Source organism: Streptomyces sp. HB132, assembly GCF_016909575.1.
Taxonomy (GTDB): domain Bacteria; phylum Actinomycetota; class Actinomycetes; order Streptomycetales; family Streptomycetaceae; genus Streptomyces.
In genome coordinates this window covers 457981-514289 of sequence record NZ_JAFBGA010000003.1, presented here as the reverse complement: position 1 = coordinate 514289, position 56309 = coordinate 457981, and the positions used below count along the sequence as shown (strand labels likewise).

General features: G+C 70.9%; 51 protein-coding genes and 1 pseudogene (2 of these 52 only partly in view). 26 read left to right on the top strand and 26 right to left on the bottom strand.

Going from position 1 to position 56309, the window contains the following annotated elements; genetic code table 11:
* Together JOC24_RS10005 and map are read right to left on the bottom strand one after the other, a co-directional pair.
* Window positions 1-648: the 5' portion of a biliverdin-producing heme oxygenase gene (locus JOC24_RS10005; RefSeq protein ID WP_205019790.1), read on the bottom strand. It extends 15 nt beyond the left edge of the window; 648 of the gene's 663 nt are visible here — the first part of the coding sequence; it begins with the start codon at window positions 646-648; its stop codon lies off the left edge, out of view.
* Window positions 649-817: 169 nt separating this feature from the next.
* Window positions 818-1675, bottom strand: coding sequence for a type I methionyl aminopeptidase (gene map / locus JOC24_RS10000; RefSeq protein WP_205019788.1), 858 nt, complete (start codon window positions 1673-1675; stop codon window positions 818-820).
* A 58-nt stretch (window positions 1676-1733) separates the two neighbouring features.
* On the opposite strand from map, the gene JOC24_RS09995 reads away from it, so the two are divergent.
* Entirely contained in the window at window positions 1734-1970 is a 237-nt protein-coding gene (locus JOC24_RS09995) for a hypothetical protein (RefSeq protein ID WP_205019786.1), read from the top strand.
* Window positions 1971-2053: 83 nt separating this feature from the next.
* On the opposite strand, the gene JOC24_RS09990 is transcribed toward JOC24_RS09995, so the two are convergent.
* Entirely contained in the window at window positions 2054-2656 is a 603-nt protein-coding gene (locus tag JOC24_RS09990) for a hypothetical protein (RefSeq protein ID WP_205019784.1), read from the bottom strand.
* Window positions 2657-2776: 120 nt separating this feature from the next.
* On the opposite strand from JOC24_RS09990, the gene JOC24_RS09985 reads away from it, so the two are divergent.
* The 3 genes from JOC24_RS09985 (at window position 2777) to JOC24_RS09975 (ending at window position 4102) form a co-directional block, all read left to right on the top strand.
* The gene (locus tag JOC24_RS09985) at window positions 2777-3115 is read left to right on the top strand and encodes a hypothetical protein (protein WP_205019783.1); all 339 of its coding nucleotides are present in this window, start codon (window positions 2777-2779) and stop codon (window positions 3113-3115) included.
* A 10-nt stretch (window positions 3116-3125) separates the two neighbouring features.
* Window positions 3126-3836: an NADPH-dependent F420 reductase gene (gene npdG, locus JOC24_RS09980; RefSeq protein ID WP_205019782.1), complete on the top strand. Its 711-nt coding sequence runs from the start codon at window positions 3126-3128 to the stop codon at window positions 3834-3836.
* Window positions 3837-3916: 80 nt separating this feature from the next.
* Window positions 3917-4102, top strand: coding sequence for a hypothetical protein (locus JOC24_RS09975; RefSeq protein ID WP_205019781.1), 186 nt, complete (start codon window positions 3917-3919; stop codon window positions 4100-4102).
* A gap of 4 nt (window positions 4103-4106) precedes the next feature.
* On the opposite strand, the gene JOC24_RS09970 is transcribed toward JOC24_RS09975, so the two are convergent.
* A complete protein-coding gene (locus JOC24_RS09970; RefSeq protein ID WP_205019780.1) occupies window positions 4107-4925 on the bottom strand; it encodes a site-2 protease family protein in 819 nt (272 codons plus the stop codon).
* Between the two features lie 124 nt (window positions 4926-5049).
* Between JOC24_RS09970 and JOC24_RS09965 the strand changes: the two genes are divergently transcribed.
* Window positions 5050-8373 (top strand): BTAD domain-containing putative transcriptional regulator, encoded by a 3324-nt coding sequence (locus JOC24_RS09965; RefSeq protein WP_205019779.1) that lies wholly within the window; start codon window positions 5050-5052, stop codon window positions 8371-8373.
* 7 nt (window positions 8374-8380) lie between these two features.
* On the opposite strand, the gene JOC24_RS09960 is transcribed toward JOC24_RS09965, so the two are convergent.
* From JOC24_RS09960 to panB, 3 genes are all read right to left on the bottom strand, one after another.
* Entirely contained in the window at window positions 8381-9238 is an 858-nt protein-coding gene (locus tag JOC24_RS09960) for an ABC transporter permease (protein WP_205019778.1), read from the bottom strand.
* Entirely contained in the window at window positions 9235-10251 is a 1017-nt protein-coding gene (locus JOC24_RS09955; RefSeq protein WP_205019777.1) for an ATP-binding cassette domain-containing protein, read from the bottom strand. Before JOC24_RS09955 ends, JOC24_RS09960 begins: the two co-directional genes overlap by 4 nt.
* A 121-nt stretch (window positions 10252-10372) precedes the next feature.
* The gene (panB, locus tag JOC24_RS09950; protein WP_205019773.1) at window positions 10373-11260 is read right to left on the bottom strand and encodes a 3-methyl-2-oxobutanoate hydroxymethyltransferase; all 888 of its coding nucleotides are present in this window, start codon (window positions 11258-11260) and stop codon (window positions 10373-10375) included.
* Window positions 11261-11444: 184 nt separating this feature from the next.
* On the opposite strand from panB, the gene JOC24_RS09945 reads away from it, so the two are divergent.
* The 5 genes from JOC24_RS09945 to JOC24_RS09925 all read left to right on the top strand — a co-directional run bounded on the left by JOC24_RS09945 (window position 11445) and on the right by JOC24_RS09925 (window position 17962).
* Window positions 11445-13052: an MFS transporter gene (locus JOC24_RS09945; RefSeq protein WP_205019769.1), complete on the top strand. Its 1608-nt coding sequence runs from the start codon at window positions 11445-11447 to the stop codon at window positions 13050-13052.
* A gap of 105 nt (window positions 13053-13157) precedes the next feature.
* Window positions 13158-13856, top strand: coding sequence for a TetR/AcrR family transcriptional regulator (locus JOC24_RS09940; RefSeq protein WP_205019768.1), 699 nt, complete (start codon window positions 13158-13160; stop codon window positions 13854-13856).
* Window positions 13857-14086: 230 nt separating this feature from the next.
* On the top strand, window positions 14087-15046 hold the full coding sequence (locus JOC24_RS09935; RefSeq protein WP_374104490.1) for an endonuclease/exonuclease/phosphatase family protein: 960 nt from the start codon (window positions 14087-14089) through the stop codon (window positions 15044-15046).
* Between the two features lie 321 nt (window positions 15047-15367).
* Window positions 15368-16558 (top strand): Cmx/CmrA family chloramphenicol efflux MFS transporter, encoded by a 1191-nt coding sequence (locus JOC24_RS09930; RefSeq protein WP_205019765.1) that lies wholly within the window; start codon window positions 15368-15370, stop codon window positions 16556-16558.
* Between the two features lie 180 nt (window positions 16559-16738).
* A complete protein-coding gene (locus JOC24_RS09925) occupies window positions 16739-17962 on the top strand; it encodes an MFS transporter (RefSeq protein ID WP_205019764.1) in 1224 nt (407 codons plus the stop codon).
* Between the two features lie 80 nt (window positions 17963-18042).
* On the opposite strand, the gene JOC24_RS09920 is transcribed toward JOC24_RS09925, so the two are convergent.
* The 7 genes from JOC24_RS09920 to JOC24_RS09890 all read right to left on the bottom strand — a co-directional run bounded on the left by JOC24_RS09920 (window position 18043) and on the right by JOC24_RS09890 (window position 25634).
* Window positions 18043-19113 (bottom strand): CU044_5270 family protein, encoded by a 1071-nt coding sequence (locus JOC24_RS09920; RefSeq protein ID WP_205019763.1) that lies wholly within the window; start codon window positions 19111-19113, stop codon window positions 18043-18045.
* On the bottom strand, window positions 19110-19778 hold the full coding sequence (locus JOC24_RS09915) for an RNA polymerase sigma factor (RefSeq protein WP_205020021.1): 669 nt from the start codon (window positions 19776-19778) through the stop codon (window positions 19110-19112). The genes JOC24_RS09920 and JOC24_RS09915 overlap by 4 nt, the downstream gene beginning before the upstream one ends.
* Window positions 19779-20142: 364 nt before the next feature.
* Window positions 20143-21897 carry an NAD+ synthase gene (locus tag JOC24_RS09910; RefSeq protein ID WP_205019762.1) on the bottom strand — a complete coding sequence of 585 codons (1755 nt, stop codon included), beginning with the start codon at window positions 21895-21897 and terminating at the stop codon, window positions 20143-20145.
* A gap of 91 nt (window positions 21898-21988) precedes the next feature.
* Window positions 21989-23575, bottom strand: coding sequence for a multicopper oxidase family protein (locus JOC24_RS09905; RefSeq protein ID WP_205019761.1), 1587 nt, complete (start codon window positions 23573-23575; stop codon window positions 21989-21991).
* Window positions 23576-23717: 142 nt separating this feature from the next.
* Window positions 23718-24143, bottom strand: a complete 426-nt coding sequence (locus tag JOC24_RS09900) for a CBS domain-containing protein (protein ID WP_205019760.1) — start codon at window positions 24141-24143, stop codon at window positions 23718-23720.
* A gap of 124 nt (window positions 24144-24267) precedes the next feature.
* Window positions 24268-24954 (bottom strand): DUF305 domain-containing protein, encoded by a 687-nt coding sequence (locus tag JOC24_RS09895; RefSeq protein ID WP_205019759.1) that lies wholly within the window; start codon window positions 24952-24954, stop codon window positions 24268-24270.
* Entirely contained in the window at window positions 24951-25634 is a 684-nt protein-coding gene (locus tag JOC24_RS09890) for a DUF3105 domain-containing protein (protein WP_205019758.1), read from the bottom strand. Before JOC24_RS09890 ends, JOC24_RS09895 begins: the two co-directional genes overlap by 4 nt.
* Window positions 25635-25878: 244 nt before the next feature.
* Between JOC24_RS09890 and glnA the strand changes: the two genes are divergently transcribed.
* A complete protein-coding gene (glnA, locus tag JOC24_RS09885) occupies window positions 25879-27240 on the top strand; it encodes a type I glutamate--ammonia ligase (protein WP_205019757.1) in 1362 nt (453 codons plus the stop codon).
* A gap of 204 nt (window positions 27241-27444) precedes the next feature.
* On the opposite strand, the gene JOC24_RS09880 is transcribed toward glnA, so the two are convergent.
* The 3 genes from JOC24_RS09880 to JOC24_RS09870 all read right to left on the bottom strand — a co-directional run bounded on the left by JOC24_RS09880 (window position 27445) and on the right by JOC24_RS09870 (window position 32257).
* A complete protein-coding gene (locus tag JOC24_RS09880; protein ID WP_205019756.1) occupies window positions 27445-30543 on the bottom strand; it encodes a trypsin-like peptidase domain-containing protein in 3099 nt (1032 codons plus the stop codon).
* 7 nt (window positions 30544-30550) lie between these two features.
* Window positions 30551-30856 carry a trypco2 family protein gene (locus tag JOC24_RS09875; RefSeq protein ID WP_205019755.1) on the bottom strand — a complete coding sequence of 102 codons (306 nt, stop codon included), beginning with the start codon at window positions 30854-30856 and terminating at the stop codon, window positions 30551-30553.
* A 147-nt stretch (window positions 30857-31003) separates the two neighbouring features.
* Window positions 31004-32257 carry an MFS transporter gene (locus tag JOC24_RS09870; RefSeq protein WP_205019754.1) on the bottom strand — a complete coding sequence of 418 codons (1254 nt, stop codon included), beginning with the start codon at window positions 32255-32257 and terminating at the stop codon, window positions 31004-31006.
* 300 nt (window positions 32258-32557) lie between these two features.
* On the opposite strand from JOC24_RS09870, the pseudogene JOC24_RS09865 reads away from it, so the two are divergent.
* Window positions 32558-32908: pseudogene (locus JOC24_RS09865) on the top strand (phosphodiesterase); the annotation flags it as partial.
* A gap of 227 nt (window positions 32909-33135) precedes the next feature.
* Window positions 33136-33924, top strand: coding sequence for a putative protein N(5)-glutamine methyltransferase (locus JOC24_RS09860; RefSeq protein WP_205019753.1), 789 nt, complete (start codon window positions 33136-33138; stop codon window positions 33922-33924).
* Window positions 33925-33943: 19 nt separating this feature from the next.
* Here the strand turns inward: JOC24_RS09860 and JOC24_RS09855 are convergent, their stop codons facing one another.
* On the bottom strand, window positions 33944-34477 hold the full coding sequence (locus JOC24_RS09855) for a pyridoxamine 5'-phosphate oxidase family protein (RefSeq protein ID WP_205019752.1): 534 nt from the start codon (window positions 34475-34477) through the stop codon (window positions 33944-33946).
* A 144-nt stretch (window positions 34478-34621) separates the two neighbouring features.
* Here JOC24_RS09855 and JOC24_RS09850 point away from each other — a divergent pair, with 144 nt between their 5' ends.
* On the top strand, window positions 34622-37618 hold the full coding sequence (locus JOC24_RS09850; protein ID WP_205019751.1) for a bifunctional [glutamine synthetase] adenylyltransferase/[glutamine synthetase]-adenylyl-L-tyrosine phosphorylase: 2997 nt from the start codon (window positions 34622-34624) through the stop codon (window positions 37616-37618).
* 24 nt (window positions 37619-37642) lie between these two features.
* On the opposite strand, the gene JOC24_RS09845 is transcribed toward JOC24_RS09850, so the two are convergent.
* A complete protein-coding gene (locus JOC24_RS09845; protein WP_239580094.1) occupies window positions 37643-38638 on the bottom strand; it encodes a phosphatase PAP2 family protein in 996 nt (331 codons plus the stop codon).
* A 76-nt stretch (window positions 38639-38714) separates the two neighbouring features.
* Window positions 38715-39752 (bottom strand): LacI family DNA-binding transcriptional regulator, encoded by a 1038-nt coding sequence (locus tag JOC24_RS09840; RefSeq protein WP_205019749.1) that lies wholly within the window; start codon window positions 39750-39752, stop codon window positions 38715-38717.
* A gap of 360 nt (window positions 39753-40112) precedes the next feature.
* Here JOC24_RS09840 and JOC24_RS09835 point away from each other — a divergent pair, with 360 nt between their 5' ends.
* The 6 genes from JOC24_RS09835 to JOC24_RS09810 all read left to right on the top strand — a co-directional run bounded on the left by JOC24_RS09835 (window position 40113) and on the right by JOC24_RS09810 (window position 46977).
* On the top strand, window positions 40113-41384 hold the full coding sequence (locus JOC24_RS09835; protein ID WP_205019748.1) for an extracellular solute-binding protein: 1272 nt from the start codon (window positions 40113-40115) through the stop codon (window positions 41382-41384).
* A gap of 21 nt (window positions 41385-41405) precedes the next feature.
* Window positions 41406-42422: a carbohydrate ABC transporter permease gene (locus JOC24_RS09830; RefSeq protein WP_205019747.1), complete on the top strand. Its 1017-nt coding sequence runs from the start codon at window positions 41406-41408 to the stop codon at window positions 42420-42422.
* A complete protein-coding gene (locus JOC24_RS09825; RefSeq protein ID WP_205019746.1) occupies window positions 42419-43309 on the top strand; it encodes a sugar ABC transporter permease in 891 nt (296 codons plus the stop codon). The genes JOC24_RS09830 and JOC24_RS09825 overlap by 4 nt, the downstream gene beginning before the upstream one ends.
* A 101-nt stretch (window positions 43310-43410) precedes the next feature.
* A complete protein-coding gene (locus JOC24_RS09820) occupies window positions 43411-45087 on the top strand; it encodes a glycoside hydrolase family 13 protein (RefSeq protein WP_205019745.1) in 1677 nt (558 codons plus the stop codon).
* Window positions 45072-46130: a LacI family DNA-binding transcriptional regulator gene (locus JOC24_RS09815; RefSeq protein ID WP_205019744.1), complete on the top strand. Its 1059-nt coding sequence runs from the start codon at window positions 45072-45074 to the stop codon at window positions 46128-46130. The genes JOC24_RS09820 and JOC24_RS09815 overlap by 16 nt, the downstream gene beginning before the upstream one ends.
* Before the next feature lie 448 nt (window positions 46131-46578).
* Window positions 46579-46977, top strand: a complete 399-nt coding sequence (locus tag JOC24_RS09810; RefSeq protein WP_205019743.1) for a hypothetical protein — start codon at window positions 46579-46581, stop codon at window positions 46975-46977.
* A gap of 124 nt (window positions 46978-47101) precedes the next feature.
* Here the strand turns inward: JOC24_RS09810 and JOC24_RS09805 are convergent, their stop codons facing one another.
* The 4 genes from JOC24_RS09805 to JOC24_RS09790 form a co-directional block, all read right to left on the bottom strand.
* A complete protein-coding gene (locus JOC24_RS09805; protein ID WP_205019742.1) occupies window positions 47102-48049 on the bottom strand; it encodes a MerR family transcriptional regulator in 948 nt (315 codons plus the stop codon).
* Window positions 48050-48174: 125 nt separating this feature from the next.
* A complete protein-coding gene (locus JOC24_RS09800; protein WP_205019741.1) occupies window positions 48175-49452 on the bottom strand; it encodes an MFS transporter in 1278 nt (425 codons plus the stop codon).
* Window positions 49453-49752: 300 nt separating this feature from the next.
* Window positions 49753-49926: a DUF397 domain-containing protein gene (locus tag JOC24_RS09795; RefSeq protein WP_374104488.1), complete on the bottom strand. Its 174-nt coding sequence runs from the start codon at window positions 49924-49926 to the stop codon at window positions 49753-49755.
* Window positions 49927-49958: 32 nt separating this feature from the next.
* Window positions 49959-50837 carry a helix-turn-helix domain-containing protein gene (locus JOC24_RS09790; protein ID WP_205019739.1) on the bottom strand — a complete coding sequence of 293 codons (879 nt, stop codon included), beginning with the start codon at window positions 50835-50837 and terminating at the stop codon, window positions 49959-49961.
* Window positions 50838-51001: 164 nt separating this feature from the next.
* Here JOC24_RS09790 and JOC24_RS09785 point away from each other — a divergent pair, with 164 nt between their 5' ends.
* The 4 genes from JOC24_RS09785 to JOC24_RS09770 all read left to right on the top strand — a co-directional run bounded on the left by JOC24_RS09785 (window position 51002) and on the right by JOC24_RS09770 (window position 53876).
* Window positions 51002-51439, top strand: coding sequence for an ATP-binding protein (locus JOC24_RS09785; RefSeq protein WP_205019738.1), 438 nt, complete (start codon window positions 51002-51004; stop codon window positions 51437-51439).
* Between the two features lie 280 nt (window positions 51440-51719).
* Window positions 51720-52640, top strand: a complete 921-nt coding sequence (locus JOC24_RS09780; protein ID WP_205019737.1) for a helix-turn-helix domain-containing protein — start codon at window positions 51720-51722, stop codon at window positions 52638-52640.
* Window positions 52641-52656: 16 nt separating this feature from the next.
* Window positions 52657-53544, top strand: a complete 888-nt coding sequence (locus JOC24_RS09775; protein WP_205019736.1) for a hypothetical protein — start codon at window positions 52657-52659, stop codon at window positions 53542-53544.
* A 71-nt stretch (window positions 53545-53615) separates the two neighbouring features.
* Window positions 53616-53876, top strand: a complete 261-nt coding sequence (locus JOC24_RS09770) for a hypothetical protein (RefSeq protein WP_239580092.1) — start codon at window positions 53616-53618, stop codon at window positions 53874-53876.
* A gap of 3 nt (window positions 53877-53879) precedes the next feature.
* Here JOC24_RS09770 and JOC24_RS09765 read toward each other — a convergent pair whose 3' ends face one another.
* Together JOC24_RS09765 and JOC24_RS09760 are read right to left on the bottom strand one after the other, a co-directional pair.
* The gene (locus JOC24_RS09765; protein ID WP_205019735.1) at window positions 53880-54653 is read right to left on the bottom strand and encodes an alpha/beta fold hydrolase; all 774 of its coding nucleotides are present in this window, start codon (window positions 54651-54653) and stop codon (window positions 53880-53882) included.
* A 158-nt stretch (window positions 54654-54811) separates the two neighbouring features.
* Window positions 54812-55285, bottom strand: a complete 474-nt coding sequence (locus JOC24_RS09760) for an ArsI/CadI family heavy metal resistance metalloenzyme (protein WP_205019734.1) — start codon at window positions 55283-55285, stop codon at window positions 54812-54814.
* Window positions 55286-55365: 80 nt separating this feature from the next.
* On the opposite strand from JOC24_RS09760, the gene JOC24_RS09755 reads away from it, so the two are divergent.
* Complete coding sequence (locus tag JOC24_RS09755; protein ID WP_205019733.1) at window positions 55366-55767, top strand: ArsR/SmtB family transcription factor; 402 nt, start codon at window positions 55366-55368, stop codon at window positions 55765-55767.
* Window positions 55764-56309, top strand: partial view of an ACR3 family arsenite efflux transporter gene (gene arsB / locus JOC24_RS09750; RefSeq protein WP_205019732.1) — the beginning only. The gene runs 579 nt beyond the window's last position; the window shows 546 of its 1125 coding nt (coding positions 1-546); its start codon is at window positions 55764-55766; the stop codon falls past the right edge of the window. The genes JOC24_RS09755 and arsB overlap by 4 nt, the downstream gene beginning before the upstream one ends.

The window sequence follows — 56309 nt, the reverse complement described above, 5'->3', positions numbered from 1 at the left end:
GAAGACCTCGCCCAGCTCGCGGAAGACCGCGGTGTTGAGTGCGAAGGCGCGCTTGCACTCGTCCATGACGCGCTGCTTCTCCAGGTCGTCGGCGTTCACCGCGTCCAGCAGCTCGCGGTAGTCCCGCTTGAAGGCGGCGGGGTTGGGGATCTGCTCGAAGACGTAGAACCGCACCCCGTCGCCCTTGCGGTCGAAGCCCCAGGTCTTCTCCGCGGTGCCGCGGATGATCTGGCCGCCCGAGAGGTCCCCGAGGTAGCGGGTGTAGTGGTGCGCTATGTACCCGGCGGGCCACTCCCGCGCGCACTCGGCGACCCGTGCGGCGTACGCGGCCGTGGCGGGCAGCGGCTCCAGACCCTCACGCCATCCCTCGCCGCGCAGGTGCGTGAGGTCCCGCTCCAGCTCGCCCGCGCGCATCAGCTCCGGCTGGATGAAGGGCCCGGCGACCGGGTCCTCGCGCAGGGACTGCGCACCGTCCTCCAGCGCCCGGTAGACGAACCACAGCTGCTCGGTGTAGCGCGTGTACGCCTCGACGCCGAGCCGTCCGCCGAGCATGTCGCCCATGAAGGTCGAGGACTCCGCCTCCGTGTGCTGCTCGTGCGAGGCGGTGCGGATGAGCGTCGAGAAGGGCGTGGTGGCGGTCGAGTCCAAGGCGGGCCTCCGGGGGCCGGGGGGACGGGAAGTCCGGACAGGAGCGTACGTACCGGAGGCGTCGAACGCGCCGACGTGCGCCGGTGTCCCGATCTTCCTGCTTAGGCTTGCCTAAGTCAACAGGTTCCCGACCGGCTGTCGGTAAAAGACGCGGGTGCGCGCCGTCCGCCTACGGGAGGGTCAGGATGTCCGCCCCGGTCTCGGTCACCACCAGGGTGTGCTCGAACTGCGCGGTCCGCTTCCGGTCCTTCGTCACCACGGTCCACCCGTCGTCCCACGTGTCGTAGTCGTGGGTCCCGAGCGTCAGCATCGGCTCGATGGTGAACGTCATCCCGGGCTGCATCACGGTCGTCGCGTGCGGGCTGTCGTAGTGCGGGATGATCAGGCCGGAGTGGAACGAGGAGTTGATCCCGTGCCCGGTGAAGTCCCGCACCACCCCGTATCCGAACCGCTTCGCGTACGACTCGATGACGCGCCCGATCACGTTGATCTGGCGTCCGGGCCGCACCGCCTTGATGGCTCGGTTCAGCGACTCCCGGGTGCGCTCCACGAGGAGCCGCGACTCCTCGTCCACGTCGCCGCAGAGGTAGGTGGCGTTGTTGTCCCCGTGCACGCCGTCGATGTACGCGGTGACATCGAGGTTCACGATGTCGCCGTCCCGGAGCACGGTGGAGTCCGGGATGCCGTGGCAGATGACCTCGTTGAGCGAGGTGCAGAGCGATTTGGGGAAGCCCCGGTAACCCAGGGTCGACGGATAGGCCCCGTGGTCCACCATGAACTCATGGGCCACCCGGTCCAGTTCGTCGGTGGTGACCCCCGGCGCGATGTGCTTGGCGGCCTCCTCCATCGCCTGCGCCGCGATGCGGCCGGCGATCCGCATGCGCTCCACGGTGTCGGGGTCCTGGACCTCCGGCCCGGTGTACGGGGTGGGGGCGGGCTTCCCCACGTACTCGGGACGCCGGATCCTTCCGGGAACGGAACGGACGGGAGTGATCTCCCCTGGTGCGAGAAGTGACTGGCCAGACATGTCAGCGAGTCTAACCAGCGTGCTCGGGGCACCATGGCAACGAGGAAAGGATTCCGCAATGGCCCTGTTCAAGAAGCGCACGGTGGGCAAACCGGGCGAATGGTACTACTGCCTGGAGCACAAGAAGGTCGAGGAGGGCCCCGACTGCCCGGGGAAGGACCGATTCGGCCCGTACGCCACCCAGGGGGAGGCGCAGCGCGCGATGGACACGGCGCGTGAGCGCAACCTGGAGTGGGAGAACGACCCGAAGTGGCACGACCGCTCGGACGGGCCGACGGACGAGACCCCGGACTAGGCCCTCTCGTTTGGATCAGGCCGGATCAGGGAGCGGGTCTGATCCAAACGAAACACCCTGGGCCCGAGGCCGGGGCGGAGGTGTCACCAGCGCTCCGGGGGAGGCGCCGTCAGCTGGTCGGCCAGCCGGGAGAGCCGGTCGCGGAACGTGCGGCGGCCCCGGGGCGCCGGGGCGCCGTTCTCCCCCGCGGCGGCGCTGACCAGGTGCTGGACCGTGTCCAGGTCGACCTCGTCGGCGGCGGCCACCGTCAGAGCCTCGTGGGCGAGCCCCCGCACCTCCGCGTCACCGCCGTCCAGTGTGAGCACCGTCGCCCCCGCGCGCCGCGCGTCGTGCACACGTTCCAGCAGGCCGCCGCCCGGCCGCTCGGGCGCCACCACCAGCAGCGTCTGGCCGCGTCCGGCCGTCTCGATCCGGCCCAGACCCGCGGCCAGGTGCACCGGGTCGTCCGGCTCCACCCGGTGGCGTACGAGCGTGGGGCGCAGCTGCGGCAGACCCGACCAGGTGGACTCGTCGACCAGATGGGCCGCCATGTGCCACGGCTCGTACACCTCGGTCCCCACCAGCAGCAGCCCGCCGTCCTGCGGGACGACCGACGACCGCAGGGTCCGGGCGAACCGCCGGGCCGCGGCGGGCCACTCGGTACCGGCGAGCACCTCACGCAGCAACGCGACACGCACAGCATCCATGAACCGGCATCATGCCCCCGACCACCGCCCCGTGACCGCCCGAACCCGGCAACCCACCCGTACGGGTACTGCCGGAACCCGGAACCGCCCGCCCCTCGCCGCGGCTGTCACAATCACGCCATGACCGCTGCGGACACCTTCGACCGGGCCTGGATACTCGGCTGGACACTGCTGGTCCTTCCGCTGTCCTGCGCCCTCCTGCGCGGCTGGGCACCGGCATGGCTCCGCCGGTGTGCCACGCCGCGCATGCTGCGGGCCCGTGGCATCGGAGGCCTGATCCTCTGGGCGAGCGCCGTGGCGTCGGTCGTGACGCGGTGGGTGGGACTCCCCACCGGTGACCGGTACCCGCTCACCCTGCTGGCCGGACCGGTGGCGGTGCTCGCCGCGGTCCTCCTCGTCGGCGTGACGGATGTCGCGGAGCGGCGACGGCGGAGGAAAGCCTTCCCTACCTCGCAGTAGGGTCGGCGCCATGACTACGAATGACAGTGGCAGCGCCCCCAAGCCCCCTGCCAAGGACCCCTGGGACCTCCCCGACGTGTCGGGCCTGACCGTGGGCGTGCTCGGCGGAACCGGCCCCCAGGGCCGCGGCCTCGCCTACCGCTTCGCCCGCGCCGGGCAGAAGGTCGTCATCGGCTCGCGCGCCGCCGACCGGGCCGGGGCCGCCGCCGCCGAACTGGGCCACGGCGTCGAGGGCGCGGACAACGCGGAGTGCGCGCGCCGCAGCGACATCGTGATCGTCGCCGTGCCGTGGGACGGCCACGCCAAGACGCTCGAGTCCCTGCGCGAGGAGCTCGCCGGGAAGCTCGTCGTCGACTGCGTCAACCCGCTCGGCTTCGACAAGAAGGGGGCCTACGCCCTGAAGCCCGAGGAGGGCAGCGCCGCCGAGCAGGCCGCCGCCCTGCTGCCGGACTCCCGGGTCACCGCCGCCTTCCACCACCTGTCGGCGGTCCTCCTCCAGGACGAGACGATCGACGAGATCGACACCGACGTCATGGTGCTGGGCGAGGCGCGCGCCGACACGGACACCGTGCAGGCACTCGCGAGCCGTATCCCCGGGATGCGCGGCGTGTTCGCGGGCCGGCTGCGCAACGCGCACCAGGTCGAGTCCCTCGTCGCCAACCTGATCTCGGTCAACCGCCGCTACAAGGCACACGCGGGGCTGCGCACCACCGACGTGTGAGTCCGTGTCCGGAGCCGAAACGGGCATGAGGGACACTGGACGGGACCGCGCACCATCCCCGGACAGGAGCACCAGCCCTCATGCCCCGCCTCGCTCTCTACGCCCTCGCCGTCTGTGTCCTCGCCGTCGCCGCGGCCGTGGTCTCCTTCGTCCAGGGCAGCATCCTCCTCGGGATCGTCTGGGTGCTGCTCGTCGGCCTCTCCTCGAACATGACGTGGTTCTACGTCCGCAAGCACAGGGCGGAGACGGAAGCGGCCGCGAGCTGAGGGCTCACGCCCCCTGCGGCACCGCGCAGACCGGGTTCTGGTCGCCGAACCACTCCTGCCAGAAGCGGTAGGTGTCGAGCCCGCAGTACGTCTCGATCTCGCTGACGCCCAGGCCCCGCAGCAGCGCGTCCACCGCGTCGAAGAAGACCCCGTTGAGCTCGGGGATCCACAGGAGCGCGAAGACCGCGATCAGCCCGAAGGGTGCGAACGGCTCCACCTGGCGCCGGACCTTGTAGGAGAGCCACGGCTCGATCACGCCGTAGCCGTCGAGCCCCGGGACCGGCAGGAAGTTGAGGATCGCCGCCGTCACCTGGAGCAGTGCCAGGAACGCCAGGGCGAACCGGAAGGACAGCGGGACGCCGTCCAGGGCGCCCAGCCAGAACGGTGCGGTGCAGACGACGGCGAACAGGACGTTCGTCAGGGGGCCGGCCGCCGAGATCAGGCTGTGCTTCCACCGCCCCCTGATGCGGCCCCGCTCGATGTAGACCGCACCGCCCGGCAGACCGATGCCGCCCATGATCACGAACAGCACGGGCAGCACGATGCTCAGCAGGGCGTGGGTGTACTTGAGCGGATTGAGCGTCAGATAGCCCTTCGCCCCGATCGAGATGTCGCCGCTGTGCAGCGCGGTGCGCGCGTGCGCGTACTCGTGGAGACAGAGCGAGACGATCCAGGCCGCCGTGACGAAGAGGAAGACCGCGAAACCGGTCTGCTCGGCGAAGTCCGTCCACACCGCCCAGCCCGAGACGGCCATGACGGCGACGATCCCGAGGAAGATCGGACTGACCCGCCGGTCGCTGGGGCGGCGGAACGCGGTGGTCATCGGCGGCACTCCTGAGGGCTGGACGGCTGGCTGCGGCCCCCGAGCGTACGGGTGACACGGCGAGAACGCCTCACCGGCGGGTGGTAGTTCCACGGTGGACGGAGCCGTCACGGACAATGGGCCCGTGCACTACGGCATCCTCGGTACCACCCGCGCCCTCCGCGCCGACGGCACGGCCGTCGCCCTCGGCGGGGCGCGGCTGCGCGCCCTGCTCACCGTGCTCGCCCTGCGCCCCGGACGTACGGTCCCGGCCGGAGTGCTCGTCGACGAGGTGTGGGGCGGCGACCCGCCCTCGGACGCCCCGGGTGCCCTGCAGGCACTCGTGAGCCGACTCAGGCGAGCGCTGGGCCGGGACGCGGTCGCATCCGCGGAGAACGGCTACCTCCTCGTCGCCGATCCGGACGCCGTGGACCTGCACCGCTTCGAGCGACTCGCGGCGGAGGGCGCCAGGGCGCTGGAGGAGGGCGACGCGGCGAAGGCCGTCACCGTCCTCGACGACGCGCTCGCCCTGTGGCGCGGACCCGCTCTCGCCGACCTGCCGGACCGCGCCGTGGCGGCCGCCCGCTGGGAGGCCAGACGCCTGGACGCCCGCCGGACCCGGGTCGAGGCGGTCCTCGCGCAGGGCCGCACCGACGAAGCGCTGCCCGAACTGGCCGGGCTCTGCGCCGACCACCCCCTGGACGAGCCCCTCCAGGTCCTCCGTATCAGGGCGCTGCGGGACGCCGGGCGCACCGCGCAGGCACTCGCGGTGTACGACGAGGTGCGCACCCTGCTCGCCGACCGGCTCGGCACCGACCCGGGCCCCGCACTGCGCACCCTGTACGAGGGGCTGCTGCACCAGGAACCGATCGCCCCGGCCCCCGTCCCGCCGCCGCCGGCACGGCCGGGCAATCTGCGGGCCAGGCTCACGAGCTTCGTCGGCCGGGAGGCGGACATCGCGGACCTGGGCGAGGACCTGACCCGTGCCCGCCTGGTCACCCTCCTCGGCCCCGGCGGCGCGGGCAAGACCAGGCTGTCCCAGGAGGCGGCCGAAACGGTCGCCGCCTCCTGGCCCGACGGGGTGTGGCTGGCGGAACTGGCCCCCGTGGACGACCCGGAGGCGGTCCCCGAGGCCGTGCTCGGCGCGCTCGGCGCCCGTGAGACCGTCCTGCGCGGAGCCGGCGCCGAAGGACTGCGCGCCGTCGAACGCAGCTCCGTCGCCGGGGCCGGCAGCGCGCTCACCCACCTCACCGAGCACTGCTCCCAGCGGCGCATGCTCCTGCTGCTCGACAACTGCGAGCACGTGGTCGAGGCGGCGGCCCGGCTGGCCGACCACCTGCTCGCCCGCTGCCCCGGGCTCACCGTCCTGGCGACGAGCCGGGAGCCCCTCGGTGTCCCCGGCGAACTGGTGCGGCCCCTCGGCCCGTTGCCCGACCCCATGGCCCTGCGCCTGTTCGCCGACCGTGGCGCCGCCGCCAGGCCCGGCTTCAGGGCCGACGCCGACGCCGAGACGGCGGCGGCCTGCGCGGAGATCTGCCACCGCCTCGACGGGCTGCCGCTCGCCATCGAGCTGGCCGCGGCCCGGCTGCGGATGCTCGGCCCGCGTCAGATCGCCGACCGCCTGGACGACCGCTTCCGCCTGCTGTCCAGCGGAAGCCGCACCGTGCTGCCGCGCCAGCAGACCCTGCGCGCGGTCGTGGACTGGTCGTGGGACCTCCTGGACGACGGCGAACGCGCCGTCCTGCGCCGGCTGTCGGTCTTCGCCGGCGGCTGCGACATCACCGCGGTGGAGGGAGTCTGCTCCCTGCCGGGTACGGAGTCCGGCGACGCCGGGGACGTGACGTTTCTTCTCGGTTCCCTGGTCGACAAGTCCCTGGTCGTGGCCGCCCCCGGTGACGACGGTGACATGCGTTACCGGCTCCTGGAGACCGTCGCCGAGTACGCCGCCGAGCGCCTCGACGCATCGGGGGAGCGGGCTGCCGCGGAGCGCCGGCACCTCGTCCACTACCGCGAGCTCGCCCGCGTCACCGACCCCGAACTCCGTGGCGCCGGGCAGCAGGCCGCGCTCGCCCTGTTCCAGCGAGAGTACGAGAACGTGCGCACCGCCCTGCGTCGCGCCGTCGCCGCCGAGGACGAGCACGAGGCGCTCTGCCTGGTGCACTCCCTCTGCTGGTACTGGCAGATGCGTGATCTGCGGAGCGAGGCGAACCTCTGGGCGGTCGCGGTCGCGGCTCTCGGCCCCGACCCGTTCACCGAGCCCGTCGAGCCCGCCCCTTCGCTGCTCGAACGCTGTACCGACCGTCCACCGCCGATGGTGGCGGAGCAGCTCCAGGAGGCCCGGCGCGGGGTGCGGCTGATCCAGCTGGTGAACGTGGGCCACCAGGAGAACGAGTGGATGACGAGCGCGGGCATGGACCGGCTGCGGACGATCGCCCGCACCTACCGTCCGGGTCAGCCGCAGACCTGCCGGATCCCGGGCTCACTGTGGCTGTTCGCCGTCATGTTCACCGGGGACGTCGACGAGTTCCTCGCCCTCCTGGACGGGACGGTGAACGCCTGCCGGGACCTCGGCTTCGAGTGGGAGCTCGCCACCGCCCTCCAGATGCGGTCCAACGCGCTGGCCAACCGCCCCGACTGGGTGGGGGAGGCCGGGCGGGACGCCGACGAGAGCCTGGACATCTTCATGGGTCTCGGTGACGTGTGGGGCGCCGCCGAGGCACTCGCGTCCAGGGGGGAGGCCAACGAGCGGAGAGGCGAAAGCGCCGCAGCCGCCGAGGACTTCAGGGCCGGCGTCGCCTACGCCGAACAGCTCGGGGCCCACGCCCAGGTGGCGGTGCTGCGGGCCAGGTACGCCTCAGCGCTCTGCGACACGGGCCGGGGCGAGGAGGGGGAGCGCATCCTGCGCGAGGTGCTCGCCGACGGCCGGCAGTCAGGCCCCGAGGCCTGGCCCGTGGCCCGGCTCCACCTCGCGCTGTGGCTGGGCAGGACCGGTCGGGTGAGCGAGGCGCGTGAGCAACTGGACACCCTGTTCGGCGCGTTCGTGTCCGAATCGGTGGCGCTCGTCGAGGGGTTCGTGCTCGGTGTCCAGGCGTGGCTGGACAACCTCGAGGGGGACTACGGCACCGCCCTCTCCCGGTCCGTCCGCGCGCTGAAGCGGTCCGGGGACTCGATGGCGCAGGTGGTGGCGCCGCAGATGACCTCCATCCACCTGGTCGTCGTCGCCTGGGCGCTGGCGGGGCCCGGTGGCGAGGGCCGCGGGCGGGACGCGGCACGCCTGCTCGGCCTGCACGCGGCGCTGCTCCCGGAGGGCTACGTACCCCTGGCGGTGGAGCGCCAGAACCTGGCCATGGCCGAGGAGACCGTCCGCACGTGCCTGGCGGACGACGCCTACGAGACGGCGTACGCCGAGGGCGGCGGCCTCACGCTGGAGGAGGCCACCGCCCTCGCGGACACGTACCTGGCGGAGTGAGGCGCGCTCAGGACTTCTTGCGGAACCTGGACACCGCGAGCGGGGCCACCACCGCGGTGATGGCCACGGTCCAGCCGAGCGTCACCCAGACCGAGTGGGCCAGCGGACCGCCCATCATCAGGGCACGGGCGGAGTCGGCCAGGTTGGACAGCGGGTTGTAGTCGGTGAACGTCCGGAGCCAGCCGGGCATGGTCCCCGTCGGCGCGAAGATGGACGAACCGAACTGGAGCGGCATCAGCACGAGCATCCCCATCCCCTGCACCGCCTGGGCCGTCTTCATGGTCAGCCCGAGCAGGATGAAGATCCACATGATGGCGGCGCCGAACGCGGCCGACAGGGCGATCGCCGCGATCAGTCCGAGCACCGACTCCTGGAGCTCCATGCCCAGGGCGAAGCCCATGCCCAGCAGGATCAGCGTGGCGACCATCATCCTGCCGAGTTCGACCACGATCTTCGCGATGAGCACCGAGGAGCGGGCGATCGGCATCGTGCGGAACCGGTCCATGACCCCCTTGCGGAAGTCGTCGTTGACGCCTGCGCCGACCGCCATGGCGATGTTCATGCCCATCATCGCCATCAGGCCGGGGATCAGGTAGTTGAGGTACTCCTGCCGGCCGCCGCCCATGCTGCTGCCGACCGAGCCGCCGAAGACGTACACGAACAGCAGCGTGAAGATGACCGGCATCAGGAGGGCGTCGAACATCGACTCCGGATCCTTCTTGATCTGGAGCAGATTGCGCCGCACCAGCGCCCCGATGTGGCGAAGGTTGTTCCGCAGCCCGATCCGGCCCTCGTCGTGGAGCTTCGTGTCCGGTGCGGACGCGACCGCGTCGGCGGGTGCGGGCGTCAGAGTCGTCGTGCTCATGCCGCGACCTCCTGGGGGATCGTTCCGGTGACGGTGGCCTTGTCGCCCGTGACCGCGAGGAACACCTCGTCCAGGCTGGGCAGTGCGGTGGCGACATGGGCGAGCGGGAAGCCCCGGGTGCCGAGCAGGCCGATCACCGCGGTGAGCTGCTCGTCGCTGAGGATCTGCACGTGGAGCAGCCCCTCGTCCGGGACCGTCTGGGCGCCCGCGATGCCGTCGAGGCCGCTCTCCCGCAACGCCCTTTCCATCGCGCCCAGTTCGGCCGGGTCGGAGGGCCGGATCTGCAGCGTGCGGCCGCCGACCTTGGCCTTGAGCTCGTCGACGCCGCCCCGGGCGATGATCTTCCCCCGGTCGATGACGGTGAGCTCACTGGCGAGCTGTTCGGCCTCTTCCATGTACTGGGTGGTGAGCAGCACGGTCGCCCCCTCCGCGACCATCCGCTGCACCTCTTCCCAGACCTCGTTACGGGTACGGGGGTCGAGACCCGTCGTCGGCTCGTCCAGGTAGAGCACGGCCGGACTGCCGATCATCGAGGCGGCCAGGTCCAGCCGGCGCCGCATGCCGCCGGAGTAGTCCATCGCGGCCTTCCTGGCCGCATCGGTGAGCGAGAAGCGCTCCAGCAGCTCGTCGGCGCGGGCCCGTGCCTTCTTGCGCGGCAGGTCGAGCAGGCGCCCGATCATGTAGAGGTTCTCCCAGCCGGAGAGCTTCTCGTCGACCGAGGCGTACTGCCCGGTCAGGCCGATGGTGCGGCGGAGCTGCCGGGGCTGCCTGACCACGTCGCAGCCGGCGACGACGGCATGCCCGGCGTCCGGCACGATCAGGGTGGACAGGCAGCGTACGAGGGTGGTCTTTCCGGCACCGTTGGGCCCGAGCACACCGAGGACGGTGCCCTCGCGCACGTCGAGGTCCACCCCGTCCAGTGCCTTCGTGGCGCCGTAGTGCTTGACCAGCCCCCGTACCTCGATGGCGTTCGTGCCGCCCCTGAGGTTCTTCGCGTTCTTCATGGACACCATGACACCAGCCCTCACCGACAAGTCGCCGACATGTCGCTGACAGGGGACCGAGCGCAGGCGACAGCCCGCCGAGGGGGGAAGGTCGGCGGGCTGTCGGTGGTGCGGCAGTGGTGTGTGGGCGTCAGTGGAAGGTGTGCTCCGCCGCCGGGAACGTGCCGCCGACGACCTCTTCGGCGTACTCCTTGGCGGCGTCGGTGAGCACCTGGCGCATGTTCGCGTACTGCTTGGTGAAGCGCGGGACCTTGCCGCCGGTCAGTCCGACCATGTCGGTGTAGACCAGCACCTGCGCGTCCGTGTCGGGACCGGCGCCGATGCCGACGGTCGGGATGTGCAGGGTGCGGGTGACCTCGGCGGCGAGCTCGGCCGGCACGAGTTCGAGGACGACGGCGAAGGCGCCCGCGTCCTGGACCGCCTTCGCGTCGCGCAGCAGCTGCTGGGCGGCCTCCTCGCCCCGGCCCTGCACGCGGTAACCCATGGCGTTGACGGACTGCGGCGTCAGGCCGATGTGGCCCATGACCGGGATGCCCGCCTCGACGAGGAGCCGGATCTGCTCGTGGGAGCGCTCGCCGCCCTCCAGCTTCACCGCACCCACACCGGCGTCCTTGATCAGCCGGGTGGCGTTGCGCAGGGCCTGGACCGGGCCCTCCTGGTACGCCCCGAAGGGCAGGTCGGCGACGATGAGGGCCCGCTTGGTCCCCCGCACCACGGCGGCCGAGAGGATGGCCATCTCGTCCATGGTGACGGGCACCGTGGTCTCGTAGCCGAGGTGGCAGTTGCCCATGGAGTCGCCGACGAGCATGACGGGGATGCCGGCCTCGTCGAAGATGGACGCGGTCATCGCGTCGTAGGCGGTGAGCATCGGCCACTTCTCGCCGCGCTCACTGGCGGCGGCGATGTCGTGGACGCTGACGCGGCGGGTGCTCGTGCCTCCGTACAGCGCCTTGCCCGCGCCGGGAGTGGGGCCCGTGGGGGGTGTTGCGGACTGGTCCTGCGCAGCCTGAAGCGACATGGCCAACGGCTCCTTCGTCATCTCGAGGCGCCCTGACGGCGTCCCCGGATCCCTTCCATGGTGGCATCCCGGCACCGTTCCCGGGAAGTGGGCCCACCGTGCCCGGTGAACGGTGCCGGGCAACCGGGTAAAGTCTTTCCAATACGAGACGGTGCCGTATTGGAAAGTGGTTAGAGTCGTGGCCATGTCCATACCGTCCGGCGGCCCCGCCGCCGCGCCCCGCGTCCCGGAGGCGGTCCACCGCCGCCGCTGGGCCATCCTCGGCGTCCTCATGTTCAGCCTGCTCATCGTCGTTCTGGACAACTCGATCCTGAACGTCGCGGTCAAGACGATCGCCAGCCCCGCGCCGACCGGCATCGGCGCCAGCCAGAGCGAGCTCGAGTGGGCGATCAACTCCTACACGCTCGTCTTCGCCGGCCTGCTCTTCACGGCCGGTCTTCTGGGCGACCGCATAGGCCGCAAAAAGGTCCTGCTGGCCGGGATCCTCGTCTTCGGCCTCGGCTCGGCCCTGGCCGCGCTCTCCTCGTCACCCGGCGAGCTCATCACCTGGCGCGCGCTGATGGGCTTCGGCGCGGCGTTCGTGATGCCCGCCACCCTCGCCGTCCTGATGAACGTCTTCGAGCGCGACGAGCAGCCCAAGGCCATCGGCATCTGGGCCGGCAGCGTCGGCCTCGGCATCGCGATCGGCCCGATCACCGGCGGTCTGCTCCTGGAGCACTTCTGGTGGGGCTCGATCTTCCTGGTCAACGTGCCCGTGGTGGTCGTCGCGCTCATCGCCATGGCCGTCCTCGTGCCCGACTCCAAGGACCCCGCCCCCGGCCGCGTCGACCCGATCGGGGTCGTCCTGTCCATCATCGGCCTGGTCCTGCTGGTCTACGGCATCATCCGCGGCGGTGAACTGGCCTCCTTCACCGACGTCACCGTCCTCGCACCGCTGATCGGCGGCCTGCTGGTCCTGACGGCCTTCGTCCGGCACGAGAAGCGCAGCAGTCACCCGTCCATCGACATCTCCTACTTCCGCGAGCCCGCCTTCTCCGCCGCCGTCGCCGCCATCGCGCTGGTCTTCTTCGCGCTGATGGGCGTCACCTTCTTCTCCGCCTTCTACCTGCAGAGCGTGCGCGGCTACACCGCCCTGGAGTCCGGGCTGCTGATCCTGCCGCTCGCCGCCGCACAGATGGTCTTCGCGCCCCGCGCCCGCCTGGTCGTCGACCGGTTCGGGGCCCGGGCGGTCTGCACCGTCGGCATGCTGCTCGTCGCCGCGGGCCTCGCCGCCTTCGCGCTGTTCGACGCGGACACCCCGCTGTGGGTGCTGTGCCTGGTCTTCTTCGTCCAGGGCACCGGCATGGCGCACATCATGCCGCCGGTCACCGTCGCCGTGATGCAGGCCCTGCCGCGCGAGCGGGCCGGCTCGGGCTCCGCGATCAACAACACGTTCCGCCAGGTGGGTGGAGCGCTCGGTATCGCCGTGCTCGGCTCGGTGCTCTCCACGGTCTACCGAGGTGACATCGAGGGCCACCTCGACGGCGTGCCGGTCGCCTCGAGGGACGTCGCCGGCGAGTCCATCGAGGCGACCCTGGGCGTCGCGGAGAAGCTGGGGCCCGCGGGCAGGCCGCTGATCGCCGCGGCCAACGACGCGTTCATCGGCGCGATGCACGTCACCGCGCTCGGCTCGGCCGCGGTCGCCCTGATCGGTGCGGCGGTGGTGGCCGCGTTCCTGCCCGGCCGGCGGCCGGCCCCGGGGGAACCGGACCGGGCCACCCAGGCCGTCGGGGAGCCCGCGCACCAGTCCTGACCCGCAGCCCCGGCCGGGGGAGTCGCCCCACCCCCGGCCGGTCGGCGAGAATCGAGGTGTACGGCGAACAGCGAGCGGCGGACGGCGCAGCGAGAGGCGGCCCACGTGCGGCAGGCGGCACAGAACCCGGCGCGGGACCCGGCCGGTCCGGCGGATCCGCCCTGCCGGAAGGAGGAGCCGCGCCGCGGCCGACCCCGCAGCGCGGCCGTGGAACGCGCGATCCTCGACGCCGTCGTACAGCTGCTGGAGGCGGGGGAGACCCTCGACGGCCTGTCCATCGAGCGCATCGCCCGCACCGCGGGGGTCGGGAAGGCCACCATCTACCGCCGATGGAGCGGCAAGGAGGAGCTCTTCGTCGACGTCCTCCGCGACATCGAGCCCGCCGACCCGACCGTCTCCGGCACCGCCGGTCTGGACGACCTGCGCGTCATGCTGGAATCCATGCGCACGCGCGGTCTCGCCCAGCGCTCCTCCGCACTCCTGCACAACGTGTTCGTGCAGATGAAGAAGCACCCCAGACTCTGGACCGAGTACCAGAGCACCGTCATCGCGCCCCGGCGTGCCGCGATGCTGGCCGCCGTGCGGCGGGCCGTGGACGCGGGGGAGCTCCGTGACGACCTCGACGTGGAGCTCATGGACGACCTGTTCCTGGGACCGATGCTCGTCCGCACCGTCCACCGCCCCGAGGCCCCGCTCCCGGAGGACCTCGCCGACCGCATCATCCGGACGCTCCTGCAGGGCCTCGCGCCACGCGGACCGGAACCGCGGGCCGCGGCCGCGGGGACGACGGCGGCCCCCGTGTGATCGTTCTGTCACAGACCCGGAACTTCCCGCCCTGCCAGGAACCCGCCGTACCGCATCCGTCGTCCTGATGGCAGTACGGCCGTCGTCGACGGCGGGAACGGCGTCACCCATCGCCTAGGGTCAAAGGGCGCGGTGATGTGTACGGCAAGGCAGTGAGGACGAGCGCAATGGTGCAGGCGTACAGGGCGGACACCGAGGACGCCGGCGCGGGTCCGCGGACGGGATCCGGAATGCGGAACCTGTGGCACAGGCTGGCCTCCGACCGGGGCATCTGGCGACGCGGCATCCTCCTGGCGCTCTGCTCGGTCCTCCTGACCGTCGTGCTGGTCCTCCACTCGGACATCCCCAACACGATCGGCAACCTGGGCAGCCTCATCGAGACCTTCCTGCCCTGGTTCGGCCTGCTCGTGCCGGTTCTGCTGGTCCTGGGCCTGGTCCGCCGGTCCGCGACGGCACTGATCGCACTCGTCCTGCCGGTCGCCGTCTGGCTCAACCTCTTCGGCGGTCTGCTGTTCGCCGACAAGTCGGGCGCCGGCGGTGACCTCACCGTCGCCACGCACAACGTCAACGCGGGCAACCCCGACCCCGCGGGCACCGCCCAGCAGGTCGCCGGCTCCGGCGCGGACGTCGTCGCCCTGCAGGAACTGCCGAGCGGCAAGGTGGCGGCGTACGAGGACGCGCTCGCCGACCGCTACCCGCACCACTCCGTCCAGGGCACCGTCGGCCTGTGGAGCAAGTACCCGGTGACGGACTCCAGCCCCGTCGACATCAAGCTGGGCTGGACCCGGGCGATGAGCGCCACGGTCACGACCCCCGAGGGCCCGGTCAAGGTGTACGTCGCCCACCTCCCCTCCGTACGGGTCAAGCTGCACGCGGGTTTCACCGCCAACCAGCGGGATGACAGCGCGGACGCCCTGGGCGAGGCGATCTCCGACGAACCGCTGGACCGGGTCGTGCTGCTCGGCGACCTCAACGGCACGATGAACGACCGCTCGCTGAACGCGGTCACCGCCCAGATGCGCTCCACCCAGGGCGCGGCGGGCGACGGATTCGGCTTCAGCTGGCCCGCCGCGTTCCCGATGGCGCGCATCGACCAGATCATGGTGCGGGGAGTCGAACCCCTCGCCTCCTGGACCCTCCCCGCCACGGACAGCGACCACCTCCCGATCGCGGCCCGCGTGGAGCTGTGAGCCCCGCGTCCCCGTGACAGGCGGTACGCTCGCCCCCATGTCCAGCCCGGAGTCCGACAGACCCAGGCCGCCGGTTCGCCGGTGGCCGTTCACCGACGCGGAAAGCCCCTGACCCCAGCGGTCACCGGGCTCCGGTCGTCGGGCCGTCGACCACCGCCGGATCTTCCACGGCGGTGTGGGCCGACCCTCATGTCCGTGACGAACACCGGACGTTCCACCGCGTTGCCGTCCTCGCGCTCCCGCGCGTGACGACGGGCGCGGCCCGCATCCCCTGCACACCGCTCGTTCCTCCGACGGTTCCGTACAAGGGGTCCCCTTCTCATGCCATTCGCTGTGTACGTGCTCGGGCTCGCGGTCTTCGCCCAGGGCACATCGGAGTTCATGCTGTCCGGACTGCTCTCGGGCATCGCCGGTGACCTGCACGTCTCACTGGGCGCCGCCGGCCTGCTGACCTCGGCCTTCGCGGTCGGGATGGTGGTCGGTGCGCCGCTCACCGCGCTGGCCTGCCGCACCTGGCCCCGGCGCGGGGCGTTGCTGTTCTTCCTCGGAGTCTTCGTCGCCGTCCATGTCGTCGGCGCTCTGACCTCCAGTTACGCGGTGCTGCTCGCGACCCGGGTCGCGGGGGCGCTGGCCAACGCCGGTTTCTGGGCGGTGGCGCTGGTCACCGCGCTGGCCATGGTCGGCCCGCACCAGCGGGCGCGGGCCACCGCCGTGGTCGTCGGCGGGGTCACCGTCGCGTGTGTGGTGGGCGTTCCGGCGGGGGCGCTGCTCGGCGAACTGTGGGGCTGGCGCTCGGCGTTCTGGGCCGTGGCGCTCGTCTCCGTACCGGCCGCGGCCGCCCTGCTGCCGGCCGTCCCGGGCGGCAGGCCCGACGGCGCGCCGCAGGTGAGCGCCCGGAGTGAACTGCGCGTCCTGGCCCGGCCCCGGCTGCTGCTGACGCTGCTGGTCATGGCGCTCGTCCAGGCGGCGACCTTCTGTACGTTCTCCTATCTGGAACCGCTGGTCACCCGGGTCACCGGCTTCGGTGCCGGCTGGGTGCCCGTGGTCCTCGCACTGTTCGGCGTCGGTTCGTTCGCGGGTGTCGCCCTGGCCGGGCGCCTGGCCGACACCCGCCCGTACGCGGTCATCGGGTTCGGCATGACCGCCCTGGCCCTCGGCTGGGCCGCACTGGCCCTGACCGCCGCCCACCCCGCGGCGGCGCTAGCCCTGGTCCTGCTCCAGGGGGCACTCGCCTTCGGTACGGGGACGACGCTGATCACCCGGGTCTTCCACCTGGCCCCGGACGCCCCGACGATGGCGGGCTCCTTCGCGACGGCGGCCTTCAACGTGGGCGCCGCGACCGGCCCCTGGCTGGGCGGCCTGGCCCTCGGCGCGGACTTCGGCTTCCGTGCTCCGGTCTGGGTGAGCGCCCTGTTGATGTGTGCGGCCCTCGCGGCGGCGGCGGGGGCGCTGTCGGCGTCCCCGGGCGCGGCGCCGTCGACGCCCTCCGGGGCAGCCGCACCCACCGAGTGACGCCCACATCACACCCCGACGCAACGGCATGTTCACGTCCGGGCATAAAACGTCTGAGAGACTTTGTTCCGACGGGATACATAACCCGTCCCGGCAACGAAGCCGACGCTCCCGCACACACACCGCCGCCACCCGGCCCACCACGGCCCCGGGTGGCCCCCTGCCCGAAAGGTTCTTTCCATGCCCCTGGCCCTGCTCGCCCTCGCTGTGAGCGCCTTCGGCATCGGCACCACCGAGTTCGTGATGATGGGCCTGCTGCCCAACGTCGCGGACGATCTGGGAACGTCCGTACCCACCGCCGGTTACCTCGTCTCGGCGTACGCGATCGGCGTCGTCCTCGGTGCCCCGCTGCTCACCGGCCTCGGTTCCAGGATCCCCCGCAAGCGGATGCTCCTGCTGCTGATGGCCGTCTTCACCGTCGGCAACCTCGCTTCCGCCTTCGCCCCCGACTTCGGCTGGCTGCTGGCGGGCCGGTTCCTGGCCGGGCTCCCGCACGGGGCCTTCTTCGGCGTCGGCGCGGTCGTCGCCGCCCGCCTCGTGCCGGACGGCCGTCAGGCACGCGCGGTCGCCACGATGTTCCTCGGCCTGACCGTGGCCAACATCGTCGGCGTACCGGCGGCCACCCTGCTGGGACAGCACCTCGGCTGGCGCGCCACGTTCATGGTGGTCGCCGTGATCGGCCTGGCCGCCATGGCCGCGCTCGCCCGTCTCGTCCCGCAGATCCCCGTCGAGGCGCACCAGAACGTACGCCGTGAACTGAGCGCGCTCGGCAACCGGCAGGTGCTGCTCGGCCTGCTCACCGCCGTCCTCGGCTTCGCGGGCGTCTTCGCCGTCTACTCCTACCTCTCGTCCATGACGACCGAGGCGATGGGCTTCGGCGAGTCCTCGGTGACGCTCGTCCTCGCGCTCTTCGGCATCGGGATGACCCTCGGTGCGCTGGCCGCGGGACCGCTGACCGACCGGGCGCTGCGTCCCACCCTCTACGGCTCGCTGGCGGCCCTGGCCGTCGTCCTCGTGGTCTTCCCCTTCACGGTCCACGTGCAGTGGGCCGCGTTGGTCATGGTCATGCTGCTCGGCGGCATCGGCTTCATGACGACCACACCGCTGCAGATGCTCGTCATGAACAAGGCCAAGGACGCCCCCACCCTGGCGTCCGCCTCCAACCACTCCGCCTTCAACCTCGCCAACGCGGGCGGGGCCTGGCTCGGCGGGGTCGCCATCGCCGCGGGCTGGGGCTGGACGTCCCCGGCCCTGGTCGGCGCGGTGCTGGCCGTGGCCGGGCTCGCCGTGGCCGTCACGGCGGGAGTGCTGGACCGGACCCCGGGCACCTCGCGTGTGGTGGCGTCCGGCGCCCGTACCGAGGAGCGGGAGTACGCGGAGGCGCGTTCCTCCTCGGACGCCTGAGCCGTAAGGCCCGACGGGCTGCGGATCACGACGACGGGCCGGTGGGGGCGCGCGACGCGCGCCCCCACCGGCCCGGACTCTCACGTCGTCGTCGACGGCCTCTCGCGGAGGGCGTCGACGACCGCACGCTCCAGGACCGCCGACACGCCGATCAGGGCGCCCTTCTTGCCCATGGAGGTGTCCCTGATGAGGTAGGTCCGTTCACCCAGGTACTCCAGGGTGGTCGAGTCGAAGATCCAAGCGGTGCGCCAGCCGGCCCGGACGTCGTCGCGGGCCACGCCGATCCCGTGCCGGCCGGCCGCGTCCACCGCGTCGGGGTCCACGGCGACGCCGGGGATCCTCGCCGCGGCCTTGTAGAGGGCGGCCGCTGTCTTCGGAGGCATCACCGTCTCCCGCAGAAGCTCGCCGATGGCGTCGAAGGCGTCCCGCGCCTCGTCCCGGTCCTCGGCCGGGGTGTCACGCGAGTCCTGGTCCCGGGTGATCTCGGTGGTGAGGCGCCGGAGCAGGATGTCGGGGTCGGTGGGCAGCGAGGCCAGCCAGGCGTACGTCGGGCGGCTGAGGCCCGCCGGGTAGCCGACGGGGGTCTCGCCGTCCGGGACGCCGACGACGAGCGGGATGTACGAGCCGTCCTGGTGGATCAGGCCCTCGTCGATCACCGGTCCCGCCTTCTGCGTCATCCAGACCTCGCGCTCGCTGGGCTCGGTCATTCTCACGGGGCCGCCGAATTCCCCCTCGTTCCCGGACGCCAGTGTCCTGACGTATACGAACTGGTCTCCGGTGACCGTCCGTCCGCCGCTCCTCCCGGCGGCCAGGGCGATCCGGTCGAGCAGCACCGCCGCGCCGTGCGGGGCCGTGGCCCGGGAACCCGTGCCCGAGGCGGACGGTGCCGGAGCGCTGCCCTGGCCGGTCACGGCGAGCGTGGTCAACAGAACCCCGCCCAGGGCCAGTCCGGCGGCGGGCAGCAGGACGGCGGGGCGCAGGAGGCGGGGGCGTGCGGTTGCGCGGTCGCCGTCCTGGTCGATCAGACGCATCAGGGTGTCCTTGTGGTGGAGATGACGGCCCGGGGGCAGGTCCCGTTCGGCCGGGACCGGCAACAGCCGGGCCAGTTCCTCGCGTTCGGCCCGCCCGGGGCCGGAGGTACGGTCGTTCATCGGGCTTCCTCCTGGATGGGCAGGGCCACGAACGCGGCCCTGCTTCCTACCTCTCCGCGGCCGGGGCGGGGTTCCCCTGCGGACCGGCCCGTCTCTCCGGATCGTGCTTCCCACGCCGAGCCGCCCGGCGTCCGGCCGAGTTCCACGTCGGTGAGCCGCCGCAGCCGGTCGCGGGCACGGGACAGCCGTGAGCGCACCGTGCCCACGGGGATGCCCAGGGCCTCGGCGGCCCCGGCGTAGTCCAGCCCCGACCACACGCAGAGGACCAGCACCTCACGCTCCTGGCGGCGGAGCCCGTCCAGCGCCTGCCGGACCGCGGCGAGCCGCCGTGCGTCGTCGACGCGCCCGGCTGTGGCGTCCGCGATGTCCGCCACCGGTTCCGGGGCGGGGCGACGGGCCAGGAAGGCCAGGCGCCGCCCTGTACCGCGGTTCGCGTTGCGCGCCCTGTTCGTGGCGATCCCGAGCAGCCACGGCCTCAGCGAGTCGCCCTCCGGCTCGACGGCGTGGCGGGTACGCCAGGCGGCCAGGAAGGTCTCGGACAGAACCTCCTCGGCCGTCGACCAGTCACCCGTCAGCCGGTAGGCGTGGTTGTACACCGCCCGCGCGTACTCCTCGTAGAGCGCGGCGAACGCCTCGCGGTCGCCCGCCCTGATCCGTGCACGCATGCGCTCCCGGTCTTCCTGTTCGTTGCAGCTCACACCACCTACCTCTCCGGCCGGTCCGAGGGGTTCCGGTGACCTGTGCCACACCGCAGGGCCCCTGAGCGGGCAGGGCCGCCCTCCGAGCGGCCGGTGATGACGCGGTTTCCCAGGGGTGTTCGGGCCCGGACCGGACCACCCCTTCTCCCGCCCGGGAGCCTCGCTGCCGCCGTTCACGCAGATCGCCCGGGACGCCGAAGCGCCCCGGGCAACATGTCGTCCCCGGCCCGTCCTTCCGGCAGCATCACCGGTCCCCTGGTCCGTTCCCACCTCCGGACGCCCGCCGTGCCGCGCGGCACCGCGTGTACGGACCGGCTCACCGTCCCCCGTGTCAGCTCGACTCGCGCCACCGGTTCGTGATCGGCAGCCGGCGGTCCTTGCCGAAGCCCTTGGGTGAGATCTTCGTGCCCGGCGGGTACTGCCGCCGCTTGTACTCCGCCGTGTCCACCATCCGCAGCGTCCTCGTCACCAGCGCGTCGTCGAACCCGGCCGCCACGATCGCGTCCCGGCCCTGGTCCCGGTCGACGTACAGCTCCAGGATCCGGTCCAGCACGTCGTAGTCCGGCAGCGAGTCCGTGTCCACCTGGTCCGGGCGCAGCTCGGCGCTCGGCGGCTTGGTGATGGACGCCTCCGGGATCGGCGGGGTCTGCCCGCGCTCCTCGGCCGCTCGGTTGCGCCACTTCGCGAGGCGGAACACCGAGGTCTTGTAGACGTCCTTGATCGGCCCGTACGCGCCGACGGAGTCCCCGTACAGCGTGGAATAGCCCACCGCCAGTTCGGACTTGTTGCCCGGCGCGAGCACGATCTGCCCCTCCTGGTTGGAGACGGCCATCAGCATCGTGCCGCGCAGCCGCGACTGGAGGTTCTCCTCCGCCAGCCCGGTGAGCCCCAGCGAGCCCATGTACGCGTCGAACATCGGCTCGATCGGGACGGTGCGGAAGTTCAGCCCCGTGCGCCGGGCCAGTTCCGCCGCGTCGCCCTTGGAGTGGTCCGAGGAGTACTTCGACGGCATCGAGATGCCGAACACGTGCTGGGCTCCCAGCGCGTCGCAGGCGATCGCCGCGACGAGCGCCGAGTCGATGCCGCCCGAGAGACCGACGAGGACGCTGCTGAAACCGTTCTTCGCCGCGTACGCGCGCAGGCCCACGACCAGCGCCGAGTACAGCTCCTCGTCGTCGTCCAGCCGCTCGGCGTATCCGCCGGCCAGCTCGGGTTCGTAGGCCGGGAGCGGCTCCCCGCTCAGGACCACGTGGTCGATCCGCAGACCGTCGTCGACGACCCCGGACGGCGCCTCGGCCGCGGCGGCGGGCAGGTCCAGGTCGAGGATCACGGTGCCCTCGGCGAACTGGGGGGCGCGGGCGATGACGTCGCCGTCCTTGCCGACCACGATGGAGTCCCCGTCGAAGACCAGCTCGTCCTGGCCGCCGATCATCGCCAGGTAGGCCGTCGTGCAGCCGGCCTCACGGGCCCGCCTGCGGACCAGCTCCAGCCGGGTGTCGTCCTTGTCGCGCTCGTACGGAGAGGCGTTGATCGACAGCAGCAGCCCGGCGCCGGCGGCGCGCGTGGCCGGGACGCGGCCGCCGTCCTGCCAGAGGTCCTCACAGATCGCGAGGGCCACATCGACGCCGCGCACCCGCACGACGGGCATCGAGTCGCCCGGCACGAAGTACCGGAACTCGTCGAAGACGCCGTAGTTGGGCAGGTGGTGCTTGGCGAAGTTCAGCGCGACCTGCCCGCGGTGCAGCACGGCCGCGGCGTTGCGCGGGGAACCCGCGGGCTGGCCGTAGCGTGCCGCGGCGTGCTCGGAGCGGTCGAGGTAGCCGACGAGGACCGGCACTTCCCCGAAGCCCTCGTCGGCGAGGCGTGCGGCGAGCGCGCGCAGCGCCGTCCGCGAGGCTTCGACGAAGGACGACCGCAGGGCCAGGTCCTCGACGGGATATCCGGTCAGCACCATCTCGGGGAACGCCACCAGGTGGGCGCCCTGCTCGGCGGCGTGCCGGGTCCAGTGGACGATCGACTCGGAGTTGCCGGCGAGGTCTCCGACGGTCGCGTCGATCTGATTGAGTGCGAGACGTAGTTGAGGCACGTGGCCAGTGTAATCGTCTGACTGACGCTATGTCCTGGCGTACCCCGGTCCAAAGGCCACGGGCCGCGTCCTGACCGGGGTGCGCCGCGGGTCAGCGCAGGTAGCCGAGGACCGTCATCATCCCCGCTTCGGCGTGGTAGACGTTGTGGCAGTGCAGCATCCACAGTCCCGGGTTGTCCGCGTCGAAGTCGACCGTCAGCGAGCGGCCCGGCAGGACGGCGGCCGTGTCCTTGCGCGCGCCGAGGGCCGCCCCGCCGCTTGTCCTTGCCAGTGCGAACGTATGGCCGTGCAGATGGATCGGATGCCACATGGAGGTGCGGTTGGTGAAGACCAGCCGCACACGTTCCCCGGCCCTGACGGGGTGTCGCACCGCCGGGTCGTAGGGCTTGCCGTCGAAGGCCCAGTCGTAGGCATCCATGGAACCCGTGAGCGTCATGCGTACGGTCCGGTCGGGCTCGCGCTCCGCCAGTGCCACCGACTCGTCCGGGGCCAGCCGGCCGGCCGTGACCAGTTCGCCGTCCAGCTCCGCGGGACGCACCGTGGCGGGCGGCATCGTTCCCGGCCCCGTCTTCAGTACGGCCATCGCCGACGCGGCCTTGCCCTCGGCGAGCGCCGTCAGCGGGAACACCCCGTCCCCCGCGGTCACCAGCACGTCGTACCGCTCGCCCATGGCGACCAGCAGGGTGTCGGTCCCGGTGTGCCGCACGGGGAAGCCGTCCGTGTGCGTGACCGTCATCCGGTGGCCCCCGAGCGCGAGCCGGAACGCGGTGTCCCCGCCGGCGTTGATGATGCGCAGCCGGATGCGGTCGCCGGGGCCGGCCTCGAAGACCGAAGGGTCGGTCCCCCTGCGGCCGTTGACCAGGTAGTACGGGTAGGAGACGTCGCCGGCGTGGCCGCCGAGCAGATCGCTGCTCGCGCCGACCAGGAGCCGCGAGGGCGCGTCGCCGTCGCCGGTACGACGGGCCGCCTTGTGGCCGGCCGCGTCGTGGCCGCTGCCCCGGCCCTCGGTGAGTTCGTCGAGGACCGCGTCGGGGGTGGAGCCCTCCACTCCGTCGAGCCAGTCGTCGAGAACGACGATCCACTCCTTGTCGTACGCGAGCGGCTCCTTCGGGTCGTCGACGATGAGCGGGGCGTACAGCCCCCGGTCGAGCTGGACGCCCGAGTGCGGGTGGATCCAGTACGTCCCGGGCCGGGTGGCGGCGAACCGGTAGGAGAAGTCGGCTCCCGCCGCGACCGGCTGCTGGGTCAGCGCCGGCACCCCGTCCATGTCGTTGCGCAGGGCGAGGCCGTGCCAGTGCATCGTGGTGGCCTGCGGCAGATGGTTGGTCAGAGCCAGATCCAGGGTGTCGCCCGCCGTGACCCGGATCGCCTCACCGGGCAGTCGGTCCCCGTACGTCCAGGTGGGGACGGTGAGGCCGTCGCCCAGTTCGCAGCGGGACGCGGTGGCGGTGAGTGCCACCTTCCGCACGGGGCCGGTACCCCGACGGGCCTCGGCGTCCACGACCTCCGGCCCGTCGGGTGTGACGTACTGGTCGGCGGCGCGCCGCGCGGGGGTGGGGGCGGCGGAGGTCGGGGAAGGGGTGGCCGGGGCGGCGGTGGCCCGGGAGGTGAGGCCCGCCGTTCCCGCCAGGGCGATTCCGGCGCCGAGTACGGCGCGACGATTGGGCATTTCAGACATATTGCGTACCGTACTCCCGGCGGGTACAAGGGAGCGGCGTCGACACCCGGCAGCCCCGCGCCCCGCCCGGTGTGCGGGATGCCGGCCGCCGGACCGGTGGCGGAGCGGGAGGATGCGGGTGCGTGCGCGCCCTGCAGGGGAGTCAGGCGTGGGAGTAGACCTTCTCCGCCCAGCCGGCCACCTGCTCGTCCGAGAGGTGGAGCGCCAGGTCGGCCTCACTGATCATGCCGATCAGCTTCTTGTCCTCGACCACCGGAAGCCTGCGGATCCGGTGGCTCTGCATCTCCTCCAGCACCGCGTCGACGTCGGCCGTCGACTCGATCCAGCGCGGGGTGCCGTCGCAGAGCTCGCCCGCCGTCATCCTCGACGGATCGTGCCCCGACGCCACGCACTTGATCACGATGTCCCGGTCGGTGATGATCCCGACCATCCGGTCCCGCTCACCGTCGGCGGAGACGGGCAGCGCCCCCACCTCGTGTTCCCGCATCATCTGCGCCGCGCGGTCGAGCGTCTCGTGGGCGGGGATCCACCGGGCCCCGGTGTGCATGATGTCCCTGGCCGTGGTCATGGGTTGCCTCCTGCGTGCCGTTGGGCACTGCTGTGCGGCCCCGAGTCCCCTCCATCGTCGGGGGCCCACCCGGCGCACGCGAATGCTGTCACCCGTTCGGGCGTACGCCGGGCAGGTTCCACGCTCAGGGACGGGGCGTCGCCCCGCGCGCCGCGAGCATGTCGGCCATCAGGTCCAGCTCGGACCGCTGGGCGTCGACCATGCCCTGGGCCAGACGCTTCTCCACGGGTACGGCGCACTGCTCGGCGCAGCCGCGGGCCATCGCGATCCCGCCTTCGTGGTGGTCGCTCATCAGCTGCAGGAAGAGGATCTCGGCATCCTTCCCCCGGGCCTCGCCGAGCTTCCTCAGTTCGGTCCTGGACGCCATGCCGGGCATGAGGACGCCGTCGTGATCCATCCCCTCGGTGCTCCGCATGTCGTGGCCGCCGTGGCCGCCGTGGCCGCCCCGCATCCAGGACATCGGCCCCTGGCCCTCGGGGGCGGTCTTGGGCAGCTCCCACAGATCCAGCCAGCCGAGCAGCATGCCCCGCTGATTGGCCTGGGTGTTGGCGATGTCGTACGCGAGGCGCCGTACGTCCTCGTCCCGCGTCACGTCCCGCACGATGAACGACATCTCCACGGCCTGCTGGTGGTGGACGGCCATGTCCCGCGCGAACCCCGCGTCCGCGGACCGCGCCGAGGGCGTACGGGGACCGCGCGCGGCGCCGTCGCCGCGCGCCGAGGCGACCGTCGCCGCACCGGCGAACAGCAGGGCGAGGGCCACGGCTGAGCCCGCGGCCCACCGGGTGCGCCGGATCCGTGACGAGGTCACCCGTCGATCCCGCCGGTGCAGGGTGCGCCCGGTTCGGGTGTCTGCGCCCCCTGGACGTACCTCGCGAAGAACCGGGCCACCCGCGGGTCGTCCGCGCCGTCCACGGTGACCTGCTTCCCCCATGCGCTGAGCATGATCGCACCGGACTGTCCCTCGTACGGGGACATCAGGGAGTACGGGGTGCTCCTCACGCGCGACGCGAGCACGTCGACGTCGTCCCGCGAGGCCTTCCCGCTGTGCGTCACCCAGACCGCGCCGTGCTCGAGGGCGTGCACGGCGTTGACGTCCGGGACGGCCTTTTCGTATACGACGCCGTCGCAGTTCAGCCAGGCCGGGTTGTGGTTGCCGCCGACGGGCGGCTTCATGGGGTACTTCACGTCGGTCGTGACGTGGTGGCGGGTCAGTGTCGTCGCGTCCCACGTCCGCTCGTCCGCGATCGGCTCCGCGGCGAGCTTCTTCCGCTCCCGCTCGGTCGTCCCGGTCCGCTTGTCGTCCTGGGCCCGGCTCTCCCCGCTGTTCTCCCTCGCCTCGGACTTCTCCAGGAGCATGTACGAGCCGAAACCCAGCAGCCCCGCGACCACCACGGCGCTCAGAGCTATGCCGACGACCCGGTTGCGGCCGTCGTGCGCACGATCGGTGCCGTGCGTCTGCTCCATACGGGTGTCGCGGTCGAAGCTCATGACGTCGGGTCCTTCTGCCAGGGGGTCGGTAGGACGGGGCGGGACGGGGAGAACCTGGTGGTGGAGGGCCCCTGCCGGCCGGCTGCGGCCCTTGCACACCATGGGCGCCGATCGTAGTGGGTGGCCGCGTGCTCTCTCTCACACCATGTGCGTAATCTGGGTGAAATCCCGGGTCGTGATACTGAGGTGTCTCCCCTACCCCGGGCGGTGGTGCACGGACCGTCTGAACTGCAAGGATGTGGCTATGGACAAGCAGCAGGAATTCGTCCTCAGGACGCTTGAGGAGCGCGACATCCGCTTCGTACGGCTGTGGTTCACCGATGTTCTCGGTTACCTCAAGTCCGTCGCCGTGGCCCCGGCCGAGCTCGAGCAGGCCTTTGACGAGGGCATCGGCTTCGACGGCTCCGCGATCGAGGGCTTCGCCCGCGTATACGAATCGGACATGATCGCGAAGCCGGACCCCGGCACGTTCCAGATCCTTCCGTGGCGCGCGGAGGCACCCGGGACGGCGCGAATGTTCTGCGACATCCTGATGCCGGACGGCTCGCCCTCCTTCGCCGACCCGCGCTTCGTCCTCAAGCGCATCCTCGCGAAGACCTCCGACCTGGGGTTCACCTTCTACACCCACCCGGAGATCGAGTTCTTCCTGCTGAAGAACAAGCCGGTCGACGGCAGCCGTCCCACCCCGGCCGACAGCTCCGGCTACTTCGACCACACCCCGCAGAACGTCGGCATGGACTTCCGCCGTCAGGCGATCACCATGCTCGAATCGATGGGCATCTCGGTCGAGTTCAGCCACCACGAGGGCGCCCCCGGCCAGCAGGAGATCGACCTGCGGTACGCCGACGCGCTCTCCACCGCCGACAACATCATGACCTTCCGCCTGGTCATGAAGCAGGTCGCGCTGGAGCAGGGCGTGCAGGCGACCTTCATGCCGAAGCCGTTCTCGGAGTACCCGGGCTCCGGGATGCACACGCACCTCTCGCTCTTCGAGGGCGACCGCAACGCCTTCTACGAGTCGGGCGCCGAGTACCAGCTCTCCAAGGTCGGCCGGTCCTTCATCGCGGGCCTGCTCACGCACGCCGCGGAGATCTCCGCCGTCACGAACCAGTGGGTCAACTCCTACAAGCGCATCTGGGGCGGCTCCAGCCGCTCCGCGGGCGCCGGCGGCGAGGCCCCCTCGTACATCTGCTGGGGTCACAACAACCGCTCCGCGCTGATCCGGGTCCCGATGTACAAGCCCGGCAAGACCGGCTCGGCCCGCGTCGAGGTCCGCTCCATCGACTCCGGCGCCAACCCCTACCTGACGTACGCGGTGCTGCTCGCAGCCGGACTCAAGGGGATCGAGGAGGGCTACGAGCTCCCGGCCGGCGCCGACGACGACGTCTGGGCCCTCTCCGACTCGGAACGCCGCGCGATGGGCATCGAGCCGCTGCCGCAGAACCTGGGCGAGGCGATCGCGCTGATGGAGAAGAGCGAACTGGTCGCCGAGACACTGGGCGAGCACGTCTTCGACTTCTTCCTGCGCAACAAGAAGCAGGAGTGGGAGGAGTACCGCAGCGAGGTCTCGGCCTTCGAGCTGAAGCACCTGCTGCCGGTGCTGTAGGAGCAGGTCAGCGCCCGCGGGGCGCAGGCGCACGACTTCGGACCGACGGGGTGATCCCGTCGGCCCGAAGCTGTGTCAGGAGGGCCGGGCCGTCTGTGGTCCGTGCGTCTCGCACCGGCGGCTTCGCGACGTACTGGCCGGGGGACATGTCGGCCTCGACGTGTGCGAGCAGCGTTCCGGCCCCAGGCCGATCCGGCGACCGCATCATCGTGTCGAGGCCAACGAAGCCGCCTGTCGGGCCTCTTCCGGAGTGAGGTCGGTGCGGGCGAGCAGCGGCGCCAGGACCACATGGGAGTTGCGGGCTGTGACGTGACGTCCCAGCCAGGTCAGCGCGGAGGAGACCACCTGCCGCGCATCGTCGGGGCCGAGCCCCGCTCGAGGAAGCAGCGGCGCCAGGACGTAGCGAGCCGCAGCTGTGGCGGCGTGCTGTCCGAGCCAGGTCAGTGCGGAGCAGACGACCTGCCGTACCTCATCCGGCCCGAGGCCGTCATGTGACAGTAGGCGGTCCAGGACGAAGCCGGCCTCGGTGGCGGTGTCGTGCTGTCCGAGCCAGGTGAGTGCCGAGGAGACCGCACGCCTTACCTCATCCGGGCCGAGGTCACGGCGGTACAGCACGGAGCGCAGGACGAAGCGGGCCTCGGCGCTCGTGGAGTGGCGTGCCAGCCACTCCAACCCCGAGAAAACCGCCTGCTGTGTCTCTTCCGGAGTGAGGTCACGACGGGAAAGGAGCGGTGCGAGGACGAATCGGGCCCTTACGGCGGTGGCACGATCTCCCAGCCAGGTCAGTGCCGAGGAGACCGCCTGGCGCATCTCGTCCGGGCTGAGGTCGCCGCGGGAGAACAGTGAGCGCAGGGCGAAGTCGGCCTCGTCGCTCGTGGCGTACCGTCCCAGCCAGGTGAGCCTGAAGGAGACCGCCTGCCGTACCTCATCCGGGCTGAGGTCACCACGGGAAAGCAACGAGCGCAGGACGAAGTCGGCGTGGGCGATGGTGACGTGACGCTCCAGCCAGCGGAGAGTGCTGCTGACGGTCTGTCCCAGAGCGTGTGGGGGCAGGTCCGTCCGGTAGAGCAGGGAACTGAGAACGTAACTGGTGTCCCGTCTGCGAATGTGGGTCCTGAGCCAGTCGAGAGCCGTCGGGACGAGCAGCAGGGCTCCGTCCGGGGGCAGATAGCGCAGGCCGCGGTAGAGGAGGTGGCGAGCGTTGGCACCGGCGCCGAACTCCGTGAGCCAGGGACTGACGATCTCTTCCCAGCAGCGGACGGCGACGGCGTACCAGGGGGGCCCGGAGCAGACCGCGCCGAGGGCGTAACTGCCCACATCCGCATCCTGACGCATGACCCTGCCGATGGGCGCTGCGTTGTCCGTGAACCACTCGTCGAGCACGGGGGACACCAGATCCGCGCGGTCGCCGAGCGAGAGATCGTTGACGAGACGGCCGATGTTGGCGGCGTAGCGGCCGATGGTGCGCGGGCTGGTGAGGCAGCCGGCCAGCAGGGCACGGGTGCGGGTCCCGTCCGGGGTGCCGCTGCGCTCGGGCAGGACGACGGTCTCTATGAGTTGGTCGGCCACCACGTCGTGAGCGACCGACAGCATGTCGTTCTCCGGCTCCAGCCAGCCGAGAGAGACGAGCGTCGCGACGATGTCCTCGGCGTCCGGTACCTCGCCGGACGCCTGAGCGAGGGTGGCGTGGGCGGCCGACGTCACCTGTGCGCGCGGCTGTGGGCAGGCTGCTGCGGCGGCTGCCGCGGCCACCAGGCCGTACGATGCGTGAGCGGGCGTGAAGGTGTCCGTCCGGCCGGGAACGGTCAGACCGTCTTCGTTGAGCCGCCGCTCCAGCCATCCGGGCAGCTCCCCGCTGGACCGGAGCCCGGCTGTGAGCGGCACGGAAAGTCCGGCTTCGACCCGACGCTCGATCTCGCGCGCGACGAGCAGAGCGACGATGGGTCTGTTCCCGCAGATCGCCATCATGCGGTCCTCGTGGTACAGGCCGAGCGCCTTGGGCGCCAGCCTGGCCAGCGCGTTGCCGATCACCTGCCGCTGGAAGTCGTCGTCCTGCCGCAGCTCCACCTCGTCGAACAACTCGTGCAGCAGTGCACGGTCCGCCTTCTGCAGCCATCCGGGACGCACTGAGGCGAGCAGGGCCATGGGAATGTGCTTGCGGTGGGCGGCGGGGATGAGGCGGTGCCGCAATGCCGGGAGATCGAGCTGTGCCTCGTTGAGGTAGTCGATCACTACGAGCACGGGGCTGGGCTCCGCGAGCACCTGTTCGGCAACCTGGTCATTGAGCGCCGGATTCTCGCCGGGCAGAACGTGAAGCACCCGCCAGCCCGCCTGCAACGCCCACCGCCCGACCTCCAAGCCGGTGCGCGTCTTGCCGGTGCCCGCCGCACCCACCAGCAGGACACCCCGGTCGGCGGAAGTGACCAGGCGCTTGAACAGCTCCTGCGGGTCGGCGTCGTGCTTGCTGCCGGGGGAGACGAAGGGCAGATGTTCGGGCGTCAGGTTCTTCTTGAAGTCCCCGAACCCCTCGATGAGCTCCTGTTGCGGGATCACCGCCGGCAGCGTTCCACTCCGGTCGCTTCCGGGAAGGTCGACCGCCATCGCCTCCGGCCGTATGCCGTCGAGTGCGAGACGGTCCCTGAACTCCGGGTCCTCCAGCGCGGCGGTTATCGGTTCGGCCTCGGCACTGCCGGTGCCCGCTGCGGGTAGCCGCTGTGACTGCACTCCGATCAGTAGAGCGCCGTCCTGGGTGAAGAGTGCCGTGCCGGAGATCCCCAGCCAGGGATCCTTTCCGTCAGGACCTCTGTTCGCGGGCGGTGCCGTGGTGAAACTCAGGTCCAGGAAACCGGACTTCATGTTGGAGCCGAGTTGTACGAACCCGCTGACCTGCCTGCTGTCCCGTCGACGGAGCCCTCGTACCAGGTCCGACCCGGTGCGCTGCGCATATCCCGGAAACCCGATCCCGGTGAACAACACGCTGCCCGTACCGTCCGGCAGGCGACCCAGGGCGACCGGTGGCACGACCGTCGGGTTCCCGTCGGTGGCCTCGCCCGTCTCCGTCGGGGAGTTCAGCCGCAGCAGCGCGAGATCCCGCCCGGTGGCTCGCCACACCGGTGAGGCGGGATGCTGGGTGTCGCTGCCGCCGAGCAGAACGGTGCAGGCGGGGGTGTCTTCAGTGAGCCCGAGGAGATGCCCCACGGTGAGGATCAGGGCGGAGCTGATCCGGTAGCCGGATCCGTATTCGGTGCGGTCCGCGTGCCGGACGACCACCTCGGCCACGCGCGCCTTGTCGAACGACCTCATCCGTCGGTCAGCCCGCAGAAAGCAGGTCCGAGACGTCGTCACCGGTCAACACGGGTTCACCGTCGCCCGTTTCGGCGTCCAGGCTCAGTTTGATCGTATGCGTCTGCGCCGATTTGGCGCTGCCCCCACCGCCCAGCGAGACCACCCAGAAGCGCACCCCTGCCTTGGCCTCGGCCGACTTCTCCACCGCGACCTGGAGCTCCAGGTCGATGGAGTTGATCCGGAACCGCACGTCCTTCCCGGCGGCATCGAGCCGCGCCTGACTGATCTCGGAGCGCAACGACGCGAGCAATTCGGCCAGTTCGATGTCCATACAGTTCCCCCGACGAAGAAGCAGAGCTCAACGAGCCCTCCCGTGTACGACGTATGGCCAGAAGTGTGACAGACGGTGCGCCGTCGCACACCCGAATGCACCCAGCGCGAGTTCGTCTCGTCCGGAAACCGTCGGCCCGAAGCCGTGTCAGTCGCGCCGGGCCGTCTCCGGGTCTTCCAGGGCCGGATCGGAGGCGGTTGCCCGCGTGGTGTCCGCCTCCGGCTCCGTGGTGCGCCGGGTGCCGATGGCCGGTGCGAGGAAGACCGCCACGGCGACGAAGGCGAGGACGACGATCATGGCGGAGCGCAGCCCGTAGTGGTCGCCGAGGAAGCCGAGACCGGGCGGTCCCACGAGGAAGGCGATGTAGCCGATCATCGCCACCAGGCTCACGCGGGCCGCCGGGTCGGGGCCCGAGTCGCCGGCCGCCGACAGCGCGACGGGGAAGCCGAGTGAGGCCCCCAGCCCCCAGAACAGCACCGCGGCGCCCGCGAGTACGGGGGAGTCGGCGAAGATGACGAGCGTGAGCCCGAGAGCCGCGGACAGCGCGCTGGCCCGGACGACGGGGGCCCGGCCGAAGCGGTCGATGAAGAAGCCGCCGCCGAAGCGGCCGAGCGTCATGGCGGCGGCGAAACCCGCGTAGACGGCCGATCCCAGGGCGGGGTCCACGCCGTGGCCGTCGACCATGAGCAGCGGCAGCCAGTCGTTGGCGGCGCCCTCCGCCAGGGCCATGGCGAGGATGATCCCGCCGATCAGCAGCAGCCGCCTGTCCTTCCACACCGCGGCCCGGGCCGGCGTCGTGCCCTGGTCGGCGGTCCGCGGCCCCCTCGTCCTGCCGACCGAGCCGGGTATGGCGCGGAAGGCGTACACGAACATCCCCGCCGCGATGACGGCCACGCCACCCAGGTGCCACTGCACCGGGAACTCGACGGCGGTGCACACGATGCCGACCACGGCACCGACGACCGTGCCGAGGCTGAAGAAGCCGTGCAGGGTGGGCAGCACCGTCCGGCCGGTGATCCGCTCGACCTCGGCGCCGTCGATGTTGACCGCGACCTCGCCGCCCCCCATCCCGGCACCGAAGAGGAACAGGCCGACAGTGACGGCGGGGGTGGAGGAGAGCGCGGCCCCGCTTCCCATGACCGCCATGCTGACGATGATCAGCACCGTGCCGACGCCCATGACCGGCCTCGTGCCGAACCGTGCCACCAGGGCCCCGGAACTGAGGATGCCGAGCATGGAGCCGACGGACAGGCCGAACAGGACGAGCCCCATCTCAGCCGTGGAAGCGCCCAGTTGATCCCTGATGTCGGGCGTCCGCGTCACCCAGGAGGAGATCGACAAGCCGGGCATGAGGAAGAAGAGGAAGAGCGCCGTTCGGCGGCGGCGGGTGGCCAGGTCCATCAGGCACGACTTTCACGAGAACACGGCGGGGCGGACGGCAACCCGGGCTGATCATGTACGAACGTACACTCCCAGGGTGGGCAGTGGAAGTGGTCCATGGCGGGCGGCGATCGCACACAACGCGCCCACGCGGCCGGGGCGGCACCGATACGTGTGCGGAGCGTGCGAGGGTGCGACCGGGGCAGCCGTCTCCGTACACCGTGGGCGCGAAGAGCGGCCCGCGGCCCCGTTTGCCGAGACGAGGAGGAACGGCACATGACCACACTGGCCGTGACCGGACACACCGACCTGACCGCTGCGACGCTCGGCGAACTGCCGCAGGACACACGGGCCCTGATCGCCTTCCACCAGCCGCCCGTCGCGCTCCACCACCCGCTGCCCGACTCCGACATGCTCCAACGCCCCGGTGACCTGGCCGCGTTGCTCGACGCGCATCCGCGGGTGGCCGCCGTCCTCACGGGGCACGCCCACACCGCGGCCGTCTCCACCTTCGCGGGACGCCCCCTGATCGTGGGACCCGCCATCACCTGGACGCTGCGGATGCCCTGGGAGGGCGACATCGCCGCCGACCGCGATCAGCCTCCCGGCCTCGCCTTCCACGTCCTGGATGACGACGGCCGGCTGACCACCCACTACCGCGTCGTGATCTGAGCCGGCCGTCGCCCGGCCGCCCCGCGCCCACCCAAGGCCCCGGTGCGGGGCGCCGTCGTATCCGGCACCGGTCGGGTAGTGTGGCCGCTCCCGCGACCGGGACCGACCAAGGAGGTGAGACCCATTACCGCTTCAGCAGGCTGGGCGCTCACCCCCCGCCGTCGTGTGGCCGACCGGGCCTGAGCGATCGCGGAGCGCCCATCGGTCATCCCGAAAGGCTCCGCCCCATGCAGGAATTCGCTTCGCAGCTCACCTTCTCCACGCTCGTCACCACGCTCCGCTCCGCCGGCTGTGTCTTCGCCGAGGACGAGGCCGAACTCCTTCTCTCAGCGGCGGCCGGCCCCGCCGAACTCGCCGCACTGCTGGAACGCCGCGTATCCGGCCTGCCGCTCGAACACGTGATCGGCTGGGCCGAGTTCTGCGGGCTGCGGATCCTCGTGGACCCCGGAGTGTTCGTGCCCAGGCGGCGTACGGAGTTCCTCGTCCGGCAGGCCGCCTCGCTCGCACCCGACCGGGCGGTCGTCGTCGACCTCTGCTGCGGCACCGGCGCGCTCGGCAGGGCACTCGCCTCGTCGCTGCGCGAGGTCGAACTGCACGCCGCCGATGTGGAACCCGCCGCCGTACGCTGCGCCCGGCGCAACGTGGGCGGACTGGGGACGGTCTACGAGGGCGACCTCTTCGAGCCCCTGCCCCGTTCACTGCGCGGCCGGGTCGACGTCCTGCTCGCCAACGTGCCGTACGTACCCACCGACGACGTCGAGCTGCTGCCCGCCGAGGCGCGCGTCCACGAGCCGCGTGTCGCGCTCGACGGAGGCGGCGACGGGCTCGACGTGCTGCGGCGCGTCGTCGCGGAGGCCACCGACTGGCTGGCCCCGGGCGGCAGTCTGCTGGTCGAGACGAGCGAACGGCAGGCGGCGCGCGCCCGGGAGACGGTGGGGAGCACCGGACTGGCCGCGCGCGTCGTCGTCTCCGAGGAGCTGTACGCCACCGTCGTCGTCGGGACCCGGCCCCGGTAGCCGGGGGCGCGGGCGCGGCTCAGCCGAAGCGCCAGCGCGTCTGGCCGTACGGGTCGCCCTTGGCGAAGCCGAAGGCCGTGCGGGGGCGCACCGCGTAGACCTCCGCACGGCCTCCGGCGCCGTTGGAGAACATCCCTTCCGTGACGCCGAAGTGCCACTCGGCGCCGTACTTCGCCTCCCAGGCCTCGGCCAGCGCGATCAGCCGCTGTTCCTCCTTCACCCTGGCGGCCGTGCCCTCGACCACCACGTCGAAACCCTCGCGCAGCGTGTTGGCGCCCGTGGTCAGGACGACCTCCGGGTTGGCCGCCAGATTGCGCGCCTTGCGTTCCGAGGGGCCCGTGCAGAAGTGGAGCGCGCCGTCCGACCAGAGGCCGATCAGCGGGGTGACGTGCGGGCGGCCGTCCGGACGGACCGTGGACAGCCAGTACAGCTCGGCGTCCTCCAGCAGCGCGACCGCCTCCGCCCAGGGCCGGGCGGTGGCGCCCTCGCTGCTGTAGTGCGGGTCGAGCACGGTCTCAGGCGCGGTGGTGTCCTTCTCCGGTGTGACTGACATGGGGCCTCCGATAGCGGTGCAGCGTTGCGTGGCCTTCTTCCGATCGTCCACGGGAAGTACGGACTCCGCCCGCGCTCCGGATTCATCGGTGCGGGGCTAGGCTCGAAGGGCGGAACATGTGAGTCGGCTGGCAGGAGAACACGGATGACGACGGTGCCGGGACGCAGGAGCAGTACGTTCACCCGACTGCTGCGGCACGGTTTCACCGATCCGTCCGCCGCCGAGAGGCTGCTCGACCTGCCCGAGCTCTCGTCCGTGCGGGCCGATCCCGTCCTCTTCGACGCCCTCGGGGCGACCGCCGATCCCGATCTGGCCCTGCACAGCCTCGTACGGCTCGTCGAGGCCGAGGAGGCCGAGGAACGGCAGATCCTGCTGGACACCCTCGTCACGGCCAAGCCCCTGCGGGACCGGATCCTCGGGGCCCTGGGCGCTTCCGAGGCGCTCGGCGACCATCTGGCACGGCATCCGCGCGACTGGCAGGTGCTGGTCACCTACGAGGCCACCGACCTGCACCCCGGGGTCCGCGAGTTCGAACTCATGCTCATGGACGCCTCGGATCCGGACGCGCTGCGGGTCGCCTACCGCCGGTCGCTGCTCTCGATCGCGGCCCGTGACGTGTGCGGGACGACGGACGTCGCCCAGGTCGCCGCCGAGCTCGCCGACCTCGCGACGGCCACCCTGCGTGCGGCGCTCGCCATCGCACTCGCCGCCGCACCGTCGGACGCCGCCCAGTGCCGCCTCGCCGTCATCGCGATGGGCAAATGCGGCGGGCACGAGCTGAACTACGTGTCCGACGTCGACGTGATCTTCGTGGGCGAGCCCGTCGCCGGCGCGGAGGAGAACGGCGCCATGCAGGCCGCCACCCGCCTCGCCGCCCACCTGATGCGGATCTGCTCCGACACCACCGTCGAGGGCACCATCTGGCCCGTCGACGCCAACCTCCGGCCCGAGGGACGCAACGGGCCGCTGGTCCGCACCCTGAGCTCGCACCTCGCCTACTACCAGCGCTGGGCCAAGACCTGGGAGTTCCAGGCCCTGCTCAAGGCCCGGCCGGTCGCCGGGGACCCCGAGCTGGGCGCGGAGTACGTCAGGGCCGTGTCGCCGCTGGTGTGGCAGGCCGCCGACCGGGAGAACTTCGTCGGCGACGTACAGAAGATGCGCCGCCGCGTCGTCGACAACATCCCCGTCGACCGTGTCGACCGGGAACTCAAGCTCGGCCCGGGCGGGCTCCGGGACGTCGAATTCGCCGTCCAGCTGCTCCAGCTCGTCCACGGCCGCAGCGACAGCACCCTGCACTCCGGCTCCACGCTGGAGGCCCTGACGGCCCTTGCCGACGGCGGATACGTCGGGAGGGCGGACGCCGCGCAACTGGACGAGGCCTACCGCTTCCTGCGCGCCATGGAGCACCGCATCCAGCTCTACCGGCTGCGCCGCACCCACCTGGTCCCCGAGGACGAGTCCGACCTGCGCAGGCTCGGACGCTCACTCGGACTGCGCACCGAACCCGTCGCCGACCTCAACAGGGCGTGGCGACGGCACGCCTCCGTCGTGCGCAGGCTGCACGAGAAGCTCTTCTACCGGCCGCTCCTGGACGCCGTCGCCCAGCTCGCACCCGGTGAGAGCAGGCTCAGCGCCAGGGCCGCCGTCGTCCGGCTGGAGGCCCTCGGCTACGCCGATCCCACGGCCGCGCTCCGTCATCTGGAGGCCCTGTCGTCAGGTGTCTCCCGCAAGGCGGCGATCCAGCGCACGCTGCTGCCGGTGCTGCTCGGCTGGTTCGCGGACTCCGCCGACCCGGACGCGGGCCTCCTCGGCTTCCGCCAGGTGTCCGACGCCCTGGGCAAGACCCCGTGGTACCTGCGGCTCCTGCGTGACGAGGGTGCCGCGGCCGAGAACCTCGCCCGGGTCCTGTCGGCCGGCCGCCTCGCCCCCGACCTGCTGATGCGTGCCCCGGAGGCCGTCGCCATCCTCGGCGCCCCGGAAGGGCTGAAGCCGCGCAGCCGGGACCACCTCGAGCAGGAGGTACTGGCCGCGGTGGGCCGTGCGCCCGGGGCCGAAGCCGCTGTCGCGGTGGCACGCGGGGTACGGCGGCGGGAGCTGTTCCGTACGACGGCGGCGGACCTCATCGGCTCGTACGGCACCGAGGACCGCCCGGCGGAGACGGACCCGGGGGCGCTCGCCGACCGGGTCGGGTCCGCGGTCACCGACCTGAACGCGGCCACGCTCTCCGGGGCCCTGCGCGCCGCCGTGCGCGAGCGCTGGGGTGACACCCTGCCGACCCGGTTCGCCGTCATCGGTATGGGCCGCTTCGGCGGGCACGAGCTGGGCTACGGATCGGACGCGGACGTCCTGTTCGTCCACCAGCCCCGGGAAGGGGTCAGCGACGAGGAGGCGGCCCGGGCCGCCAACACCGTCGTCACGGAGATGCGCAGGCTGCTGGAGCTGCCGACGGCCGACCCGCCACTCCTCATCGACGCCGACCTGCGGCCGGAGGGCAGGACCGGTCCGCTCGCGCGCACCCTGAAGTCGTACGAGGTCTACTACCGGCGCTGGTCGCTGGTCTGGGAGAGCCAGGCGCTCCTGCGCGCCGAGCCCATGGCGGGCGACCCGGAGGTGGGCCGCGCCTTCGTCGAGCTCGTCGACCCGCTGCGCTACCCGGTGGAGGGGCTGGGCGACGACGCGGTCCGCGAGATCCGCCGGCTCAAGGCGCGGATGGAGTCCGAACGCATGCCGCGCGGCGCCGACCCCACGCTCCACACCAAGCTGGGGCGCGGCGGACTGAGCGACGTCGAGTGGACGGTCCAGCTGATGCAGATGCAGCACGGCTGGGCCGAACCAGGGCTGCGCACCACCCGTACGCGGCAGGCACTGGCAGCGGCGTGCGCCGCGGACCTGATCCCGGCGGAGGAGGCCCAGACGCTGGACGAGGCGTGGGTGCTGGCCTCGCGGGTGCGCAACGCGGTGATGCTGGTGCGGGGGCGGCCGGGCGACACGTTTCCCTCGAACCCGCGCGAGCTGACGGCGGTGGGGCGCTACCTGGGCTACGAGCCGGGGCACGTCGGGGACATGCTGGAGGACTACCGGAGGATCACCCGGCGGGCCCGGGCGGTGGTGGAGGAGCGGTTCTACGGCGCCGCGGGCTGAGACCGCGGGGGTGCTCCGGCGGTCTCAGCGGCCCGGGGGGCTCGGTTCCCGGACGTCCGGTGCGACGGCTCCCGCGGGCGCGCCGGGCTCTGCACCCGGCTCCGGTGCCGTCGTACGGCGCAGGCGCAGTACGCGCGGGCGGCCCGCGCCGGGATGCTGGACCCGCTTCGCCAGGCGGTGCGGCAGCGCTCCGTACCAGGCGTAGGAGACCGACACCCCGAAGGCGAGGCAGGCCATCCCGCCCACCGCGTCCAGCCAGAAGTGGTTGGCCGTCGCCACGATCACGATCAGGGTCGCCACCGGGTACAGCGCGCCGAGGATCCGGGCCCAGGGGGCGGAGGCCAGGGCGCAGATGGTCAGACCGCACCACAGGGACCAGCCGATGTGCATGGACGGCATCGCCGCGTACTGGTTCGACATGTGCTTGAAGTTGCCCGAGGCCATCGAGCCCCACGTCTGGTGCAGCAACACCGTGTCGATGAAGCCGCTGCCGTTCATCAGCCGGGGCGGTGCCAGCGGGAAGACGTAATAACCGAGCAGAGCCACCGCCGTGGTGGCGAAGAGGGCCAGGCGGGCGGCCGCGTAGCGGCCCGGATGACGGCGGAACAGCCAGATCAGCACGCCGATGGTCACGATGAAGTGCAGTGTCGCGTAGTAGTAGTTCATCGACACGATCAGCCATGTCACCGAATTGACGGCCCGGTTGACCGCCTCCTCGAAGGCGAGGCCCATGGTGTGCTCGAGGGACCAGATCCAGTCGGCGTTCCGCAGGGCCGCGGCCTTCTGCTCGGGAACGGCGTTGCGCACCAGCGAGTAGAGCCAGTAACTGACCGCGATGAGCAGGATCTCGAACCACAGCCGCGGGCGGCGCGGGGAGCGCAGGGAGCGGAGCGAGAGACGGGTGCTCATGCGTGACACGGTGATCGCCCTCGTCGAGCCGGACACCGCCGTCCCGCCCGCGACGGGTGACGGGGTGGCCGCCGTGCGGTCTTCCTGCGTGGTCACGTGCGATTCACCCATAGGCGCAGAGTCTGCCAGATACGTCCCCCTCTGCCCGATGATCCTCCGATCGGGTTCGGGTCGCACGTCCAGTGGCTCACCGAGGCGTCCGGGCCGCCGGGGACGGGCCCGAGGCGGTTGAACCGCGTACGACCAGCTCGGGCATGAACACGAACTCGCTGTGCGGAGCGGGCGTGCCGCCGATCTCCTCCAGCAGCGTGCGCACCGCGGCCTGGCCCATCGCCGTCACCGGCTGCCGGATCGTGGTCAGCGGCGGATCGGTGAACGCTATGAGGGGCGAGTCGTCGTAGCCCACCACCGAGAGGTCGCGCGGCACCTCCATCGACAGCCTGCGGGCCGCCCGGATCGCGCCGAGCGCCATCATGTCGCTCGCGCACACCACCGCGGTGCAGCCGCGTTCCATCAGAGCCGAGGCGGCCGCCTGGCCACCCTCCAGCGTGTACAGGGAGTGCTGGACCAGTTCCTCCACCGCGTCGGCGGTGAGGCCCAGCTGTTCCCGCATGGTGGCGTGGAACCCCTCTATCTTGCGGAGCACCGGGACGAAACGCTTGGGACCGACCGCCAGTCCGATGCGCTGATGCCCCAGTGCCACCAGGTGGGTCACCGCGAGCCGCATCGCCGCCCGGTCGTCGGGGGAGATGAACGGGGCCTGCACCTTGGGGGAGAAGCCGTTGACCAGGACGAATGGAACACCCTGGGCACGCAGTTGCTCGTAGCGCTGCATGTCGGCGGAGGTGTCGGCGTGCAGCCCCGAGACGAAGATGATCCCCGAGACCCCGCGGTCGACGAGCATCTCGGTCAGCTCGTCCTCGGTGGAGCCGCCGGGCGTCTGCGTCGCCAGCACGGGCGTGTAGCCCTGCCGGGTGAGCGCCTGGCCGATGACCTGGGCCAGCGCGGGGAAGATCGGGTTCTCCAGCTCGGGCGTGATCAGGCCGACGAGGCCCGCACTGCGCCGGCGCAGCCGGACGGGGCGTTCGTAGCCGAGGACGTCGAGCGCCGCGAGGACGGATTCGCGGGTGGCCGCTGCGACACCGGGCTTGCCGTTCAGTACACGGCTGACCGTAGCTTCGCTGACCCCCGCCTGAGTTGCGATATCGGCAAGCCGTGCGGTCATGGCACTGGACTGTACCGGGCGCGTACCGGATTGCCCACCGTGCACGGGATCCGGACGGTCCGCCCCCGCGGAGACCGGTCGGCCGCCGCCGCTCAGCAACATCTTGCAAGACCTTGCGGACGCTGTCGGACCGGTGCGGTCCGATCGTCGTACCGCCGCCATGGAGGGCCTGGCCAGGTGCGGGCAGGGTGCGAGGGCTTCCGTCAAGAGGCTTGACGGCAACCTTGAGGACACGCCAATGTAACGATCAGCGGCGCTTGCAGAAATCTTCCGCAAGGTCTTTCGGTCGTCTTTCATCCTTGTTACGTTCACGTCGACCCGGCGCCGCGACGGAGCGGTACGGCAGTTGAAGGAGTTCAGATGCGACGTGGCATAACGGCCACCGCCCTGGTCGCGACCCTGGCGCTCGCGGCGACCGCTTGCGGAAGCGACGACGAGTCCGGCGGCAGCAAGAGCTCGGGCGAGCTCTCCGGCACGGTGACCTGGTGGGACACCTCGAACGTCGGCAGCGAGGACAAGGTCTTCAAGAAGATCGCCGAGGGCTTCGAGAAGAAGCACCCCAAGGTCGACGTCAAGTACGTCAACGTCCCGTTCGGTGAGGCGCAGAACAAGTTCAAGAACGCGGCCCAGGCCGGTTCCGGCGCCCCCGACGTCATCCGCTCCGAGGTCGCCTGGACCCCCGAGTTCGCGAGCCTCGGCTACCTGGCCCCGCTGGACGGCACCACGGCGCTCAAGGACCAGGACGACTTCCTCAAGCAGGCCGCCGCGTCGACCAAGTACGAGGGCAAGACCTTCGCGGTCCCGCAGGTGATCGACTCCATGGGCATCTTCTACAACAAGAAGATGTTCAAGGACGCCGGTGTCGAGCCGCCCGCGACGATCGCCGATCTGAAGAGCATCGCCAAGAAGATCAAGGACAAGACCGGCAAGACCGGTCTCTACCTGCGCGGCGACGACTCGTACTACTTCCTCTCCTTCCTCTACGGCGAGGGCGGCGACCTGGTCGACGCCGACTCGAAGACCGTCACCGTGGACAGCGCCGAGGGCGTCAAGGCCTTTGACGTCGTGAAGGACCTCGTCGACTCCGGGGCGGCCAAGACCGACGCCACGGACGGCTGGGAGAACATGATGCAGTCGTTCAAGAACGGCGACGTCGCGATGATGATCAACGGCCCCTGGGCCGTGGCCGACACGCTCACCGGCAAGGAGTTCACCGACAAGGCGAACCTGGGCATCTCCACGGTGCCGGCCGGCTCCTCCGCGCAGGGCGCCCCGCAGGGCGGCCACAACCTCGGCGTCTACGCGGGCTCCAAGAACATCGACGCCTCCTACGCCTTCGTCGAGTACATGACGTCGGTCGAGTCCCAGGCGCAGACCGCCGGTGAGCTGAACCTGCTGCCGACCCGCACCTCCGCGTACTCCAAGAAGGAGGCCGTGAACAGCGAGATCGTCCAGTTCTTCAAGCCCGTCGTCGAGACCTCGGTCGAGCGTCCCTGGATCCCGGAGACCGGCAGCCTCTTCGCCCCGCTGAACGTCGAGTACACCAAGGTCCTCACCGGCCAGACCACGCCGGAGAAGGCGGCCAAGTCGACCGGCGACTCCTACCGCAAGCTCCTCGAGGGCTGGAAGTAACCCAGGAAGGCAGGCCGACTGATGGCTGTCCACACCAGCCAGTCGGTGGCGAAGGCCGCGGGCGACGACGTCGCCCGCGGCCGGAGCCGCGGTACTGGTACCCCCCCGCCGCCGAGCAGGTTCCGGCGCGGCCTGTCGGTCCACTGGTACGCCTGGACCATGGTCGCCCCGGTCGTGCTCGTGATCGGCGTGATCATCGGCTACCCGCTGGTCCGCGGCATCTGGCTCTCGCTGACCGATGCCGACGAGCGCAACGTCGCCCGGTCCATCGGCGTCAACAAGATGCCCGCCACCTACGAGTTCGTGGGTCTGGACAACTACGCCGACGCCCTGACCGGCAACCAGTTCCTCGGGACGCTGGGCTGGACGCTGGTGTGGACGGTCTCCTGTGTGACCATCACCTTCTGCCTGGGCATGGCGCTCGCCAACATCCTCAACCGCAGGATCGCCGGCCGCTCCGCCTACCGCATGGCGCTGATCCTGCCCTGGGCGATCCCCGGCTTCGTCTCGGTCTTCGCCTGGCGCTTCCTCTACAACGAGAACAACGGCCTGCTCAACAAGATCCTCGGCGGGGCCGGGATCGACGGCATACCCTGGCTGAACGACCCCACCTGGGCCAAGTTCTCCGTCATCGCCGTCAACGTCTGGCTCGGCGTGCCGTTCATGATGGTCGCCCTGCTCGGCGGACTGCAGTCCATCCCCTCGGAGCAGTACGAGGCCGCGGAGATGGACGGCGCCACCGCCTGGCAGCGCTTCCGCCACGTCACGCTCCCCGGACTGCGCCCGGTGTCCACCACGGTGGTGCTGCTCTCCACCATCTGGACCTTCAACATGTTCCCGGTGATCTTCCTGCTGACCCGCGGCGGACCTGGTGAGGCCACCCAGATCCTGGTCACCCAGGCGTACAAATTCTCCTTCGAGATCAGCCCGCGCGACTTCGCGCAGTCCTCCACCTGGGGCGTCCTGATCCTCGTACTCCTGATGCTCTTCGCCATGGTGTACCGGCGAGTGCTCCGCTCACAGGGAGACACCTGGTGACCACTGTCACGGCTACCCCCGCCGCCACCCCCGCCAAGCACGGCGCCCGCAAGGTCCGCAAGCGCGGCGACCGCTCGCCGGCCGCGTCCCTGGCCCTGCACCTCACCCTGATCATCACGTCGGTGATCGCGGTCTTCCCGGTGCTGTGGGTCCTGCTGACCTCGCTGAAGCCCGCGAAGTTCGCGTCGACCACGGACTTCTTCAAAGAGACGACGTTCGAGAACTACACGAACCTGATCAAGGACACCGAGTTCCTGAGCTGGTTCGGCAACTCCGTGATCGTCGCGGGACTCTCGACCGTCATCGGCGTCTTCGTCTCCGCCACCACCGGTTACGCCGTCAGCCGCTTCCGCTTCCCCGGCAAGCGCGGGCTGATGTGGACGCTGCTGGTCACCCAGATGTTCCCGGTGGCCGTCCTCATCGTGCCGATCTACAACATCATGTCGACGATGGGCCTGCTCAACCAGCCGGCCGGGCTCGTCATCACCTACCTCACCATCTCGGTGCCCTTCTGCGCCTGGATGATGAAGGGCTTCTTCGACACGATCCCGCGTGAGATCGACGAGTCGGGTCAGGTCGACGGACTCACACCGTTCGGCACGTTCTGGCGGCTGATCCTGCCGCTCGCCAAACCCGGTCTCGCCGTCACCGCCTTCTACTCCTTCATCACCGCCTGGGGCGAAGTGGCTTACGCCTCCGCCTTCATGGTGGGTGACGAGAACCTCACGCTGGCCGGCGGGCTGCAGAAGTTCGTCAACCAGTACGGAGCCCAGTGGGGCCCGATGACCGCGGCGTCCGTGCTCATCGCGATCCCCGCAGCACTGGTCTTCCTCTTCGCGCAGAAGCACCTGGTGACCGGCATGTCCGCCGGAGCCGTCAAGGGCTGACGCACAGTCCCGCACGACCGCACCACCGCGCCCGTCACGGCGGCGCCGGCCCTCCGACCCGGTCCCGGCGCCGCTCCCCACCCAGACACCCCAGGGACGACATGACCCAGCACCTCGCTGCCCCCTCCACCGGCACGTCCGACGACGCCCCGGGCCACCGCACCGGCTGGTGGCAGGACGCGGTGATCTACCAGGTGTACCCACGCAGCTTCGCCGACGGCAACGGCGACGGCATGGGGGACCTCGCGGGTGTCACCGCGCGGCTCCCGTACCTGAGGGACCTCGGTGTGGACGCCGTGTGGCTCAGCCCCTACTACGCCTCGCCGCAGGCCGACGCGGGCTACGACGTCGCCGACTACCGGGCGATCGACCCGATGTTCGGCACGCTCCACGACGCCGACGCGCTGATCCGCGAGGCCCACGGCCTGGATCTGCGCGTCATCGTCGACCTGGTGCCCAACCACTCCTCCGACCAGCACGAGTGGTTCAAGCGCGCCCTCGCCGAGGGCCCCGGATCCGCCCTGCGTGAGCGCTACCACTTCCGCCCCGGCAAGGGCTCCGACGGCGAACTCCCGCCCAATGACTGGGAGTCCATCTTCGGAGGCCCCGCCTGGACCCGGACCACGAACCCGGACGGCACCCCCGGCGAGTGGTACCTGCACCTCTTCGCGCCCGAGCAGCCCGACTTCAACTGGGAGCACCCGGCCGTCGCCGACGAGTTCCGTTCCATCCTGCGCTTCTGGCTCGACATGGGCGTCGACGGCTTCCGCGTCGACGTCGCCCACGGCCTCGTCAAGGCTGAGGGACTGCCGGATCTCGGATCGCACGACCAGCTGAAGCTGCTGGGCAACGACGTCATGCCCTTCTTCGACCAGGACGGTGTGCACGAGATCTACCGGAGCTGGCGCACCGTCCTCGACGAGTACTCCGGCGACCGCGTCCTCGTCGCCGAGGCGTGGACCCCCACCGTCGAGCGCACGGCCAACTACGTGCGCCCGGACGAGATGCACCAGGCCTTCAACTTCCAGTACCTCACGACCGCCTGGAACGCCGCCGAGCTGCGTGCCGTCATCGACTCCTCGCTCGACGCGATGCGTCCGGTGGGCGCCCCCACCACCTGGGTGCTCTCCAACCACGACGTCACCCGGCACGCCACCCGCTTCGCCAACCCGCCGGGCCTGGGCACCCAGATCCGTACCCCCGGAGACCGCGAGCTCGGTCTGCGCCGGGCACGCGCGGCCACCCTGCTGATGCTGGCCCTGCCCGGCTCCGCCTACGTCTACCAGGGTGAGGAGCTCGGCCTGCCGGACGTCACCGACCTGCCCGACGAGGCGCGCCAGGACCCGTCGTTCTTCCGCGCCGAGGGCCAGGACGGCTTCCGCGACGGCTGCCGGGTGCCGATTCCGTGGACCCGCGAGGGCAGCTCGTACGGCTTCGGCAGCGGCGGCAGCTGGCTGCCGCAGCCCGACACCTGGGGCGAGCTCTCCGTCGAGGCTCAGACCGGTGTGGAGGGCTCCACCCTGGAGCTGTACCGCGCCGCGATCGCCGCCCGCCGCGAGCACCCGGGTCTCGGCGCCGGCACGGACGTCGAGTGGCTGGACGCCCCCGAGGGCGTGCTCGCGCTCGGCCGCCCCGGCTTCGTCTGCACCGTCAACACCACCAGTGTGCCGGTGCGGATCGCCGCCCCCGGCACCCTGCTGCTCGCCAGCGGCCCGGTCGCCGTCGACGGCACCACCGTCGAGCTGCCCGCCGACACCACGGTGTGGTGGACGGTGTGACCGTCCCCGCACCCAGGACCGGACCGGCGCTGCGGCTCTCCGACATCGCCGGTCAGGCCGCGGTCAGCGAGGCCACCGTCAGCCGGGTGCTCAACGGGAAGCCGGGCGTCGCGGACACCACGCGCCAGCGGGTGCTCGCGGCGCTCGACATCCTCGGCTACGAACGCCCCGTACGACTGCGGCAGCGCAGCGCCGGACTGATCGGACTGGTGACACCCGAACTCGTCAACCCGATCTTCCCGGCGTTCGCGCAGTCCGTGGAACAGGTGCTCGCGGGTCACGGATACACCCCCGTGCTCTGCACCCAGCTCCCCGGCGGCGCCACCGAGGACGAGCTGGTCGAACAGCTCGTGGAGCGCGGCGTCGGCGGCATCGTGTTCCTGTCCGGGCTGCACGCCGACACCTCGGCCGACCCGGCACGCTACGCCGCGCTCACCGAACGCGGCGTGCCGTTCGTCCTGATCAACGGTTACAACGAACGCATCAGCGCCCCGTTCGTCTCGCCCGACGACCAGGCCGCCGTACGCATGGCCGTCAGCCACCTCGCCGAACTCGGGCACCGGCGTATCGGTCTGGCCATCGGACCGCAGCGCTACGTGCCCTCCCGACGCAAGCGCGACGGCTTCGTCGACGCTGCCGTCTCGCTGCTCGACATGGACCGTGACGAGGCCGAACTCCTGGTCTGCTCCACGCTGTTCAGTGTCGAGGGCGGTCAGGTCGCGGCAGGCGCCCTGCTCGACCAGGGCTGCACCGGCATCGTCTGCGGCAGCGACCTGATGGCGCTCGGCGTGGTCCGGGCGGCCCGGGGGAGGGGCTTCGACGTCCCGCGTGACGTCTCCGTAGTCGGCTTCGACGACTCGCAGCTGATCGCCTTCACCGACCCGCCCCTGACCACCGTGCGCCAGCCGGTACAGGCGATGGCGGCGGCGGCGGTGGGCGCCCTCCTGGAGGAGATCGCCGGAAGCCCCGTGCAGCGCACGGAGTACGTGTTCCAGCCGGAGCTGGTGGTACGGGGGTCCACCGCGGCGGTACGGGGCGCCTGAGGGGGCGGGGGAGCAGGTGGTGAGGGGTCGGGTCCGGAGGGGGGATCCGACCCCTCCTTCCTTACGTCTCCGGTCTCACCACCGCACGCAGGCAGGCGCTTTTCGCACGTTGAGCGTCCGACTGCGGCGTGGACCACAGCGGCGGTGGCCCTGCACGCTGCATCGCCGATGTCGGGGGTCCGCGACAGAGCGGGGTGTGGGCTGCTGTTCATCGAGGCCCCGTTCGACAAGTGGGGTGTCGGCGAGCGCAAGCCGCGAAGGTCGGATGGTGCGAGTTTGCCGGGAGGCCGTGAGGGCCGCAGGGCCTTGTGGGCTGTCAGGCCGTCCGGCATGATCGCAAGCATGATGACCAACCGAAAGGCACATGCCGCGTAGACGGCCCGGCGCGCTTCGCGCCGAAAATCCGGTCCCGCCCGTCTGGAGCCCTTGGACCTGTCGAATTCCCGGGTTGTCCGAGCGCACCTGCGCCGAGATTCAGCGTACGGAGCGTGAGCACGGTGACTCCTGGGCCGGGCTGCGGGACGGCTTGTGGGAGGGGGCGGTGGAAGCCGCGCTCAGGCACTACCGGGCGTTCCTGCGACAGCCCGGCCGCTACCTGGACCTGTGCTTCCCAGCCTCGCCCCATCCGGAGTCCTCGCTCGTCGACGTGGCCAACGCCCGGGACGTTCTGCAGGAAGTGTTGCGTTCGCTTCCACAGCCGTCCCGCGCGGAACTCGGTCGAGTGGTGGCGTGTCTGGACGCAGAGTTCCGCCGCCGGACCTTGCCCGACCCACACGCCCACCGGCGCCTGCGGTGGCATGGCGAATGGTGGCACCGACGCCTCTACGAAGGTGAATTCCGGTGGTGAGCGGCTGCGGCCCGACCTCTTCTTGCCTCAACTCCGATGAGGCCGGGCGAGAATCGACCATAGACCGGTATTCACCGATCGGGTGATTGCCACCCTTGTGGCCCTGCGGTTCCAGCTCCAGTGGTCACGCCTCCCTCCGAGCGGGTTCCGCTCGCAGGGCCTCGGTGATCCAGGGCTGCACGGGGACCAAGTTCGGCACCACCTGCCAGCCGTTGACGATCCACACCAACTGCCAGTACCGGTCCACCCTGGGATCGTGCGCCTCTTCGAATCGTTGGGCCATCCAGTCCCGGAACTCCGCGTCGGGCGTACGCGCGAACACCTCGGCGAAGCGGTGCACCAGTTCCTCGACGACGGGTGCGGCCGCGCTGCTGAGCGGGCCTACGCCCGCGTGCACGGCCTCGGTCACCGTCCGGCGGGTGAACTCCATCAGTTCCTCGCCCGCCGCGCTCTCGATGTCGAGCGTGCGCCCGGAGGCCTGGCGCTCCGCCGCCCGGCGCATCCGGGCTCGGAAGCCCTGGTCGCCGACCAGTTCGGCGAGCTCCACCCATGCGGCTACCTGCTCGCTGGACGCGTCGTCGGGGAGGTCGGGTGTGGCAGCGCGCACCATGGCCACCGCGGCTGGGTCGGTAGGCTCCGGGCCGAAGGTGCCGTCGATGAAATCGTCGATCAGGCGGCGGCGTTCGTCGCCGGACAACTGCGTGAGTCTGTGCATGAGCTTGGTCTCCTCGGGATCGGACCCACGGTCGGCCACGACTCGCAGAACACTTCTACGCAGTTGCAGCACCTGGATCTGGACGTCCATGGCCGCGACGTGCGCTGCGGCGACTGCTGCCACCGAGAGCTCGCGGTCCAGTACCCGCTTGACGGTGGCCAGGTCGATGCCCAGCTCACGCAGTGTGCGCAGAAGTTCCAGGCGGCGCAGCGCGCCGAGGTCGTAGAGCCGGTGACCGGCGGGGCTTCGGGTGGTCGGCGCCACCACCCCCGAATCGGAGTAGAACCGGATGGTCCTCACGGGCAGGCCGGTCCGCCGGGAGAGCTCACCGATCGAGTGGAGAGTGGTGACGTCCATGGCTCCCACTCTGCTGCCTCCAGTCACTGGAGGTTCAAGGCTTTTCCTCGACCGGTGCCGCCCGGAGCATTGATCGTTTTCGACGGCCGACGGCGATATGGCGCCGAGCACCGCTTACGGTCGGCTCAGCGAGAATCCTGAGCGGCTTCGGACCCTTCGGCGCCCCGGTCCTGGACAGGCACCGATCCCTCCGGCGCGGGGGCCGCTCCATGGGTTCGGGCGTCGCTGCCGAGGAGGCACCCGGCCGCGGCGGCGGCCGCGACGGTTCCGGCCCCGACCAGCAGGACGCGGTGGTCCACGAGGGCGAGCAGGCCCGCCCCCGCAGCCAGGGCGACGGCGTTGGGGGCGAAGAGGAGAGTGCTGGCGGTTGCCGCCACTCTGCCGAGGAGTTCGCCCGGGGTCACGCGCTGAACGGCAGTCATGGCCGCGATCAGCACACAGGGGAGGCCCGCGCCGATCATCGCGCTCGCCAGCAGGACGACCGGCACCGACGGGATGACACGCAGGGCGACACCCAGCGCGAACAGCATGATTCCGGCCGCGGCGAAGACCCGCTCGGGCACCCGCCGCAGCAGCGCACCGGCGAAGAGTCCGATCACTACGGAGCCGACGCCCTGCACGGCGTAAAGGACCCCGGCGAAGGCCGGCGGACGGTGGAGACCGGCGTCGACCACGGCGTACACCGACGCCCCGTTCAGCCCGGCCACGCCCATGGTCGCGGCCCCGGCCAGCACCAGGCGCCACAGAACCGGGTGATGTCGCAGATAGCGGATCCCTTCGGCGGCCTGGGCGCTCCATCGCTGGGTCCTGGCCGGGCGGGGCGCGGGTTCGGACACACGGATGAAGGCGAAAGCCAGTGCGGCGAGCACGAAGGTGACCGCGTCCAGAAGGGCCACCGCACGGCCGCCGAACTGGACGAACAGAAGCGCGCCCAGAAGCGGCGCGATCAGTTTCATCCCCTCGTTCGCCGTCATCCGCAGCCCGTTGAAGTCGCCGCGCAGTGTCTCCGGTACTGCGGCCGCCACCAATGCGGCCTCCGCCGCGTCCAGCAACACCGAACTGGTGCCGTACAACGTCAGTACGACGAACAGGATCCAGATCTGGTCGCTGGATCGGACGGCGAGAAGCGGCAGAAGGATTACGGCCATGCCGAGATTGGTCCAGATCAGCAGCGGCCGCCGACGCGTGCGGTCGGCCAGCGTGCCGATCAGTGGGCCGAGCAGGACCGGCGCCCACACGCAGAAGGTCGTCAGGGCGGCCAGACTGTCCGACCCGGTGAGCGACTTGGTCCAGACACCGGCTGCAAGAGCCATGGCGGAACTGCCGAAGCCCGAGACCACCACACCACTCAGGTAGAAGGCCACATTGCGATCGCGTAAGACCCGCCCGCCGCCCCAACCCATGCGCGAGCTCCTTCCGCCACCACGAAGAACCAGGCTGCACCCCCGCACGGCGTACGGGGAGCATTGTGCATGCGGCGAGTCAGACCGCGTACGAGATCAGTCGCAACAGTCACCCCTCGGCGTGGTCGCTCCCTGTCGGCAGAGCGGTGGAACGGCTTACCGCCGACCGGGAAGTCATATGGGTGCGCGCGATGAAGGCCGCATCCGCATCTTCCGTGAGCCGGATCCGAGTTTGTGATCGTCGCTCACGTAGGAGATCTGTAAGGCTGGCGTAGACGCGATCCAGCGGCAGTCGGGAGGTCAGCCCACGGAGAGGTGGGCTACGAAGGTCTCCCACGTGGTGGAAGTGAACCCGAGGTGGGGGCCGGGAAGGCTCTTGGAGTCGCGAACGTGCACCGTCCCGGGTGAGGTCGCTACCTCGACGCAGTCCGCCTCACTGCTGTTGCTGCTGTAACTGCTCTTGGACCACTTCAACCCGTGATCTTCCCCTGCGTGCAGGTCGCTGATCATGTCTCTCCCAGAAGTTGCTCGATGAAGGCCAGCGACTCCCGGGGGGTGAGAGCCTGGGCCCGGATCATGCCATACCGCAGCTCAAGGATTCGAAGCTGTTTCGGATCGGATACCGCTCGTCCGTTGAACGCCCCCTCCGAGCGTCCCAGAGCCGTTCCGTCCTTGAACTTCAGCACCTGCGTCTCTCCTTGCATTCCGGCGTGCTCCTCGCAGGAGATCGGCATGACCTGGATGGCAACCTGTCGCAATCGGCTCAGCGACAGCAGGTGTTCGAGCTGGCGACGCAGGACCATTGTGCCCCCGAGCGGGCGCCTGAGCGTTGCTTCCTCCTGCACGAAACTGAGCGCGGGAGACGGGCTGCGCTCGAAGATCGTCTGCCTGGCCACACGCGCGGCGACTGCCTGCTCGACTGCTTCCGGCTCGTACGCGGGCAGTCGCATTTCGAAGAGTGCTCGCGCGTACTCAGCGGTCTGAAGCAGCCCGTGCAGGTTGTGATCCCCATACGCCAAGAGCTCGACTGCTTGCGCCTCCAGTTTCGCCAGCTCCCGAACCTTCTTCGGGTACCGCGCCTCCGCCATCTCGCGTTTCAGCATGGCGAGCTTCCCGCCCGCCCCCAGCACCTCGTCCGCCCTGTCCAGGAACTCCGGCCGGGGGATGCGCCGGCCGCCCTCCACCTTGAAGACGAGGTCCTCCCCGTACCCGATCGCGGCCCCGAACTCACCGGCCCGCATGCCCGCCGACTCCCGCCACGCCTTGATCTGACGGCCCACGGAGGCGACCAGCGCCGAGCCCGACTCGTCGTCGGGATCAACCTCCCAGCCGGTCTCGTCCGCTCCGTCTCCGCCGCGTGCCGTGCCAGCCTCATCCACGCTCATCCGTGCCCCACTTCCGACGCGCCTGCCGTTCTTGCACCAACCCCTGTGATCCCCCGGCAGTCACCCCGGACAGCCGGGACAGCACTGGACAAGGACCGGACAATCACCGTACGTAACCGACTTGCCTCACTTCACGGTAAGCAAAGGAGGCCACGCTGAGTGACGTGACCCAAGAAATCACCCGAACCGAACATTCCGCTCCGACCCGGCAGTTCACCGTGCTGCTCTCTCCCACCCGCCGGGGCGCCAGACTCGCCCGTCTGCTCACCACGGCGCATCTGACCCACTGGGGGCTCCCCGCGGAGTCGGCTGCGCACATCGTCGCCGAGCTGGCCACCAACGCCACCGTTCACGGCCGTGTAGCAGGCCGGGACTTCCGGCTGTACCTCGCTGTCCTCCGCGATGCGCTCCTCCGTATCGAAGTGACCGACGCCCGGGGCGAACGGCTGCCTCCCGCGCCCGGCACCCTCGATCTGCCCGGCGGTGAAGCCGAGTCGGGGCGCGGCCTGCTGATCGTCGGGGCGCTCGCGGACCGCTGGGGCATCGACGTCGGGCCCGCCCCGCGCAAGACGGTCTGGGCCGAACTCGACCTCGCACCGTGACCGCTGTCACCGGGTCGCGGGGACCCGCGACCCGGTGAGCCGCGACGCGGTGGCCCACGATGTCTAAAGCTTTTAAGGACGTGGGGAAATTACCCCTCCCAACCCAACCCGCCGTAGTTCAGGCCTCGTCACTCACTCGGGTGACAAAGGGCAACTGAACTGGATTTGGCATGTGTTGTCGGGCATATGCTCGCCTCGACCACCACAGACATGAGACGGCCCCCGCCGGGACGGGAATCCCGAGCGAGGGCCTGACCACCGAGGAAGTAGAGGCTTCCCGATGGGTACCCAGCAGATTAGCGCGCCCCCGTGCGCTCAGCCCGCCGGATCGGGCGTCATCCACGTCAACGTCCGGCACACCGCAGGCTTCACCGTCATCGGCAACCACCTCGCCCAGCATCGCGGCCTCTCCCTCGTCGCGGTCGGCCTGGCCGTGCACATCCAGTCGCTGCCGGCCGGAGCGAGGATCGGCATCAAGCGCCTCGCCGAACGCTTCCCGGAGAGCGAGACCCGGATCGCCGCAGCCCTGAGGGAGTTGGAGGCGGCCGGTTACCTGCACCGTAGCCGCGTACGCCTCGGTGACGGGCGGATCGTGACGCGCACGGTCTCGTACAACCAGCCCGGCGCGGACGCCCCCGCCGCCCCGGCCACCAAGCCCCGGTTCGCGCGCGGCGCGGCCGAGTCCCCGCCGCGCGAGCCCGCCCTGGTGATCCCGGCGCCCGCGCAACCTCCGCCGCAACCCGCCGCCGTCCTCGTGCCGCCACCCACCGCCCGCGCAGCAGCACCCGCACCGCTCCCGCAGCCGCAGGCGTGTACCCCGGAGCTCCAGCGCACGGCAGCCGCGCTTCTCTCCGACCTGCGACGTCACGCGCCTCAGCTGGTGCTGTCCGAGAACGACATCCGCGTACTCGTCCCGGGCGTCGTCACCTGGCTCGAACGCGATGCCCATCCCGACACCGTCCGGCACGCCCTCACCGCCGACCTCCCCGTGCCGCTCAACCACCCGGCGAAGCTCCTGCGGCACCGCATCACCGCTCTTCTGCCGCCGCCGCTCCCCGGCGCCCAGGACCTCGCGCCACCCACCCGCCCGGGCGCGATCGTGATCCCGCTCCAGAACTGCGAGCGCTGCGACCGCGCCTTCCGCTCGCGGCGCCCCGGCCACTGCCGGGACTGCCGCACCGACCTGTCCACAGCCGCCTGATCCCGAACGGAAACCCATGGTCAGCGCCCCGCACGAAGCGATGCACCGCATCTTTCAGAAGGACCCGGGCCTGTTCTCCCGGCTTCCAGAGGTCCTCGGGCTCGAACTTCCGCCCCTCGCGTCGGCAGAGCCCCTGACCGTCGACCTCACCGAGAACGAACCGCTCGAACGGCGCGTCGACACCCTCCTGCGGATCGAGACGCAGAACGACGGGCCGTTCCTCCTCATCATCGAAGCCCAAGGCAAGAGGGACCCCGGCAAGACAGCCAGCTGGCCCTACTACGTCACGTACCTCAACAACAAGTACCGGCTCCCCGTGCTGCTCCTCGTGATCTGCCAGGATCACGCGACTGCCGCGTGGGCAGCCCGGCCCCTCACGATCGGCCTGCCCCAATGGCCGACCGTCACCACCCGCCCCCTGGTGGCGGGCCCCCACAACATGCCCGTCATCACCAACGTGGCCGAAGCCCGGAAGGACCTCGCGCTCGCCACACTCTCCGCGATCACACACGCAGACAATCCGGACGTCGATGCGATACTGAAGACGATGTCGGTCGCCCTGCGCGACACACCGGAATCGATCGCCGAACCGTTCGTCGAACTCATCGCACAAGGCCTGGGCAACCGCCCTGCCGCACAACAGTGGAGGAACCTGGTGGCCGTGGATCTCTCCTTCTACACTTCGCCGCTCTCCGAAGGAATCCGGGACGAGGCCCGCGCCAAAAGAGGCTCCGCAGACGTCCTGCTCGTCCTCGACGCACGCGGCATCGCGATCAGCGACCGGACCCGAGAGAAGATCACAGCCTGCACCGATCCGGAACTCCTCAGCCAGTGGTTGGTTCGCGCCGCCCTTGCCGCCACAGGGGACGAGATCTTCGGCGAGGCGCCCTCCACTGATCGTTAACAAGTCGTTCCGATGCCGGGTTCCCTCTGCGGCACCCAGCATCCCCCGCCGCGCAACAGTGGAGGAACCTGGTGGCCGTGGATCCCTCCTTCTACATCTCGCCTCTCTCCGAGGAGATCCGGGAGGAGGGCCGCGCGCAGGGCCGCGCCCAAGCTCGCAGCGAGAGCATCCTGATCCTCCTCGGCGCCCGCGGCATCGAGATCACCGACGCCACCCGCGAGAAGATCACCACCTGCACCGACTCGGAACTGTCCCGTCAGTGGCTGATCCGTGCCGTCCATGCCACCACCGCCGAAGAGATCTTCGGCTCGGAGGAACTTCCGGACCGCTGACCCTCAGCCGTCCGCCGAGAGCGCGGCAGCGGTCTCCCGTGCGAACGCGTCCGGCTGGTCCAGCATGATGTTGTGCCCGCAGTCCGGGACCGGGACCACCCGCACACCGGCCTCGGAGAGGGTGTCTGCCCCGGTGGGGGAGCCGTCGGCCTCCGGGTACAGGAACGTTCGCGGGATGCTCAGCCCCAGCAGTAGCTCGCGCATCGTGGGAGTGGTCCCTCGGGTCAGGTGCACGGCGCTTCGGTGGAGGGCCTCCAGGCCGGTCAGACGCATCGTGGACCACCAGTGCGGGCCCGCCAGGTCGCGGATGTGCTGCCAGCCGCCCGCCAGGAAGTCGGGCTCGGAGAGAGCGGCGATCCCGCTGCTCCCCGGGGCTCCGGACACCGGCGTCACGGGGTCGAGATTCGCGTCCACCAGCACCAGGCGCGACACCAGCCGTGGGTGACGGGACGCCAGGACCACGGCGACCGAACCGCCCATGCTGTGCGCGACCAACTCCGCGCCCGTGACGCCCGCGTACGTCAGCGCGGCGGCAAGCGCGTCGGCGTGTGATTCCAGGCGGTAGTCGAAGTCCGTCGGCCGGTCGCTGATGCCGTGCCCCAGCAGGTCGACGAGCAGCGACCTGCGGCCGGTGAGCAGTGGGTGGGCGGCCGCCTGTGCGAAGTAGGCGGGGGAGGTGGCGCCGAGGCCGTGCACGTAGACACGGGCCGGCTCCTGTCCGGGCAGCTCCACCCAGCGGATCCGGTCGCCTCCGGGGGTCACGGCGGTGTCGCGCACTCTCAGCTCCTCCGGCTCGTCCACTGACCGGCAAGAGCGTAACCGCCCGCGGAGGGGACCGGCCCCGCCGTCCTGTGGAACTGCACCACTGCGTACGGCTGCTCGGCCCCGGACGGGCCTGATCATGCCCGGCGGTCCACTACCGCGTACGCAACGCCTCAGCTGCCGCAGGCACAGCCCGCAGCCGCCGACGGGGCCTCGGCCGCCTCCGGCTGACCGACACAGCAGGCGTCACCGACGAGCGCGGCGCTCTTGCCCAGTTGGTCGGCGTCGGCCTTGACGACGTAGACCTCCCACGGCTCCTTGCCGGGGCCGTGCACCCACACCTTGTCCTGGAGGGCGTAGCAGCAGGAGGTGTCGTTCTCCTCGAAGGTCGCGAGCCCGGCGTCCTTGAGGCGGGTGGTGGCGGCAGTGACTTCGCCGGTGCTCTCCACCTCGACGCCGAGGTGGTCCAGGCGGGTCTCCTGTCCCGGCTCGCCCTCGACGAGGACGAGCTTGAGCGGCGGGGTGGTGATCGCGAAGTTGGCGTAGCCGGGGCGGCGCTTGGCGGGTTCGACGCCGAAGAGCTTGGAGTAGAAGGTGACCGACGCTTCGAGGTCGGCGACGTTGAGCGCGAGCTGGGCACGGGACATGGCGGTCTCCCCGGATCGGTTGTATCGATGCCTTTCGATTCAAGCTTGCGCCTAGGATCGAAAAACGTCAACATAGAAGTATGTCGAAACAAGAGCTTGTGGTGCTTGGCCAGGACGGCGTCGAGGGATGCTGCCCCGCCCTGCTGACCGCCCCGCTGGACGAGGGCCAGGCCGAGACGCTGGCGAAGGTGTTCAAGGCACTGGGTGACCCCGTGCGTCTGCGGCTGCTGTCGATGATCGCCTCCCGTGCGGGCGGTGAGGTCTGCGTCTGCGACCTCACCCCGGCCTTCGACCTGTCGCAACCGACGATCTCCCACCACCTCAAGCTGCTCAAGCAGGCCGGGCTCATCGACTCCGAGCGGCGTGGGACGTGGGTGTACTACCGGCTGCTGCCGCAGATGACCGACCGCCTCGCCGCGATCCTCACCCGTCCCGCCGGCCAGCCCCTGACCGAGACCGCGGCTGGCGGGGCCACCTCGTGAGCGCCGAAGCGACCACTACGGCGGCGCCCGCGGGACGGGTCGCCGGGCGGCTGTCGTTCCTGGACCGCTTCCTCGCCGTGTGGATTCTGACCGCGATGGCCGCCGGTCTCGGCCTGGGCCGTCTCGTGCCCGGACTCGGGCACGCGCTCGCGAAGGTCACCGTCACCGGCGTCTCGCTGCCGATCGCGCTCGGCCTCCTCGTGATGATGTACCCGGTGCTCGCCAAGGTCCGCTACGACCGCCTCGACACCGTCACCCGCGACCGGCGCCTGCTCATCCCGTCCCTGGTCCTGAACTGGGTCATCGGCCCGGCTCTGATGTTCGCCCTGGCATGGATCTTCCTGCCGGACCTGCCCGAGTACCGCACCGGCCTGATCATCGTCGGCCTCGCCCGCTGCATCGCCATGGTCATCATCTGGAACGACCTCGCCTGCGGCGACCGCGAAGCCGCCGCCGTCCTCGTCGCCCTGAACTCCGTCTTCCAGGTTCTCGCGTTCAGTCTGCTCGGCTGGTTCTACCTCTCCGTACTCCCCGGCTGGCTC

Coding starts and splice junctions, on each gene's coding strand:
- map (WP_205019788.1), bottom strand. CDS start 1,675: ATGTCTGGCCAGTCACTTCTCGCACCAGGGGAGATCACTCCCGTCCGT.
- JOC24_RS09995 (WP_205019786.1), top strand. CDS start 1,734: ATGGCCCTGTTCAAGAAGCGCACGGTGGGCAAACCGGGCGAATGGTAC.
- JOC24_RS09990 (WP_205019784.1), bottom strand. CDS start 2,656: ATGGATGCTGTGCGTGTCGCGTTGCTGCGTGAGGTGCTCGCCGGTACC.
- JOC24_RS09985 (WP_205019783.1), top strand. CDS start 2,777: ATGACCGCTGCGGACACCTTCGACCGGGCCTGGATACTCGGCTGGACA.
- npdG (WP_205019782.1), top strand. CDS start 3,126: ATGACTACGAATGACAGTGGCAGCGCCCCCAAGCCCCCTGCCAAGGAC.
- JOC24_RS09975 (WP_205019781.1), top strand. CDS start 3,917: ATGCCCCGCCTCGCTCTCTACGCCCTCGCCGTCTGTGTCCTCGCCGTC.
- JOC24_RS09970 (WP_205019780.1), bottom strand. CDS start 4,925: ATGACCACCGCGTTCCGCCGCCCCAGCGACCGGCGGGTCAGTCCGATC.
- JOC24_RS09960 (WP_205019778.1), bottom strand. CDS start 9,238: ATGAGCACGACGACTCTGACGCCCGCACCCGCCGACGCGGTCGCGTCC.
- JOC24_RS09955 (WP_205019777.1), bottom strand. CDS start 10,251: ATGGTGTCCATGAAGAACGCGAAGAACCTCAGGGGCGGCACGAACGCC.
- panB (WP_205019773.1), bottom strand. CDS start 11,260: ATGTCGCTTCAGGCTGCGCAGGACCAGTCCGCAACACCCCCCACGGGC.
- JOC24_RS09945 (WP_205019769.1), top strand. CDS start 11,445: ATGTCCATACCGTCCGGCGGCCCCGCCGCCGCGCCCCGCGTCCCGGAG.
- JOC24_RS09935 (WP_374104490.1), top strand. CDS start 14,087: ATGCGGAACCTGTGGCACAGGCTGGCCTCCGACCGGGGCATCTGGCGA.
- JOC24_RS09930 (WP_205019765.1), top strand. CDS start 15,368: ATGCCATTCGCTGTGTACGTGCTCGGGCTCGCGGTCTTCGCCCAGGGC.
- JOC24_RS09925 (WP_205019764.1), top strand. CDS start 16,739: ATGCCCCTGGCCCTGCTCGCCCTCGCTGTGAGCGCCTTCGGCATCGGC.
- JOC24_RS09920 (WP_205019763.1), bottom strand. CDS start 19,113: ATGAACGACCGTACCTCCGGCCCCGGGCGGGCCGAACGCGAGGAACTG.
- JOC24_RS09915 (WP_205020021.1), bottom strand. CDS start 19,778: ATGCGTGCACGGATCAGGGCGGGCGACCGCGAGGCGTTCGCCGCGCTC.
- JOC24_RS09905 (WP_205019761.1), bottom strand. CDS start 23,575: ATGTCTGAAATGCCCAATCGTCGCGCCGTACTCGGCGCCGGAATCGCC.
- JOC24_RS09900 (WP_205019760.1), bottom strand. CDS start 24,143: ATGACCACGGCCAGGGACATCATGCACACCGGGGCCCGGTGGATCCCC.
- JOC24_RS09890 (WP_205019758.1), bottom strand. CDS start 25,634: ATGAGCTTCGACCGCGACACCCGTATGGAGCAGACGCACGGCACCGAT.
- glnA (WP_205019757.1), top strand. CDS start 25,879: ATGGACAAGCAGCAGGAATTCGTCCTCAGGACGCTTGAGGAGCGCGAC.
- JOC24_RS09880 (WP_205019756.1), bottom strand. CDS start 30,543: ATGAGGTCGTTCGACAAGGCGCGCGTGGCCGAGGTGGTCGTCCGGCAC.
- JOC24_RS09875 (WP_205019755.1), bottom strand. CDS start 30,856: ATGGACATCGAACTGGCCGAATTGCTCGCGTCGTTGCGCTCCGAGATC.
- JOC24_RS09870 (WP_205019754.1), bottom strand. CDS start 32,257: ATGGACCTGGCCACCCGCCGCCGCCGAACGGCGCTCTTCCTCTTCTTC.
- JOC24_RS09860 (WP_205019753.1), top strand. CDS start 33,136: ATGCAGGAATTCGCTTCGCAGCTCACCTTCTCCACGCTCGTCACCACG.
- JOC24_RS09855 (WP_205019752.1), bottom strand. CDS start 34,477: ATGTCAGTCACACCGGAGAAGGACACCACCGCGCCTGAGACCGTGCTC.
- JOC24_RS09850 (WP_205019751.1), top strand. CDS start 34,622: ATGACGACGGTGCCGGGACGCAGGAGCAGTACGTTCACCCGACTGCTG.
- JOC24_RS09845 (WP_239580094.1), bottom strand. CDS start 38,638: ATGGGTGAATCGCACGTGACCACGCAGGAAGACCGCACGGCGGCCACC.
- JOC24_RS09840 (WP_205019749.1), bottom strand. CDS start 39,752: ATGACCGCACGGCTTGCCGATATCGCAACTCAGGCGGGGGTCAGCGAA.
- JOC24_RS09835 (WP_205019748.1), top strand. CDS start 40,113: ATGCGACGTGGCATAACGGCCACCGCCCTGGTCGCGACCCTGGCGCTC.
- JOC24_RS09830 (WP_205019747.1), top strand. CDS start 41,406: ATGGCTGTCCACACCAGCCAGTCGGTGGCGAAGGCCGCGGGCGACGAC.
- JOC24_RS09820 (WP_205019745.1), top strand. CDS start 43,411: ATGACCCAGCACCTCGCTGCCCCCTCCACCGGCACGTCCGACGACGCC.
- JOC24_RS09805 (WP_205019742.1), bottom strand. CDS start 48,049: ATGGACGTCACCACTCTCCACTCGATCGGTGAGCTCTCCCGGCGGACC.
- JOC24_RS09800 (WP_205019741.1), bottom strand. CDS start 49,452: ATGGGTTGGGGCGGCGGGCGGGTCTTACGCGATCGCAATGTGGCCTTC.
- JOC24_RS09790 (WP_205019739.1), bottom strand. CDS start 50,837: ATGAGCGTGGATGAGGCTGGCACGGCACGCGGCGGAGACGGAGCGGAC.
- JOC24_RS09780 (WP_205019737.1), top strand. CDS start 51,720: ATGGGTACCCAGCAGATTAGCGCGCCCCCGTGCGCTCAGCCCGCCGGA.
- JOC24_RS09775 (WP_205019736.1), top strand. CDS start 52,657: ATGGTCAGCGCCCCGCACGAAGCGATGCACCGCATCTTTCAGAAGGAC.
- JOC24_RS09760 (WP_205019734.1), bottom strand. CDS start 55,285: ATGTCCCGTGCCCAGCTCGCGCTCAACGTCGCCGACCTCGAAGCGTCG.
- JOC24_RS09755 (WP_205019733.1), top strand. CDS start 55,366: ATGTCGAAACAAGAGCTTGTGGTGCTTGGCCAGGACGGCGTCGAGGGA.